At 69.0% G+C, this 57671-nt stretch carries 43 protein-coding genes, 1 tRNA gene and 2 pseudogenes (1 of these 46 only partly in view); 39 read left to right on the top strand and 7 right to left on the bottom strand.

Features of this window, described 5'->3' with window-relative positions; all coding sequences use genetic code 11:
- From ACIP67_RS04460 to ACIP67_RS04395, 14 genes and pseudogenes are all read left to right on the top strand, one after another.
- Window positions 1–3785: the 3' portion of an amino acid adenylation domain-containing protein gene (locus ACIP67_RS04460; RefSeq protein ID WP_401687201.1), read on the top strand. Its footprint begins 223 nt before the window's first position; the window shows 3785 of its 4008 coding nt (coding positions 224–4008); its start codon lies beyond the left edge, outside the window; its stop codon occupies window positions 3783–3785.
- 8 nt (window positions 3786–3793) lie between these two features.
- On the top strand, window positions 3794–4096 hold the full coding sequence (locus tag ACIP67_RS04455) for a phosphopantetheine-binding protein (RefSeq protein WP_401687198.1): 303 nt from the start codon (window positions 3794–3796) through the stop codon (window positions 4094–4096).
- Between the two features lie 89 nt (window positions 4097–4185).
- Complete coding sequence (locus ACIP67_RS04450) at window positions 4186–4512, top strand: hypothetical protein (RefSeq protein ID WP_401687195.1); 327 nt, start codon at window positions 4186–4188, stop codon at window positions 4510–4512.
- 1 nt (window position 4513) lies between these two features.
- Window positions 4514–5743, top strand: a complete 1230-nt coding sequence (locus tag ACIP67_RS04445) for an MFS transporter (protein ID WP_401687192.1) — start codon at window positions 4514–4516, stop codon at window positions 5741–5743.
- Window positions 5744–5754: 11 nt separating this feature from the next.
- Window positions 5755–7335 carry an amino acid adenylation domain-containing protein gene (locus tag ACIP67_RS04440; RefSeq protein WP_401687189.1) on the top strand — a complete coding sequence of 527 codons (1581 nt, stop codon included), beginning with the start codon at window positions 5755–5757 and terminating at the stop codon, window positions 7333–7335.
- A gap of 493 nt (window positions 7336–7828) precedes the next feature.
- Window positions 7829–8653, top strand: coding sequence for an isocitrate lyase/phosphoenolpyruvate mutase family protein (locus ACIP67_RS04435; protein ID WP_401687186.1), 825 nt, complete (start codon window positions 7829–7831; stop codon window positions 8651–8653).
- A gap of 123 nt (window positions 8654–8776) precedes the next feature.
- On the top strand, window positions 8777–9748 hold the full coding sequence (locus tag ACIP67_RS04430) for an NAD(P)-dependent oxidoreductase (protein ID WP_401687183.1): 972 nt from the start codon (window positions 8777–8779) through the stop codon (window positions 9746–9748).
- Between the two features lie 64 nt (window positions 9749–9812).
- Window positions 9813–10898, top strand: coding sequence for an N-acetyl-gamma-glutamyl-phosphate reductase (argC, locus tag ACIP67_RS04425; protein ID WP_401687180.1), 1086 nt, complete (start codon window positions 9813–9815; stop codon window positions 10896–10898).
- Window positions 10895–12121 (top strand): phosphoglycerate kinase, encoded by a 1227-nt coding sequence (pgk, locus tag ACIP67_RS04420; RefSeq protein ID WP_401687177.1) that lies wholly within the window; start codon window positions 10895–10897, stop codon window positions 12119–12121. The genes argC and pgk overlap by 4 nt, the downstream gene beginning before the upstream one ends.
- Before the next feature lie 2 nt (window positions 12122–12123).
- Window positions 12124–13239, top strand: a complete 1116-nt coding sequence (locus ACIP67_RS04415) for an iron-containing alcohol dehydrogenase (RefSeq protein ID WP_401687174.1) — start codon at window positions 12124–12126, stop codon at window positions 13237–13239.
- Window positions 13240–13623: 384 nt separating this feature from the next.
- Window positions 13624–13878, top strand: coding sequence for an acyl carrier protein (locus tag ACIP67_RS04410; RefSeq protein WP_401687172.1), 255 nt, complete (start codon window positions 13624–13626; stop codon window positions 13876–13878).
- A complete protein-coding gene (locus ACIP67_RS04405; RefSeq protein WP_401687170.1) occupies window positions 13875–15449 on the top strand; it encodes an amino acid adenylation domain-containing protein in 1575 nt (524 codons plus the stop codon). Before ACIP67_RS04410 ends, ACIP67_RS04405 begins: the two co-directional genes overlap by 4 nt.
- A 26-nt stretch (window positions 15450–15475) precedes the next feature.
- Entirely contained in the window at window positions 15476–19792 is a 4317-nt protein-coding gene (locus tag ACIP67_RS04400) for an amino acid adenylation domain-containing protein (protein ID WP_401687168.1), read from the top strand.
- A gap of 212 nt (window positions 19793–20004) precedes the next feature.
- Window positions 20005–20127: pseudogene (locus ACIP67_RS04395) on the top strand (integrase core domain-containing protein); the annotation flags it as partial.
- 59 nt (window positions 20128–20186) lie between these two features.
- On the opposite strand, the gene ACIP67_RS04390 reads toward ACIP67_RS04395, so the two are convergent.
- Entirely contained in the window at window positions 20187–20594 is a 408-nt protein-coding gene (locus ACIP67_RS04390; RefSeq protein ID WP_401687165.1) for a signal peptidase I, read from the bottom strand.
- A gap of 150 nt (window positions 20595–20744) precedes the next feature.
- Window positions 20745–21161, bottom strand: coding sequence for a hypothetical protein (locus ACIP67_RS04385; RefSeq protein ID WP_401687162.1), 417 nt, complete (start codon window positions 21159–21161; stop codon window positions 20745–20747).
- A 430-nt stretch (window positions 21162–21591) separates the two neighbouring features.
- Between ACIP67_RS04385 and ACIP67_RS04380 the strand changes: the two genes are divergently transcribed.
- The 3 genes from ACIP67_RS04380 to ACIP67_RS04370 all read left to right on the top strand — a co-directional run bounded on the left by ACIP67_RS04380 (window position 21592) and on the right by ACIP67_RS04370 (window position 23301).
- A complete protein-coding gene (locus tag ACIP67_RS04380) occupies window positions 21592–22173 on the top strand; it encodes a hypothetical protein (protein ID WP_401687160.1) in 582 nt (193 codons plus the stop codon).
- Entirely contained in the window at window positions 22125–22544 is a 420-nt protein-coding gene (locus tag ACIP67_RS04375) for a hypothetical protein (RefSeq protein WP_401687157.1), read from the top strand. The genes ACIP67_RS04380 and ACIP67_RS04375 overlap by 49 nt, the downstream gene beginning before the upstream one ends.
- Before the next feature lie 139 nt (window positions 22545–22683).
- Window positions 22684–23301, top strand: coding sequence for a hypothetical protein (locus ACIP67_RS04370; RefSeq protein WP_401687154.1), 618 nt, complete (start codon window positions 22684–22686; stop codon window positions 23299–23301).
- Between the two features lie 28 nt (window positions 23302–23329).
- Here the strand turns inward: ACIP67_RS04370 and ACIP67_RS04365 are convergent, their stop codons facing one another.
- Genes ACIP67_RS04365 through ACIP67_RS04355 form a run of 3 tightly spaced genes read right to left on the bottom strand, consistent with a single transcriptional unit; the run spans window position 23330 to window position 26094 of the window.
- Window positions 23330–24586, bottom strand: a complete 1257-nt coding sequence (locus tag ACIP67_RS04365; protein WP_401687151.1) for a TniQ family protein — start codon at window positions 24584–24586, stop codon at window positions 23330–23332.
- Window positions 24583–25833 carry a TniQ family protein gene (locus ACIP67_RS04360; protein WP_401687149.1) on the bottom strand — a complete coding sequence of 417 codons (1251 nt, stop codon included), beginning with the start codon at window positions 25831–25833 and terminating at the stop codon, window positions 24583–24585. The genes ACIP67_RS04365 and ACIP67_RS04360 overlap by 4 nt, the downstream gene beginning before the upstream one ends.
- Before the next feature lie 6 nt (window positions 25834–25839).
- Window positions 25840–26094, bottom strand: a complete 255-nt coding sequence (locus tag ACIP67_RS04355) for a helix-turn-helix domain-containing protein (protein WP_401687147.1) — start codon at window positions 26092–26094, stop codon at window positions 25840–25842.
- Between the two features lie 72 nt (window positions 26095–26166).
- On the opposite strand from ACIP67_RS04355, the gene ACIP67_RS04350 reads away from it, so the two are divergent.
- The 10 genes and pseudogenes from ACIP67_RS04350 to ACIP67_RS04305 all read left to right on the top strand — a co-directional run bounded on the left by ACIP67_RS04350 (window position 26167) and on the right by ACIP67_RS04305 (window position 35735).
- Window positions 26167–27948, top strand: coding sequence for a TniQ family protein (locus ACIP67_RS04350; RefSeq protein ID WP_401687144.1), 1782 nt, complete (start codon window positions 26167–26169; stop codon window positions 27946–27948).
- Window positions 27945–28712, top strand: coding sequence for a TnsA-like heteromeric transposase endonuclease subunit (locus ACIP67_RS04345; protein WP_401687142.1), 768 nt, complete (start codon window positions 27945–27947; stop codon window positions 28710–28712). The genes ACIP67_RS04350 and ACIP67_RS04345 overlap by 4 nt, the downstream gene beginning before the upstream one ends.
- Window positions 28712–30856, top strand: coding sequence for a transposase (locus ACIP67_RS04340; protein ID WP_401687139.1), 2145 nt, complete (start codon window positions 28712–28714; stop codon window positions 30854–30856). The genes ACIP67_RS04345 and ACIP67_RS04340 overlap by 1 nt, the downstream gene beginning before the upstream one ends.
- A 5-nt stretch (window positions 30857–30861) precedes the next feature.
- Window positions 30862–32052: a TniB family NTP-binding protein gene (locus ACIP67_RS04335; RefSeq protein WP_401687136.1), complete on the top strand. Its 1191-nt coding sequence runs from the start codon at window positions 30862–30864 to the stop codon at window positions 32050–32052.
- A gap of 308 nt (window positions 32053–32360) precedes the next feature.
- A pseudogene (locus ACIP67_RS04330) lies at window positions 32361–32693 on the top strand (ATPase, T2SS/T4P/T4SS family); the annotation flags it as partial.
- Window positions 32677–33546, top strand: a complete 870-nt coding sequence (locus ACIP67_RS04325; protein ID WP_401687134.1) for a type II secretion system F family protein — start codon at window positions 32677–32679, stop codon at window positions 33544–33546. The pseudogene ACIP67_RS04330 and the gene ACIP67_RS04325, both read left to right, overlap by 17 nt.
- A gap of 221 nt (window positions 33547–33767) precedes the next feature.
- On the top strand, window positions 33768–34565 hold the full coding sequence (locus ACIP67_RS04320; protein ID WP_401687132.1) for a type II secretion system F family protein: 798 nt from the start codon (window positions 33768–33770) through the stop codon (window positions 34563–34565).
- A 126-nt stretch (window positions 34566–34691) separates the two neighbouring features.
- A complete protein-coding gene (locus ACIP67_RS04315) occupies window positions 34692–34901 on the top strand; it encodes a DUF4244 domain-containing protein (RefSeq protein WP_401687130.1) in 210 nt (69 codons plus the stop codon).
- Between the two features lie 34 nt (window positions 34902–34935).
- Window positions 34936–35295, top strand: a complete 360-nt coding sequence (locus tag ACIP67_RS04310) for a TadE family type IV pilus minor pilin (protein WP_401687128.1) — start codon at window positions 34936–34938, stop codon at window positions 35293–35295.
- A complete protein-coding gene (locus ACIP67_RS04305; RefSeq protein ID WP_401687125.1) occupies window positions 35292–35735 on the top strand; it encodes an Rv3654c family TadE-like protein in 444 nt (147 codons plus the stop codon). The genes ACIP67_RS04310 and ACIP67_RS04305 overlap by 4 nt, the downstream gene beginning before the upstream one ends.
- Here ACIP67_RS04305 and ACIP67_RS04300 read toward each other — a convergent pair.
- Window positions 35689–38154, bottom strand: a complete 2466-nt coding sequence (locus tag ACIP67_RS04300; protein ID WP_401687122.1) for a DEAD/DEAH box helicase — start codon at window positions 38152–38154, stop codon at window positions 35689–35691. The genes ACIP67_RS04305 and ACIP67_RS04300 overlap by 47 nt on opposite strands.
- 81 nt (window positions 38155–38235) lie before the next feature.
- Between ACIP67_RS04300 and bldG the strand changes: the two genes are divergently transcribed.
- The 11 genes from bldG (at window position 38236) to ACIP67_RS04245 (ending at window position 55346) form a co-directional block, all read left to right on the top strand.
- Window positions 38236–38577, top strand: coding sequence for an anti-sigma factor antagonist BldG (gene bldG, locus ACIP67_RS04295; protein WP_121787637.1), 342 nt, complete (start codon window positions 38236–38238; stop codon window positions 38575–38577).
- Between the two features lie 118 nt (window positions 38578–38695).
- A complete protein-coding gene (locus ACIP67_RS04290) occupies window positions 38696–39130 on the top strand; it encodes an ATP-binding protein (protein ID WP_401687119.1) in 435 nt (144 codons plus the stop codon).
- A 474-nt stretch (window positions 39131–39604) separates the two neighbouring features.
- Window positions 39605–42031, top strand: a complete 2427-nt coding sequence (locus ACIP67_RS04285; RefSeq protein WP_401687116.1) for a sodium-translocating pyrophosphatase — start codon at window positions 39605–39607, stop codon at window positions 42029–42031.
- 175 nt (window positions 42032–42206) lie between these two features.
- Window positions 42207–42812 carry a small secreted protein gene (locus ACIP67_RS04280; RefSeq protein ID WP_401687113.1) on the top strand — a complete coding sequence of 202 codons (606 nt, stop codon included), beginning with the start codon at window positions 42207–42209 and terminating at the stop codon, window positions 42810–42812.
- Between the two features lie 133 nt (window positions 42813–42945).
- Window positions 42946–44472: a methyltransferase gene (locus ACIP67_RS04275; protein WP_401687111.1), complete on the top strand. Its 1527-nt coding sequence runs from the start codon at window positions 42946–42948 to the stop codon at window positions 44470–44472.
- Between the two features lie 532 nt (window positions 44473–45004).
- A complete protein-coding gene (locus ACIP67_RS04270; protein WP_401687108.1) occupies window positions 45005–45202 on the top strand; it encodes a hypothetical protein in 198 nt (65 codons plus the stop codon).
- A 301-nt stretch (window positions 45203–45503) separates the two neighbouring features.
- Entirely contained in the window at window positions 45504–48419 is a 2916-nt protein-coding gene (gene topA / locus ACIP67_RS04265) for a type I DNA topoisomerase (RefSeq protein WP_401687105.1), read from the top strand.
- 196 nt (window positions 48420–48615) lie between these two features.
- Window positions 48616–51951: a dTMP kinase gene (gene tmk, locus ACIP67_RS04260; protein WP_401687102.1), complete on the top strand. Its 3336-nt coding sequence runs from the start codon at window positions 48616–48618 to the stop codon at window positions 51949–51951.
- 264 nt (window positions 51952–52215) lie between these two features.
- Complete coding sequence (locus ACIP67_RS04255) at window positions 52216–53421, top strand: DNA polymerase III subunit delta' (RefSeq protein ID WP_401687099.1); 1206 nt, start codon at window positions 52216–52218, stop codon at window positions 53419–53421.
- A 168-nt stretch (window positions 53422–53589) separates the two neighbouring features.
- Window positions 53590–55161 (top strand): alpha/beta hydrolase, encoded by a 1572-nt coding sequence (locus tag ACIP67_RS04250; RefSeq protein WP_401687096.1) that lies wholly within the window; start codon window positions 53590–53592, stop codon window positions 55159–55161.
- Window positions 55162–55269: 108 nt separating this feature from the next.
- Window positions 55270–55346 (top strand) — tRNA-Thr (locus ACIP67_RS04245).
- 326 nt (window positions 55347–55672) lie between these two features.
- Here ACIP67_RS04245 and ACIP67_RS04240 read toward each other — a convergent pair.
- Complete coding sequence (locus ACIP67_RS04240; RefSeq protein WP_401687094.1) at window positions 55673–56866, bottom strand: helix-turn-helix domain-containing protein; 1194 nt, start codon at window positions 56864–56866, stop codon at window positions 55673–55675.
- A gap of 124 nt (window positions 56867–56990) precedes the next feature.
- Here ACIP67_RS04240 and ACIP67_RS04235 point away from each other — a divergent pair, with 124 nt between their 5' ends.
- Entirely contained in the window at window positions 56991–57605 is a 615-nt protein-coding gene (locus ACIP67_RS04235) for a toll/interleukin-1 receptor domain-containing protein (RefSeq protein WP_401687091.1), read from the top strand.
- Window positions 57606–57671 lie beyond the last annotated feature (66 nt).

Genomic DNA, 57671 nt, shown 5'->3' with positions numbered 1-57671 from the left:
TCACCGCGCGTCATGCGGCGCTGAGGAGTCGGTTGATCCTCGCTGGTGACGAGCCATTGCAGATCGTGCTGCCGCCGGCAGCAGTCCCCCTTGAGGTTCGGGATATCAACCCCGAAAAACTGCAGGAGGCTCTGAGAGAGACTCTGAACGGTCCTATTGATCTGGCTGAATCACCGCCGTTGCGCGCATCACTGCTGCGTATCTCGGATGCCGAGAGCGTGTTGGCGCTCGCGCTGCACCACGCGGTTGTGGATTCGCATTCCCTGAATGTTCTCACTCGAGAATTCGCCCAGTTCTACCTTGAGGCTGAGACCGGTGAGTCCGAAGAGCTCAGCCATTTGGAGCTACAGATGGGCGACTATGCAGAGGAGACACGGAACGCTGAGGCCAGTGAACTAGACGGCCGCATGCCTCGCTGGCAGGAGTACCTGCACGAAGCCCCGGAGGAAACGACATTTCCCCTCGATCGGGCTCGCCCTGAGGCGAATTCTTACAGAGGCGGCAGCGTTGGTTTCGAACTCGACCGGGAAACCACGATCGGCGTACGTCGATTGGCCCGGCGTCTTAAGGTGACTCCGTTCGTCATCCTTTTCTCCGCCCTTAATGTTCTGCTGCACCGTCATTCGGGCCAAACCGACCTGGTGACGGGAACAACCGTCTCATTGCGTGACCGTGAAGTCCTTGAGCCGCTCATCGGCTGTCTCGCCGATATTGTGCCGCTTCGGGTGAGGATGGACGATGATTCCTCATTCGAGGATGTCGTGCGGTCCGTGGACGGGGCGGTGAAAAACACCCGGAGTGAGAACCGGATTCCCTTCTCCCGGATCGTGCGCAACGTAGCGCGCCTCGGCAGCAGCAGGACACCGGTCTGCCAGGTGGTCATGGGGTTCGATGAGCCCCCCGTGCCTCTCCAGATTCCAGATGTCGAAGCAGAGCGTCTCCCGTTCCATAACGGCACATGCAAGTACGACATGTTCTTCAACATCGTGGCCGCCCCGCGTGCATACGGTGGGTCCGTAGAATTTTCAGCGGATCTCTTCGACACCGAGACCGTTCAGAGGATCGTCGAGAGGTATCGCACACTGCTGGCCGCTGTGCTAGCGGACCCCACCGCACCCGTGAGAGCGCTCGGCCTCCTTCCGGATGACGAGCGGCGCATCCTGCTTTCCGAATGGGCCGCATCGGGCACGTCAGGTCAGCACCGTATGAGTGCGGTTGAGCTCTTCGAGCGGCAACGTCGGCTTTCCCCTCAGGGCGAGGCGGTCATCTTCGGGAACACTACTCTGACCTTCTCCGAGCTGGGTGCAGCTGCCGATGTCCTCTGCCGTGAGATCCGGCAATACGATGCGAGTCCAGGCTCTGCCGTGGGCATCTGTCTCGACAGATCGCCCGAGCTGGCAGTGGCGGTACTCGCCGTGCTGATGAGTGGAAGGCCCTATGTTCCCCTAGATGTCTCCTATCCAAAGGAGCGTCTCGCTTTCATGATGCGAGACAGCGGCATGACCACTCTGATCACGCGCCGCAGGCTGGCCGCTCTCCTCGATATCCCGCCAGGCACCGCGATCATCGACGTCGAAGAATCGACTCAGCAGACACACTGCCATCTACCGAAGGTTCAGGAACCTGCGAGCGACGACCTCGCGTATGTGATCTACACCTCCGGCTCGACGGGGCAACCAAAGGGCGTTGCCATGCCACATGGTCCGTTGGCGAACCTTCTTGACTGGCAGTTGCGGAACTCGTCGTGTGGAAGCAGCTCCAGGACTCTCCAGTTCGCCGCGCTGAGCTTCGACGTCTCCTTCCAGGAGATATTCGCCAGTTGGGCCGCAGGCGGCAGTGTTGTCCTCGTTGACGAGGAAACTAGGAGAGACCCCGGGAAGCTACTTGCGACGATTGAGGAGCTCTCGATCGAGCGCCTATTCCTGCCGTTCGTCGCGCTGCAACAGACCGCGGAATACGCCTGCGCTGCCGGTGTATTCCCAAAGGGGCTTCGAGAGGTGATCACGGCCGGAGAGCAGTTGTACATCACCCCAGCCATCAGGGAGTTCTTCTCACGACTTCCTCATGCCTTCCTGGAGAACCAGTACGGTCCCTCGGAAACCCACGTCGTTACCGCACTGCGCTTGACCGGCGATCCAGCGCTCTGGCCGGAGATGCCCAGTATCGGCCGCCCGATTACTAACGCGGTCGTCTACTTGTTGGACTCGGACCTCCGGCCCGTCCCCATTGGTGTGCCCGGCGAGATATGCGTGGGTGGGAGCGCATTGGCTGCGGGGTATCTGGGGCGCCAAGGGCTGACCGCTGAGCGGTTCGTGGACACGATGGTCGCCGACCAGTCGGAGCGTCTCTACCGCACCGGTGACATCGGCAGGTACCAGCCAGGCGGCCTTATCCAGTACCTTGGGCGCGGCGACGGACAAGTGAAGATCCGTGGCCACCGGGTGGAAATTGGTGAGGTCGAGAGCACAGTCAAAGCCATCCCCGGCGTCGCGGACGCCGTAGTCGTGGCTAGTGATGCTGACGGCCCTGAACGCAAGCTCGTCGCGTTCCTCAAGCCCGTTTCTGGATCAGACACCTGGCAGAACGCACAGGGCATCCTTTCGTCACGACTTCCTGGGTACATGATGCCTAGTGCGATCGTGCCTGTTAGCGAGTTCCCGCTGACACCCAGTGGCAAGATCGACCGGCGCGCACTGGCGCAACGAAAAACCGTGAAACGTGGACAACCGGTCTCTTCCGGCCCTCTGAATTCGTTGGAGAAGGCGCTCTGTGACATCTGGCAAGACGTTCTTGGTGTGCCAGGCATCGGTGTAAACGACGACTTCTTCGAGAACGGTGGCAATTCCTTCTCTGCGGTACGCATGGTGACTCAGGTTAGGAAGATCCTCCACCGCAACGTCGACGTCCAGACGCTGTACAGCGCAAGCACTATTAAATCCCTTGCTGAGCGTCTGTCGCAGCCAGGATCACCCGCCGACCACTCACCAGTGCCATCCAACGCCCAGAGCCTGGTATCCCTGCGAGACGGTGACCGCCATCCACCTCTCTTCTGCTTCCACGCTCTGCCGGGGACTCTCATGCGTTTCACGAGTCTCGCGGCGAACCTCCGCGCCGGCGTCCCTGTCTATGGCCTCCAAGCCAGAGGGCTGGACCCCGACAACGTGCCTCACACTTCCATCCAGGACATGGCCAAGGACTACATCGCAGAGATCAGGGCCGTGCAGCCGCGAGGCCCCTACGCGTTCCTCGGGTACTCCATGGGAGGCATCACCGCCTTCGAGGCCATGACTCAACTGTCACGATCGGGCGAGGAAGTGTCACTCCTTGCCATGGTCGACACCGATACGCGATGTGATCGCACCGACGTGGAAGGCGGAGCCCTCGCACACCTCATGCGCTATGGGCTGCGTGTCTCGGCGGACCTCGGTCGTCTCCTGAACCTGCCGGCTGCCAGGAGAGTCGACGAGTTGCTGAGACTCGGCATTGAGGCCGGAAGCCTTCCACGGGACTTCAACCACCAAAGGCTGCGGCGCATGATCGAGATGTACGACTTCAATGCACAAGCTCTAGAAGCGTACTCGTTTCCAGATGAGGCATACGAGGGCAATCTGCTGCTCTTCCGTGCCACCGCAGATGACGGAAATAGCGACGACCTTGGCTGGCGGAAGTACGCGAAAGAGGTGTCCATTGTGCCGTCGCCCGGCGATCACTACCACATGATGGATCCCGGAAACGTCGAAGTGATCGCCCGGCTCCTTGACGAACAACTCACGACGATTTCGTAGGCGGCAGCATGTCTCAAGACACGGAATTCATCGAGGACCGGGAAACATTCACCGAAGAACCGTATGTGACACCGGTTGGGCAGTGGCAGATTCTGATAGCGAATGTCATGGCGGATGTCCTGCGGATCACTCGGGTGGGAAGCAACGACAATTTTACTGAACTTGGCGGCTCTTCTCTCGACGCAGTCAGCATCTGCTCGCGGCTCAAACGGGACGCAAATATATCGCTCGACGCGGTGGTGATTGTGGAGAGCGATACGGTGGCCGACATTGCGCACCATATCCATGAGGTGCAACGCCTCGAGCGTTGACGGCCTCAGGCCAAGAAACGAATTTCGCTATGCAGCGGCCCACCTATTAATTATTCCGCAGCGCCCTGGAAGTCGAATCATTTGTTCGTGTGGCCGGCGCGCACGACACCCTCGGCAGCCTGCTGAGCAATCCCGAGTACTTGTACGCCTCAGCAAAGACAAACAGATCTCTTCAGGACGAGCACGCCGTCTTACCCGCGCGCGACTTCGTACATAAAATTCGGACGGCAAAGATGGCGCAGACGGACACCGTCTTCTTCGTGCATTCGAGAACCGAGGCCCTCAGCAGTGGCCTGGAGATCGATGAGGTATTGGCCCCCTGCCATGACGACGATACCAGTGCTGATGCCATCCTGATCCACTCGAAGGCATCTATGTTAAAGGAAACCCTCCCGAAAACTCTTGAGGCGGCTTAAGATGAAACTCGGAGAACTTACTCCCGCCTCCAGTGTCGAGCGGACACTCTTGAGAGCCCAGCTAGTTAACTGGTCAGGAAACGGAATCTGGCTGTCCACCTGGGCTATTTTCTCGGTCAAGGTACTGGGCTTCTCTGCAGTCGAGGTAGGTTTGGCTGCCACCATCGGCGGAGTGATCGGCGTTTTCTCCACTACGCTCATCGGATCGCTCGCGGATACCGTCGGTGAGCGCGTAGTTCTTTGCCTGCTCCTGGGCACGCAGGCGGCGGCAGTAGCTCTATATCCGATCATCCCAAACTTTCCGTGCCTCATCACGGTAACTGCGATTGCCTTGGTGGCCGAGAACGGTGCTATTGCCGTCAGATCTGCTCTCATCGCTCGAAGCGTGCCCGCTCCCGACCGGGTAAGAGTCCAAGCCAAGTTGCGCGCAGTCGCCAACATCGGGCTAGCCCTAGGCTCGGGCGCCGGCGGCCTGGTCCTCTACGTCGACGACACAGCCATCTATATAACGGCGATCCTCGTCAATGCAGCGATGTTCCCGATTGCGGCAGGTATAACCTTCAAACTTCGCCCGACGATGAGCACAGGCCCGGTGGCGGAGGGACGTGTCCTCAAAGACAGAAGCTATCTGACGATTACCGCACTGTGTGCCGTATTGGCACTCAACTACCAGTTCCTCGCATTTGGCCTCCCGTTGTGGATCACCGAGCACACCAAGGCTCCCGCCTGGGCCGTCGGACTCCTCTACGCACTGAACACACTGTCTGTCGTAACTCTCCAAGTGCGTGTCAGTCGCGCGGTCAAGAACACGGAAGCGGCGGCCCGCCTAGCACGGATCTCCGGCTGGATCCTGGCGCTGTGCTGCATCCCCTTCGCGCTCGCCGGGACGGCGTCGCCCGGCCTGGCCCTGATGCTCCTGCTGATTGGCGGAGCTGTCCACGTGGCAGGCGAACTCCTGTATGCCGTGGCCTCATGGGGGCTAGCGCTCGGACTGGCGCCGGCTGCCAGACAGGGGCAATACCAGGGGATGTTCACCTCTGGCCAGGCACTGGCCCAGGCCACTGCCCCGGCGGTTATGGCGCTACTGATTATCGATCAGGGTGCTGTTGGATGGGCGGTCTTCGCTGCACTCTTCGCCTTGAGCGGGTCGGTGATCACGCCCGCCGCACGGGCAGCCCTCGCCCGCCGGGAAACGGCCGTACTCTCCCCTGACTTGCCCCGGACTAGCTGAAAGTGACACCTATGAAGCCACGCACACTCTACGAGTGGTTCGACGCCAGCGTGCGTTCTTATCCCGCTAGAACCGCCCTCGAGGTAGGAGAAGACCACTACACGTATGCCGAACTTGACGCCTTGGCGTGCCGTCTCGCTCATGTGCTCCGCCGCTCGGTCGCAGGCCGACCTCGTAGAGTCGGTCTACTAGCCTCCCGCTCACCCGTGGCCTACGGCGGTTATCTCGCGGCGCAGCGAATCGGTGCGAGCGTTGTCCCGCTGAGCCCTGACGCCCCGGCCTCGCGAAATGTGCAAATTGCCCGTGCGGCGGGACTCGACGTGGTCCTGTTGCACGGCTCCGGGAGCAGCCAGGCCGAGTCTCTGCGGTCGTATACCACGGCGGTGCTGTGCGAGCCCTCCGACGTTGACCTGCAAGGCAGCGGCACCGAGAGCGATGTGCCCGAGTGCGCGTCGCCCGACGACGTGGCCTACATCCTCTTTACCTCGGGATCGACTGGGCGTCCCAAGGGAGTACCGATACTTCACCGGAACGTCTCGGACTACATTGCGCTTAACCGGGAGCGATACGGAGTTGAGCCGGGCTCGCGACTCTCTCAGACCTTCGATTTGACATTCGACCTTTCTGTGTTCGATATGTTCGTCGCCTGGAGCGCGGGGGCCGCCTTGGTGGTTCCTCAGAAGAGGGAACTGCTCGCCCCCGTCGACTTCGTCAATGCGAGCGGCATATCGCATTGGTTCTCCGTACCTGCAGTTGGTTCGCTGGCCAGTCGTCTCGGCATGCTGTCGAATAACTGCATGCCCACCCTACGGTGGAGTCTCTTCTGCGGAGAGCCCCTCACGCAGGAAATTGCAGCAGCGTGGCAGGCGGCCGCGCCGAACAGCAGACTGGCCAATCTCTATGGCCCGACGGAGCTAACCATCTCCTGCAGCGCCTACACACTGCCACTGGAACGCCAGCAGTGGCCAGTGACCTCCAATGGCACCGTTCCGATCGGATCGGTCTATCCGGGGCACGAGTACCTCGTTGTCGACTCGACGGGCGCGGCTGCAGACGACGGGGAACTGTGCGTCAGGGGTCCCCAAAGATTCTTTGGATACCTGGACCCTGCCGACAACCGGGGCCGGTTCATACCGGACGCCAACTACGAATCATGCCCGTACGAGCACGGCAGCCAGATTGATCCCTCGCATTGGTACCGGACTGGGGACCGCGTGCGCACGGAGAACGGCCTCCTCGTTCACAAGGGCCGACTCGACGACCAGGTGAAGATCCACGGCCACCGGGTGGAGCTGGGTGAGATCGAAGCGGTGATGCGTAGGTATCCCGGAGTGCACGACGCTGTGATCGTCGTCATGACGAGCGAGGAGGGCGCTGAGGCGCTCGCGGCCGTATACACAGGAGAAGCCGTCGCGACTCGAGAGCTGCGGGCACTGCTGACCGAGAGCCTTCCTTGGTACATGATTCCTCGCTTTTACCGCCACATGACGGAACTGCCACTGAATACAAACAGGAAGATCGATCGCAACGAGATCGCACGCCTGGTCAACAGCAGGTCCAATGTCGTGGCCTCTGGACTGGATCCGCGATGAGCCTTCCACACCTGGACAGCACTGCCCCTGTCGTGGTCCAGAGCCGATTTCCCCCACTGCCCTCGCGGCGCTGCCCGAGTCCAGGCGGCTTCCCGGAGTCCCACAGGGCATGCACGCCACTGTGGCGTGTAGCGGCGTCACTCTGGACGCCACGACGATTTGGGCGCGACCGAAACCCCGGGGCGCATGGCGACGACCTGCACGATTGTGACATATTGCGAGATCTACGGCCTGCTTGCCGATATCGGCCTCATCCCTAGCCGGCGCGGCTATATCTATATCAGCCGGAACATCTCGAGGTTTCTGGAAAACTCAGCGATAAGCTCAGCAACGACCCAACTAACTCGCAACAGGGTTCTGTCAATCACTCGGCACATTGTTTTCCTCTGGCGCTTCCGTCAATTTCCCCGGAACGTCTCGCCGAGATCAGTGTTTCCAACCTGCTTTGGAGAAATAGATGCTCAGGCGTTCGTACCCCTCCTTCCGATCGCTTATGGAAAAGGGAAAGCTGGTCCGCGTGGTCGGTGCCCATGACGCCCTGGGCGCCGTTCTCGCGGAGCAGGCGGGCTTCGACGCCGTGTGGTCCTCCAGCCTTGAGGTGTCCGCGGCCCGGTGCCTTCCCGACGCCAGCGTCCTGACGATGACCGAGTACCTTGAGGCCGCCGCGAACATGCAGAAGGCTCTCGGCATACCGGTCATCGCCGACTGCGACACGGGCTACGGGAACAACCTCAACGTGGTGCACATGGTCCACGAGTACGAGGCCGCCGGCATCACCGCGGTGTGCATGGAGGACAAGCTGTTCCCGAAGCTCAACAGCTTCGCGGGTGGTGACCAGACGCTGCTGAGCACGGAGGCGTTCTGCGGCAAGATCCGTGCCGCGAAGAGCGCCCAGGCCACTGAGGACTTCTTCGTCGTCGCGCGCACCGAGGCGCTGATCAACGGCTTGAGTGTGGACGTAGCCCTGGAGCGGTCCCGCGCGTACTGCGAAGCCGGTGCCGACGCCGTGCTGATTCACTCCAAGTCCAAGACCAAGGACCAGGTCGAGGAGTTTCTCTCGCGCTGGGACGGCCGCCGACCGGTCGTCATCGTTCCCACCACCTACCCGGACTGGCACGTGGACGACATCGCCAAGGCCGGTGTATCCGTTGTCATCTACGCCAACCAGGGGCTGCGCGCCACTGTCGCCTCGCTGCGCGAGACCTTCGAGTCCATCTGCCGGCACGGTGACTCCACCGAGCTGGAGGGCCGCATCGCCGCGGTGAGTGACGTCTTCGAGCTCCAGCAGCTCAAGGAGTGGCAGAAGCTCGACGCCTGATCCCTGTCGCCTCTCCTGCCGAAGTGTCGTGGGGGGCATGCCCGTTCAGGGCTGCCCCCGGCACGCCTTTGGGCCCTACAGGCGGCCCATCGCGATCATTCAGACTGACAGGGAACGCACCCCGTGAACACAACTTCCCCCTCCTCACCCGCGCGCCACAAGGTTCTGGTCGTCGACCCCATCGCTCCTCAGGCGCTGGAGGAACTCCGCGCGGCGTACGACGTCACCGTTCGCATGCGGCCGTCCACGACCGAACTCGTCGACCTCCTGCAGGGCATGGACGGGATCGTGCTGCGCAGCGGCGTGAAGCTACCGGCCAATGTCATCGACGCAGCCACCCAGCTGAAGGTGATCGCCCGAGCGGGCAACGGAACCGACAACATCGACCTCGCGGCGGCCGAGCGCGCCGACGTCCAGGTCTTCAATATTCCGAGCGTGTCCTCCGGCGCGGTGGCCGAACTGGCCCTCGGACTTACCTACGCCGTGACGCGTCACATCGCTCTCGCGGACCGGCAGATCCGCGGGAACCTGTGGAAGAAGTCCGAGCTGGCGGGCATCGAACTGGCTGGCAGGACGATGGGCATCGTCGGGCTGGGCGACATCGGCTCCCGCCTGGCCGCGCTGGCGCTCGGCGTCGGTATGCGGGTGGTGGGTTCGGTGAGCCGTCCCACTCCAGAACGCGAAGCGGAGTTCGCGCGTGCGGATATCACGCTGATGGCCACCGGCACAGTGCTCCGCGAGGCGGATGTCGTCGCCCTGACATGCCCCCTCAACGACCGCACCCGCAACCTCATCGCCGCGGCGGAGCTGGCTACGATGAAGCCCGGCGCCTACCTCGTCAACGTCTCCCGCGGAGGAGTCGTCAACGAGAACGACCTCTACGACGCCTTGGTGCGCCGGCACATCGCCGGCGCCAGCATCGACGTCCTCGCCGTCGAACGCGAGCCCAGCCGGCTGTCAGAGCTGGACAACGTCGTCCTCACGCCTCACATCGGAGCCATGTCCGTCGATTCCCAGAGCCGTATCGGGAGGATGCTCCTCGACGGTCTTGCCCTGAGCCTCGCCGGACAGGACGCCCCCACCCGCATCGTCTGACCGTTCCAGGCAGGCCCCCCTCCACTATCGAGAAAGCAAGTCCATGCCACGGAAGAATGACGGCTTGAGCGTCGGCGTCGTGGGCGCCACCGGCTACACGGGCGGTGAGCTGTGCCGACTTCTGCTCAACCACCCTCAGGTCAACCGAATCCTGCCCACCGCGCGCGGCCACGAGCAATTCCAGCGCCTCCACAGCAACCTCATGGGCAGCGATCTGGAGTTCCTCACCTTCGACGACATCAAGCGCCAGGCCGAAGAGCTCGATGTGGTCTTCTTCTGCACGCCTTCGGGCGAAGCCATGCGCAACGCACCCTGGTTCCTCGAGCGCGGGATCCGCGTCATTGACGTCAGCGCCGACTTCCGCTTCTCCGACCCCAACGTGTACCAGCAGGTCTACGGCTCCCCCCACGCCGCTCCCGAGCTCCTGCCCAAGGCCGTCTACGGTGTGACGGAACTGAACCGCGCGTCCATCGCCAAGGCCCAACTCATTGCCAATCCAGGGTGCTACGTCATCACCGCGATCCTGGCGCTTACACCGCTGCTGCGTGCCGCATGGGCCGATCTCGACGCCCCCCTCCACATCAGTGCCGTCAACGGCACCACCGGGGCCGGCAACAAACCCAAGCGGTCCATCATGCACGCCGAGGTGCTGAACTCGATGCTGCCCTACAGCATGGAGGGCCATCGGCACGGCCCGGAACTGGAAACCCACCTCGCAGCCGAGGCGGGACGTTCGCTGGCCGTGGACTTCAACACCGCCCACGGCAACTTCGCCCGCGGCATCTACCTGCAGGCCAACCTGGCCGTGCACCCCACCATGCGAGAAGGCATGACGCGTGAGCGGGTCCTCGCGCTGCTCACCGACTTCTACGGCCAGGGCGGCGAGAAGGAGTTCTTCATACGGGTGAACACCTTTCCCAAGATGGGAGGGATCAACTCCAAGGAATACGACGTCTATCCGAGCGTGGCCGACGTAACGGGCTCGAACTTTTGCCACATCGGTGCCGACTACGACGCACACCGTGGCATCATCAAACTCCTCTCGGTCACCGATAACCTTGTCAAGGGAGCCGCCGGTTCGGCCATCCAGAACATGAATGTGATGTTCGGGCTGGACGAGACCGCGGCGCTGCAGACATACGGGTTGTGACCGTGAACGCCTCGGCACAGGTTACAGCGGCGCAGGACGCACCTCGCTCGCTCCTTGACCGGCGGATCGCCAGCGGGGAACGCTGGATCTTCTCGGCCGGGTTCAACGTGGCATCGGGCATGCGCGACACCAGCCGCATCGACACCGAGCTGGCCGATATCGCCCGTCTCGCCGGCGCCGGGGCACGGGTCGCGGTGCTCTCCCACCAAGGGCGCCACAAGGACGGTTCGGCGCAGCATCTGGGTGACGTAGCCGCCTACCTGAGCGGGCGGCTAGGCAAGAACGTGGGCTACGTTCCTGAGAACACTACCGACGCAGCCATCGAACACTCCCGCGCGCTGGCCCCCGGCGACGTGGCGCTCTTCGGGAACACGCGGCACCACCCCGGCGAGGAAGCCAATGACCCCACGCTCGCTGCACGTTTCGCCCATCTCGGCGATGCCGTGGCGGTCGGTGGCTTTTCTAAAGCCCACCGCGAACACGCCTCCAACACCGGGCTGTTGAAATACCTTCCCGGATGGGCCGCGCACAGTCTGCTCGTGGAGATCGAACGACTCTCGCCCTGGTCCGGAGCCGATCCGTCCGTGCCCTCCCTCGCGGTGCTGGGTGGCGTCAAACCGGAGAAGACTCTCATCGGGCTACGCAGTTTCTCCCGTACGTACGATGTCGTGGTACCGGGCGGAGTAGCCCTGAATCACGTGCTGCGCGCGCAGGGCCACCAGGTGGGGGACTCAGAGCTCGGCGAACAGCCCGAGCGCTGCGCAAAGGCGACGGACGAGATTCTGCGCTCCGCGGCGGCCCGTATTCATGTGCCCAGCCGGGTGGTCATCGCCCGCAGGTCCGGGGACTCCTTCACGGATCCACGCGAGATCCGCATCGCCGACGGCGTTCCGCTTGGTTTCGCCATCGTGGACTTCCATCTGGAGACCTGGCTGCTGGATCTCATGCGGGAGTTTGGCAGCCACGGGTGCCGGGCCGTGATGGCAGGAACACCAAGCCTGTATCTCCGCGGGTTCCGGCATGCTTCGGCACAACTGCTGAACTGGGCCTCGGCTCCGAGGATTAAGGCGATCCTCCTCGGCGGGGACACCGTCTCCGAACTCCCATTCGACGGACCCACCTCGACCGGTGGCGGCTCCGCGCTGTACTACCTGGGCGAAGCGGACCTTCCCATCCTTCGCGCCCTGCGCGAGAACTCAGCCACGTCCTGGACGGAGATCTGACGATGTTCGACTTCCACGTTCCAACCCGCATCGTCTTCGGCAGAGGCTGTCTCGATGCCCTGGGAACGCACACCCGCGTGTGGGGAGATCGCGCCTTGATCGTCTGCGGTCGCTCCGCCATGCGTTCGTCGGGTGTACTGCCACGCACCCACGCCATCTTGTCCGCTGCGGGTGTCAAGGCCGACGTTTGCGACCGGATCTCCGCTAACCCCCGGTCCGACGAGGTGGATGCGGCAATTCAGCAGGCCCGGCGTTTCGACGCTCAGGCGGTCATCGGGCTAGGCGGGGGCAGCGCGCTCGACGCGGCGAAGGCTGTGGCAGTCGGAATGGGACACGAATCGGTCGCCGGACTCGTCGGGCGCACCCTGGAGCCCTCGCCCGCCTCCCTACCGGTGATCGCGGTCCCGACCACGGCCGGCAGCGGTGCAGAGGTCACCAAGGGCGCGATCGTCACGGACGTGGTGCGGGACTTCAAGTCGGGCATACGCGGCGACGATCTCTTCCCGAAGGTCGCGCTCGTCGACCCGTCCTTGACCGATACGCTCCCCCGCCGCGTCGCCCTTGACTCGGGCTTCGATGCTATGGCCCACGCCATCGAGGGCTTCCTCGCCCGCCGTTCCGGCGAAATGAACAAAGCGCTCTCAGAGCAGGCCGCCCAGCTCCTGGCACCGGCCCTGCGCCGTCTAGCCGCCGGCGACACAGGCACAGAAGTCCGGGACAGGATGGCGTTCGGAGCCCTGCTGGGCGGCATCAATGTGGCCACGGCCAGCACGTGTCTCCCTCACAGGATGCAGCAGGCGATCGGAACCGCCGAACGTGTCGGCCCTTCCCACGGACGCGGCCTGGCCATGCTGTACCCCGCATGGCTGGAATCCGTCGAGCACGTGGCCAGTGACGAGGCAACGGCTCTAGCTCGGTTTCTCGGTGCGACTGACCTCCGCCACGCTCTCCAGTCCCTGCTTCAGGACATCGGCCTGACGCAGAGGCTGAGTGACTACGGCTACGTGGCGCGTGATGTCCACGACTTTGTGGAACGCATTTCGGGCAACCTCGACAACGACCCTTACCCCGACCCGGGCCACTCTGTGATCGAGACGATCTACCTCCGCTCGCTCTGAACGTCGAATCGTCCGCCCGCGCCGGCCTCACACCGCCGTATTAAAGAGCCACCTACCGCGAAAACAGCCCACACGCCTATCTGCATCGGAGCTGTCCATGCCCGCACCCGGGAACCTTATCGTGCTCGGATGACCGGTCCTCCACTGCAGAGACGCTCGAGGAATGAGGCAGAAAGGCACGTACGTCAAGACGCCCAGCGATCGCCAACGCCCGACGGCTGGGATTCGGCGGAGACAACGTCGTGATGCCCGACCCGACCAACGCCGAGCATGTGCAGGCACCCTGCAGCGACATGACGTGAACCTGAAGGGTTTCTCGGTAATCGCCACGGGCTGATCAATCCCAGAATATTCACGCCGACGGACACAGGAAGGTTACCCAGAGTGCCGGACCCGATGATGACAGCTGACAGCACCGGAGAAGTCGTATTGTCCATCGTGGGCGAAGTGATTCGTTCTGGCCCCCAACGACCGACCGACAGTTTCTACGACATGGGCGGCACCTCCCTCGACGCGATGCGGATATGCCTGCGCGTCAGCCGGGAATTTGCCCTCGACATCGGCCCCGAGGCTCTGCTCGACAGTGACGACCTCGCCGGGTTTATCGCGGTGGTCTCCGCAGCTCGGGAGGCCCGTTGAACGTCCGTGCCGACGCCAGCCCGTCGCAATACCCGGCCGCCCCCTTGCCCATTCATACGGCGGTCGGGCGCCGGGCCCAGATCGCCCCGGACGCCATCGCCCTTGTCCACGGCACCACCCGGATCAGCTACGCGGAACTGGACGCAGCGTCCGACGTCTGGGCTGTCGCGCTCCGCGAGCGGGGTGCTGGCCCGGGCGGCTTCATACCGGTGCTGCTGCCCCGATCGGCGGAACTGGTGACGGCGCTGCTCGCCGTGCTGAAGACCGGAGCGGCGTACGCGGCCCTGGATCCAAGATGGCCCGCTGACCGCATCCACCGTGTGCTCAGGATGCTGCGCCCCCGCGTGACTGTCGCCCTTGACGCGCCCGGCGGCTGGACCGGGCCGGTATGGCACCCGCCGCCGCACGGCGTCCGCCGTACGGCGGAGCTGTCCTCCACCCGCCCGGGCTCGCCAGTTGACCCCGAAAGCCCTGCAACAGTCTTCTTCACATCCGGGACCACGGGCAGCCCGAAGGCCGTGGTCTCCAGCCATAAGGCCACCACCAGCCTCTTCAGCGGCGGCTTCGAGCCGTTTCCATCTGCTCCGGTGATGCCCCAGGCCGCGCCCGTGAGCTGGGACGCCTTCACCATGGAGACCTGGGGCCCGCTGATCAACGGCGGGACCAGTGTTGTGGTGGACAGGGACTACCTGATGCCCGGCACCCTGCGCGTACTCGCCGACCGGGACGGCGTTGACACAGTGTGGCTCACCGCCTCGCTGTTTAACCTCTTCATGGACGAGGACCCCGGCGGCTTCCGGGGACTGCGTCATGTCCTCACCGGCGGTGAACGGCTCTCCGTGCGCAGGGTCCGCGCGTTCCTCGACTCACACCCTGGGATCGTGCTGACGAATGGCTACGGACCCGTCGAGAGCTGCGTGTTCGCCACTGCTCGACGGATACGACGGCCGGACTGCGACCTGCCGTCCGGCATCCCGGTGGGTCACCCGGTACCGGGGCGGCACATCTACGTACTGTCGGACGGGCGTCCCGCCGAACCCGGCTCTGTCGGGGAGATCTGCGTCACTGGGGACGGTGTCGCCGTCGGCTACCTCGGCGATCCGGCGCTCACCGCACGCAGTTTCCCGACCGTGGTCCTCGACGGCCTCCGTACCCGCGTCTACCGCACGGGGGACCTCGGCTTCCAGGACCCCGACGGCGTACTGCACTTCGCAGGGCGCTCTGATCGGCAGGTCAAGGTCAGGGGACACCGGGTGGAACCGGAAGAGGTGGAGGCTTTCACCCAGACCTTGCCGGGAGTCGGCGAGTGCGCGGTCGTCCCGATCCGCAGGCAGAGCGGCGGATACGAGCGGATGGCGCTCTTCTACACCTGCGACGGCGCCGCCGGCGCGCCGGACCTCCCGCTTCCCCAGACCGTGCGCCAGGCCCTGGCCGCCAGACTCCCGCGATACCTCGTGCCGGATCTTGTGCACCGCAGGGATGGCCTCCCCCTCACCGTAAACGGAAAGTTGGACCGAGCCGCGCTGGCCGGCTCGCTGCGACAACATGACACCACAGAAGGTGACGCGTGACCCCACGCCCCATGTCCAGGTACCCCATGTCCTGGGAGCAGGAGTCCATCTGGCTCAACGATCAGTTCCAGACGGGGAGCGGCCGCTATGTGGAGTCCTGGATTCACCGGTTGCGCGGCACCATCGACACTGCGGCCATCGAGGCTGCGCTGACCGCGATCGTCACGCGCCACGAGCCGCTGCGCACCGCTCTGGTACTCGAGGACGGCCGGACGGTGCAGGTGGTGTGTCCTCCTACCCAGGTGCCGCTCGACATCCGTTTGGTTACGGCGGACGACCTACCGGAAGCTGTCCGCGTGGCCATCTCCGGCCCGCTGCCCGCGGAGCGACCCCCGCTGCTCAGGGCGACCCTGCTGCGTATCGGCGAGCGTGACGCCGTCCTGGCGATCGCCCTGCACCACGCCGTCATCGACGGATGGAGCCTACGTCTGCTGGACGAGGAGTTCAGCGAGCTGTACCAGGCCTTCGTCGAGAACCGTGCCCCAGATCTTGCAGAACTGCCACTGTCGTTCGGCGAGTATGCGACGGCCCGTCGCCAGGAGACGGCCGCGGCCGACGAGGCCATGGAGTACTGGCGACGGACGCTAGACGGCGCGCCTGACGAGTCCGCCTTCCCCCTGGATCGCCCCCGCCCACAGGTTCTGGGCGATGAAGGCGGTCTGATCGAGTTCACCGTCGGAGCAGACCTCGGCGCCGCCGTCCACCGGACCTGCCGGGAACTGCGCACCACACCTTTCGTCCTACTCACCGCAGCACTGACCGTCCTCGTCAGCAGGCTCGGAGGCCAGGACGACATCGTGCTGGGCACCCCGGTCAGTCGGCGGGACCGGTGGGAGCTCGAACCGCTGATTGCCTGCCTCACCGATGTCATGCCGCTGCGTCAGCACATGCGCCCCGGCCAGTCGTTCCGCGATCTCGTCGCCGCTACGAGTGCCGTCGTACGCGGGGCTATGGCGCACCGCTGTGTGCCGTTTAGCCGCCTGGTGGGGGAGCGGGCTGGTGAGCGGACCCAGTCCAGATTCCCGCTGTTCCAGATCGTGTTCACCGTGGACGACGCCGGTGCCCCCGGGCTCCGCCTGCCCGGTGTCACCACCAAGCGGTTGTACAGTCACAACGGTACGGCCAAGTTCGACGTCTTCCTCAATCTCATCCCCCAAGACGGGGGCTACCGGGGCAGGCTGGAGTACGCGGCCGAAATCTTCGACCCCGACACCGCAGGCCGACTTACCGAGCGCTTCCTCGCACTGCTCGCCGACGCCGCGCATAACCCCGACCGGGCGGTGGACGACTTGGCGGTCATGTCCCAGGTGGAACGGCACCTGATCACCGACCGGCTCAGTCACGGCCCCGAGCCGACTGGCGACCGGCCGCTCGCCCACGAGGCCACCGAACGAACCGCCCGGCTAATGCCGGACGTCCTGGCCCTCGTCGACGGCGAGCGGCGGCTGACATACGCGGCGCTCTGGGCGGCTACGGAATCCCGAGCGCGGTGGCTGGTGGCTTGCGGTCTCGCCCGGAAGCGAATCGGCATCCGCTTGGAACGCTCGGCCGACGCCATGATCGCCATACTGGCGGTGCTGCGCGCCGGCGGCGCCTGCGTACCGATCGACCCCGCCCTGCCGCTGGAGCGCACCGCCTTCATGATCCGCGACAGTGGGGCGGCCGCCCTGCTCACCGGACGTGAGGTGGCCACTGCCCCGGGCCTAGTCCCGCCCCGCGTCACCACACTCTTTCTAGAGGACGCCCCCGACGCCTCGTCGGCGACACTGCCGTCCGTTACGCCCGACGATCTTGCCTACGTCGTGTATACCTCCGGTTCCACCGGACAGCCGAAGGGGGTGGCGATGCCCCACCGCTCTCTCGCCGCGCTCTTGGCCTGGCAGTGCCAGGCCTCCGACGCGGCGGACGGTACACGCACCCTGCAATTCGCGCCGCTTGGCTTCGACGTGGCGTTCCAAGAGATATTCAGCAGCTGGGGCTCTGGTGGCACCCTCGTCCTCGTGCCGGACGCCATCCGAGGCGACCCGCACCGCGTGCTCGACCTCATCGAGCAACACTCGGCCGAGCGTCTCTTCCTGCCCTACGTTGCTCTCCAACAGCTCGCTGCTTACGCCGTCGCAGTCGGCCGCCGCGCTTACAGTCTCCGTGAGGTGATCACGGCGGGAGAAGAGCTGTACGTGACCCCAGCGATCAGGGAGTTCTTCGCCGGCTGCCCCCAGGCGCGGCTGGAGAACCAATACGGGCCGTCCGAGACCCATGTCGTTACCGCCCATCCACTCACCGGTGCTCCCACGACCTGGCCGGACCGGCCGCCGATCGGACGACCGGTCCCTGGCAGTAAGGTCTACATCCTCGACGAGCGACTCCGGCCGCGCCCGATCGGAGCCGTCGGCGAGATTTGCGTCGCAGGCGATGGGGTGGCTCTGGGCTATCTTTCGGACGAGGCCACACACACTCGACGCTTCACCCCCGACATCTTCGCACCCTCCCGCTCAGGGCTTCTTTACCGCACCGGCGACCTGGGAAGATTCTTGGCCGACGGCACCATTCAGTTCCTAGGCCGGATCGACGGCCAGGTCAAGATCCGCGGCTACCGCGTTGAGCCAGGAGAGGCGGAGGCCGCGCTCAAAGCCATTCCCGGTGTAACAGAAGCCGTCGTCCTGGTGGAGGGCACCAGTGCCGAGGAAAGGCATCTGGCTGCCTACTTCACCGGAACGGCGGAACCGGACCAAGTGCACAAGGCGTTGCGAGATCGATTGCCTCACTACCTTCTCCCCCCCAACCCTGTCCGGGTCACCTCCCTGCCCCGCACCGCCAGCGGCAAGACCGACCGAGCGGCCGTCCACCGGTTGCACTCATCCGTCACCCGGGCCTCGCGCCCCGTGACGTCATGGGAACGTGTCCCTTCCGACGGCCTCGAACACGAACTGGCCGCTGTCTGGACCGACATTCTGCGTACCGACCGCATCAGCCCGGACGACGACTTCTTCTCCCGCGGAGGCAACTCGCTCCTCGCTGTACGTCTCGCCGTGAGACTCCGCACCGAACTGGACCTGAACCTTCGCCCCGCTGACATTTTCGCCGCCCCTACCATTTCCGCCCTTGCCAGCCTGATCCGCAGCACCGGCGCCACCCCACAGGCAACGGGTCTGGCATCGCGCGCCGTCCTCGCCGCCGAGCTCACCGCCGCGTCCGAGATAGTGCCCGCGACGGCCCACCCTCGCCACATCCTCCTGACGGGAGCCACCGGATTCCTCGGCGCGTTCCTCCTCCGTGACCTGCTCGAACGCACCCATGCAACGGTGCACTGCCTTGTCCGCGCGGACGACACCGCAGCCGCCCACAAGCGCCTGCGCCGCACCTTGGAACGCTACCAACTGTGGTGCGGGCGCTACGCGGCCCGCATCCAACCGCTGGTTGGCGATCTGGGACTACCCCGCCTCGGTCTCGACCAGCTAACCTTCGACCACTTGGCGCGCTCCATCGACGCGATCTTTCACAGCGGTGCCGCTGTGAACCTCACCTACACCTACGATCAGCTCAAAGCTGTCAACGTCGACGGCACCGCCGAACTACTGCGACTAGCCGCTTCCCACCGCACCGTGCCGATGCACCACGTCTCCACCGTCGGTGTCTACCCCCCTGACGGGCCACTAGGCGGCCACATCTCACCCGCGCATTCGCTGGGCAACGGAGCACTGCTGCGCCATGGATACGCCCAGACCAAGTGGGTGGCCGAGGCGCTGGTAGCCAAGGCCAGGGAACGCAGCCTGCCCGTTACCGTGTTCCGCCCCACCAGGATTAGCGGGGAAACCACCAGCGGCCTCTGCCAGACCTCGGATTTCCTCTGGCTGCTGGTCAAGGGCTGCCTTCAGGCTGGGATCGCCCCATGCGACTACCCATCCGACTTCGATCTGGTCCCTGTCGACTTCGTGAGCGCCGCGATCAGCGTCCTGTCCACCGATCCTTCGACCGCGGGCCGCACTTATCACCTCTCCAGCGAACGTCACCTGTCCTTCGCCGACATTGTGGCCCGGCTCCGCGCGCTCGGCTACCGCCTGGATGACACTCCTCTAGAGTCATGGCACCAGCAGGTGGAACAGGACCCAGGCAATGCGGCTTTCCCTCTGCTTGGCCTCCTGCCACCGACGGGCTCCACACCGTCCGGGAAGATCCGCACGAGCTCCCCGGTCTTCGACTCCAAGACCACCCGCCGCGCATTGCGGGCGAGCGGGGTGACCTGTGCTGTGATCGACGATGCACTCTTCGCCCGCTATGTGGGCTCATTCGTGCGTGACGGCTTTCTCCCGCCGCCGCAGTCAGCGGATGGCCAATCTCAATAGCGTCGGGGACTGGCGGGTGGCTGACGCTCCGCTTCCAGTCCCCGCCCCAGCGACGGTGGCCGAGATCCGCGAGATCCAGGGCAAGCACCGCCCGGCGCCTATAGTGCCCCGCGCACCCATGGCCGGCAGATCAACCGCAAGCGCGTCACACGGCTCGTGCGGATCAACTCCATCGTCGGCCGTTATCTGCGGCGCAAGAAGTGCACGACGGTCAGAGCCTGAAGCGGGAGTTGCCGCATGGAAGGCGCCGGCCCTCGAAGGCACAGACGAGGCTGGCACTGTTCCACTGGATGCCGTACTACAACCGGCGCCGTCGGCACTCCGCCCTCGGCTATCACGTAAGCTGTCACCCGCCGCATGAAACCCGGTGCCCACTCCCGGGAACAACCTCAGTTCACTCGAGCACCACGCCCGGGGACATGACCGCGCTGTCACTATCGCCAATCACCCTGTACCCAGGGACGGACGGCCAGCGAACTGTCAACACAACGGATTCTTCCTCGGCATACCAAGAGTGATCGATACCCCGACCCCACACAATGTAGTCCCCCTGCTCAGCCAGTAGAACGCTGCGCCCAGGAAGTTCCACACGGAAGCGACCACTGATGAGCACCAAGAGGGCTGTACGTTGCTCACCGGTTACCCACTGCGCCCGCTCGTCGCCCCGCGGGTGTACGCCCCACTTGATCTCAACCGCCTCGCTATGTCGGGGGTCAGACGCCTCCTTGAAGTGCCCCAGCAACCACCCATGATCGAGTGCCGCATCCAAACCTGCATTGCCCACATAAACGGCTTCTTTCATGACTCTGGAAGGTAGCAGCTGGGCAAGGGGGTGTAGACCGTGACCTGGGGCGGTGCGGAGCAGGCATGCCGGCTTCCTGCACCTGGGAGGTTGAGGACTCGCTCGGCTGTGCGTGTTCAGTCGGCCAGATGCCCGAGGCGCCGTCGCCGGTCAGGGACTCCTCGTCGTCCTCGCTGTCGTCGAAGACGCCGCGTCGGCAGGCTCGGGCGCCTCGGTTGGTCTCCGGCTGCTGCTCAGGACCCCCGACACCTCACCACCGTTGCTACGGCGCGGGCGCGGGCGGAAATGAGCCAGATCTGGCCTCGGCGGCGCCATCGCGCCTCCTCGCGTGCGGACCGCCTGTGCCGAGGACTTGGCCTGCAGGATGGGGACCGGAGTGGAGGGATCGCCGTCGAGGAGCGCGTCATCGATCTGCCAGCCCAGGCCGCGAAGAGCATCGACGGCACCACGTGCCTCGCCCTGGAACTGCGGCGAGGCGGCCGGCAGCCGCACGTCGCAGACTTCGACCACGACTTCCCCGCCTTGATCGCCCGTACCCTCAGTGACCTGAGCGGCGAAGAACGTCACGTACTGCGCTCCGTGAGCCTGCTCAGCGCCTTCTCCGTCCCCCTGGCGACCGAGGTCGCCGGCATGGACCACGACGCCCCCGCCCTGCGGCTGACCGAGCGCCCCTTCATCCGGGAGTCGGCCTCCAGCCCCTGGCCCTTCCACCTCCACGACCTCATCCGTTCCGCCATCCGCAACGCGGACGACGCGAGCGACGACCGCTGGTCGGACGAGGACTGGCGGCGCGCGGCCGAGCGCGCCTTCCTCGCTCTGGAAGCGCAGTGGCCGCCACGACCCGCGACGCGACCGCGCCGTCCTGGTCGGCTGCCTCCAGCAGGGCCTCGCCCTCGCACGGGACTTCGACCTGGATCTCGGCTGGCTCGCCGATGCCGCCTTCCAGTACGTGGGAGATTCCATAGGGGAGCCGCTGGTGCTCCCCTCAGCCCGCGACATGCAGCAGGGCAGCCTGACCACTGCCGCGCATGCCCTGGTGGAGACGCTCAGCGCCATAGCCCGCCGTCAGCATGAGCACCGTGAACGAACCGTCAGCCGGCTCTCGGCCGTCCTGGCGTCCAGGCTGCTCCCCGAGGATCTCGTCGAGCTCGCCACGTACTACCTGGCCAAGGCCCAGCGCGACCTCGGACTGACCGATGACTCGCGCCGGGGCATGCAGCGCGTCGCCGCGGCCGGAGGCCGCCTGGCCTTCGCCGCAGGACGCGGCCTGGCACATCTGAGCAGGCTGTCGGGAGACTTTCCCGCGGCCGTGGAAGCCGCCGGGCGACTGGGCTGGCCGGGGCGCCACCAGCGGGTGCTGGGCGACGTGTGGTGGGTGCAAGGAGACATGGACCGTGCGGAGGCCGCCTATCTGGCCGACCGCAGCGAGGCGGAACAGCACGCGGTCGAGGGTGAGAGGGCGATGGTCCAGGCGCATCTTGCCTTTGCCGTCGCCTTCACCGACCCCTGCGGGCCGATGACGAGCTCGACGTGGCAGACAGGCTGCTGTCGCGCCTCAGCCTGCGCTCCACCGAGCTGACCGCGCGCATCGCCGCCCTCGTACGCGATGCCGGGCTCGCCCAAGACCTGCCGGAGCGGGCTGCTGTCCTCCTCGCCGAGATCGGCGTCTCCGGCGTCTCCTACGCCGCAGCCAAGCTCCAACTGGCCCTGTGCTTTCACCATGCGGTCCTCGACGCGCACAACGATCTCACGGCGGGCATCGGCCGCCTGTGCGAGCTCACGCAGAGCGGTGACTACGCCTACTACGTCGACATCGCGCACTTCATGGTCGGCCTCCCGCTGCCCGAACAGGCCCCGCGGGCACGGTGGATCGACGGGGAAGAGCGCACCCGCGAGCGGTGGCGGAACATCGTGATCAGGCGCCGCCTGCTCCTGGACGCTGCCCGCTGACAGACGACGATCGCGCGCCGGGCAGAGGCATACCGGCCGTACGCGACGCCGGGGGATCGTCGCCTGCCAGCGCCTCGGACCAGGGTGACAATGGCGCCTCGAATGGAGCCGTGCGGAAACATAGCCGGAAGGGAGTGGCGTGGAGAATCGCTTCGCGGGCGGCTGCGCGACGTGCTCAGTGTGGGTGTCGGCAGGCGGCGGAGTTCTCGGCAAGAGCCTCGACGGAGGCTGGGAAGTGCGGTGCGCGACCTGCCAGTACGTCGATGAGCGTGCTGCGGCCGACGATTTCGACCCAGAGGCCATCGAATTGCCGACGGTGCCGCCGCCTGGCATCGCAACCACCGTGGCCCTGCGCGTCCTCACGCTGAGCCGGGCGTGCTGGGCCTGCGGGAAGGACACGGTGTGTCTGATCGGTCTGTACCCGCAGCGGCCCGGCCGCGGCTACGTCGGGCTGTTCACCACGGACAACGCCAAGACGATGGCTCTGGTGCGGCGGCTGCTCCAGCAGCACGGCCACGGCCCTCTGGCCGCGACCGTCAAGAGCCGCTACAGCAGGACCATGCGCGAGCGGCAGCTGTCCAACGGCTGCGTTCACTGCGACGCGCTGCAGGGCAACTTCCCCGTCCACGACGAGGCACTGGGCCGCGTCGCCGCGGGCGGCGTGGACGGGCTGGACACGCTGATGGTCGCTGCCTGCCCGGTACTGGAGTGGCAGGTCATCGTCCACGACAACAGCGGCGGCGTGATGGCCATCTGAGGCTGCCGCACCACACCCGGACGTCACCTCAACGGGCGGGGCCGAGGACCTGGTCGACGGCTTCCGTCTCCAGAGCCTGACGCAGAAGCCCGTGGAGCTGGGGACTGGCCCCGGACAGGTAGGACGGCAGCTCGTCACCGAACGATCTAAGAGCGGCACGGCGGGGGACACCGAAGGTCTCCCAAGCGGCGGCAGCCATGTCGCCGCTGCCAAGGATGCGCCCGATGACGCTGAACTCGGCGGCCGCGGTGACCGGGTCACGTTCCTTGCGGCGCGATCCGAACGCGCCTTGCCGCCACGGGTGGAGGAAACCGGACTCGGACGGCTGCCACTGGATGACGTCGCCGTCAATCCCCCAGCCGTCATCAGCCGGCTGGTCGGTGTAGCGCTCCCTCAGCGCCGGATCGGGGCTGGTGAAGGACTGGACGCGGAGCGGTTCGGGATCCTTGAGAAGGATGCGGAGCGTCCGGAAGTCGTCGAACCACTGCTGCGTGGCGGTCGGCCGACTGGAGCGGACCGCGGCGAGGTATGCGATCAGGGTCTGGTGCACGTCGCGTACCACCGGATCGGCGACGGGCGGGGTGACGATCTCCCACAGCGGGCGGCCGCACCGCTTGCGCTTGGAACGGCGCTTGCCGGGAGATTCGGGAAGCCGTTCATCGGAGCGGGAGAGGAAGCCGGGGCATCGCCCGGCCGCGTCTCCGCGCAGGATGGACGGGGAGAAGGGGGCGCCGCAGTCCGGGCAGAACGAGGCGGTGTAGCAGTCGTGCACGGGGCACAGCACCGCCCACGACTGGTACCACCACAGCGGCCAGCGCACCGGTGGTTCAAGGCACTTTGGGCAGAACGCCCATGTTTCCCCCGGCGCCCAGGGCATCTCCCGGTACGGTTTGCGGCGCTCGGGGCCCGTGCTGATGCCCGAGATGGTCATGTCGCGCAGCCGGGCGGGTTCCAGCCCGGTCGCCGCCTGCAGCATCTGGACGGCGGGCAGCGGGAGCTGAGCGGTGTACTGCGCCAGGTGTGCCGCATGGTTGGACCGTGGCTCCAGGCCGAGGGCGTGCATGATCTGAGTGCGGTCCACTTCGTAGCTGGCGGCGACGTGGTCGACCCAGCTGAACAGGGACTCTCCAGGCTGCGGCAGCGGTACGGCGGGCAGGCGACGCGGCAGAGGCCGGTGCTCGTCCAGGACGGGCCGGGCCTGTTGAAGTCCGCGCCGCGGGCGCTTCACCGCTTCGCCGGGCGGCGGGATGTTGTCCCCTCGGTTTCCGGGGGCGCTCGGTGTCACCGGGACTCCTGGTCGGTATTCGCCCCGGTCATGCTCCGGGGCGTGGGAGGGACGCGGTACGTGGAGAGGGTGCTGATGTAGGCGGGGCCGTCTCGGGGCAGGGACACCAGGCCGACCCGCAGGGCCTCGTGCATGTGCTCGGTGGGGTGGTGGAACGGCCCATACACCAGGGACGTCCCGGACAACTGGCGTCCGCGGTCGGCGAGACGGGCGAACCGGGCGCCGGAGCGTGGCTGCTTGAGCACCAGCCACTGAGCCGCCCTCGCCGGGTGGTAATCCTTCGTCGTCAGGCGCTGGGCCACGCGGGCGGCCCCGGCCATCCGCAGGGGGGCGGCCCACATCTGTGACAGTTCCGGCTCGGCCTGGGGCCAGCCGGTGTCGGTGTCCGTGTCGTCGAAGAGGCGGACGTCCCGGAGTTCCGCCTGGGCTCCCTCCAGCATGCCGGGAGTGAGCCGCTGGGCCGCGAGAGCGGTCAGCGAGGCGAACTCCCTCTCCCGAGAGGATTTTTCCGGCGTTCCGTACAGCCACCGCAACAGCCGCCTCTGACCCTTGAGAGCACGGATGTCGGTGATGCGGATCACCTCGGCCCGGTCCAGGCGGCCACGGCACACCACGGCCTGGCCGGGGCCGGAATGCGGGATGCGGGCGGGGAACGGGGCCTCCAGCTGGGTCGCGGGACGCCTCAGCTGGCATACGCGGCTGTCCCACCCCCAGCACAGACCGCTCTGCACGCGCTCGCACTGCGGGCACGTTTCACGCAGGTAGACCATGTGATCCAGACAGGCGAAGCTCCAGGGCAGCTTCCACTCCAGCCGCCACCGGCCGTCTCGGGCGAGGCACTTGGGGCAGAAATTGGAGTGGCGGCGAAGAACCCATGCGCCCATGGACCAGCCGGTGAGCGCGCTTGGTCGCTTGTAGGGCGGGAGGGGGAGATTGGGCAGGGCAGTGGCCGCGAAGCGGGACAGCAGGATGTCGCCGATCTCTTCCGGGGACACCCCTGTCGCTGCGCTGATCGCCTCGACGGCCGAGGGCGCAAGGGCCAGGCCCGCCGCCCCCTTGCGTATCTCCGCGGCGGAAACGCCCAGGGACTCCAGGGTGTCCTGCTGGCGTATCTGGTAGGCGAGGGCGATCCGGTTGATCCAGCTGGGCAGCGACTCCCGTGTGCCCGGCAGGGGGACCGCAGGCAGCCGGCGCGGAGTTCCGGCTGTTGACGTGGGTGAAGGAAGAGGACGGGGAGGCGCGGGCACGGGTTCCTACTCGCTGTCCGGGTCCGTGTCCTGGAACAGCTCGGCAGGCGTGACCCCCAGAGCCCGGGCCAGGGCGGGGATGCGGTCGACGGAGACGCTGTGGACCGCGGCCTCCACCTCGGCGTAGAAGGACCGGTCCATCCCCGCCTCGGCGGCCACCGCGGTCTGGGTCATTCCCGCACGCATGCGCAGGGCCCGAAGCCGCCGCCCGAAGGCCAGTCGCTGGGCCGGGACACCGGCATCGGAATCGCTGTTCGCCACAGCCGGTAACCGTAGTACAGTCACACGGTTGTAGGAGATTTCCTACAAGACCGTGGTGGGGAGGGTGGTTCCATGGGGGCAAGCGGTCTGCCTCGGCGTCTGCCTGCCGTTCTGGTTCCTGCCGACGGTGAGTCCTTCGCCTCCTGGCTGAGCCGGGCCGCGGCCGACTGGCAGCTCGCTCCCGGTGAAGCCGCGCAGGCCGTGGGACTGGAGTGCCACCCGGGTTACTCCGTGGTGCGGCCCTTGTTCTTCGGGATCGCGCTGACCGAACGGAGCCTGGCGCGGGCTGAGGCGGCGACCGGGCTCGACGCGCAGGCGCTGCGGGCGATGCAGCTGTCCCGGTACGCGGCGAGTGCGCTGGACTTCGCCGGGCTTGATCTCGGCTCCGAGGCGTCGCTCACGGCGCTTGGACACCGCGAGTGGGCCCTGTTCACCTCAAGCCGGGCCTGCCCCAAGTGTCTGGCAGCTTGCCCGGTGTGGCCGCTGTGGTGGCGGCTGGGCATCGCCGCGGTGTGCCCGGTGCACCAGGTGCTGTTGGTGGACGTGTGCCGCCGCTGTGGCATCCGGCTGGGCCGCGGCTACAACGGTCACCCCCGGGGCCTGATCACCCGCCGCCAGGAGGTGGACCTGGGCCGCTGCAACAACCGCCGCCCCGCGACCAGGCGCCGCAAGGCCGGGCTGTGCGATCAGAACCTGGCCGCGCTGCCCGCGGTCCCGGTGCCTGCCGAGCTCGCCGCACTGCAGCAGCGCGTCCTGGACATCGCCGACGGCCGCGCGGCGGCACGGGTCGCCGGCCAGAGAGCGGCTCCGGCGGAGTTCTTCGCCGCGCTGCGGTTCACCGCCGCCCTGGTACGGCTGGTGGCCACCGCCGACGACCTCGCTGCCTGCACCGCGCTGCCGGACGATGCGGCCGAACAGTTCGCTGCCGACCTGCACGAGCGGCAGCAGGCCAGCCGGGGCGGCGCGGGCACACAGCTGCGGGCCAGCCCGCCCAGCGCGGTCCACGCCGCGGTCGTGCTCGCCCTGACCGAGCCCACGCTGTTCGCCCCGGACCAGCGCACCTGCCAGGAGGTGCTGAGCACCTGGATGCAGCGCGCGGTCGCCCGGCGCCGGACACCGGGCAAGAGCGATCCCCTGCGGGTCGTGCCCCGCCCCGCCTGCCTGGAGCCGCTGGTGCGGGCCGCCGCCCCGCCTTCCTCCCGCATCGCCGGAGCACTCGCCGTCCGCCCCGCCGTCCGGCCTGCCTACACGACGGCCCACCTGCCCCACCTCGTCGACGTCGACGACTACACGGAGTTACTCGCCACCCAACTGCCCGGCACCGCCCCGGCCAGCGGGCGCCGCCTCGCCGCCCTGGCGCTGGCCCGCATCGCCGGTGCCACGAGCTGGCAGCAGGCCGCCTCCGACCTGGCCATGGACCCGCTCAAGGCCGCCCGCGCCACCAACACCCTGGTCCAGCGCATCACCGACCCCGACGCCTTCTGGAGGGCCACCGAGCAGATCGGTGTCCGGCTCTGTGAACGCGGCCTGGTCGACTACGCGGCCCGCCGCCGGGAACTGGCCGGCCTGACCGCCGTGCCGCACGCGGTCCTGTATCCCGTGTGCCGCCCGCTCGACCACGACGTCACCCTCCAGCGCCGCCGTCACTCCGCCGCCTGGGTCTGGCAGCACTTCACCGCCGGAGACGTCCGCGAAGCCCCCGCCTACGACCCCGCGCTGTGGAAGGCGGCCACCACCGAATCCGTCCGGGAGGGCTGGCGCCGCTTCGCCGCCTGGATCCCCGACACGGTCGCGGCGCAGCTGACCGCCTTCGGCCGGGACCTTCTCGAACCCGATACGACGGGAGGGGCATGACCCCGAAAAGACCCAACACGCTGCGGCCCCTGCGGCACGCATCCCACCAGCTGTACATCCACTTCTACGACGCCGGCGGCACCGAGCGGCTCCTGCCCGCCGAACAGGCGCGCGAGGTGCGCTTCGAAACCTGCCGGCCCACCCGCGACTTCCCCACCTACGTCGGACAGGAACACACCCCCGGCTCCTACTGGGCAGCGAGCAGCGACACCGTCCTGGAATACGAGAGTTTCCTGGAAGCCCGCTGGATGAAGCTCCTCGACTTCGATGCGAAGGTCGCCTGCTTCGCGGCCCAGCCGTTCGTCTTCGAGGGCGTCGACGCAGACGGCACCTGGACCCACTATCCGGACTTGTTCGTCCGCCGTACTGACGGCTCCGTGCTGCTGCTGGACGTGAAGAACCCCGAACAGCTCAACAAACCCAAAGTGCTCCTCCAGGCCCGCCGTACGGCCGCGGCATGCCAGGTGCTCGGCTGGGACTACCAGATGGTCGGCGAACCCGATCCGCAGCTGTGGGCCACCGTCGAATGGCTGGCCGGCTACCGCAGACCGCTGCACGCCGCCGCCCCCCTCGCCCGCGTGCTTCTCTTCCGAGCCCAGGACCCGGTCAGCATCGCCGAGCTGCTCTCCCTGTGGCCCACCCCGGGGATCGAACGGGCCGTCACCTACCACCTCATGTGGCACCACCGCCTGCACTTCGACCTCACCCGCCCGCTACGCGACCACACCCAGGTGTGGGCCGCACCCGTCCCGGAGCACAGCTGATGGACCAGCGCTACCGCATCGCAACCGAAGACTGGATCGAATTCGAGGAAGAACAGCACCAGGTCACCGGCCTCACCGGCGCTCTGGTCCGGCTGCGCTCCATCTCCGGACACCACCAGACGATCATGCTCAGCGTTCTGCTGACCGACCCCTCCTTCCGCGCCCTGGCCGCGCCACCGGCCAACGCCGACAACGGTGCCGCCGGCCTCGACCCCGGCGGAGTCCTGGCGTCACTGAAGAACAAGCAGGCCCGCGACGACGCCCTCGAACTCGAAGCCCACCTGCACGAGGCGACCACCGGCTACCGCTCGGGCGACTCGCTCGACAAACAGCCGGGAGAGCCCCGCCCGCAGTACCACCCCGACCTCCTGCTCTCCGACCGCGTCAAGGCCAAAGCGGACGAACTCGGGCTGACCGAGCGCCGCATCTGGCAGCTGCTCGAAGAGTGGAAAGAGAAGGGCCTGTGGGCACTCGTCGACCGCCGCAAGGCCCGGCTGAGGAACCCGCTGCGCAACATTGACGAGCGGGTGATCACCGCGATCCGCGAACAGGGCGCCGCCGAACGCCTCGACAGCTCCTCCAGCGTCTCCACCCGCTTCAGGCGCCGCTGCCAGAACCGGCTGGACGAAGACTACGGCCCCGGCACCGTCGAGCTCCCCAAGCCCGACACCTTCCGCCGCGTGGTCAAACTCCTCCTGCACCACAGCCCCTCCGACCCCGCCTACCAGCGGATCTCGGACGCCAACCAGCCCGACCGCACCTTCGGCAACGTCATCGCCCACCGGCCCGGCCAGGTCGTCATGCTCGACACCACCCCGCTCGACGTCCTGGCCTGGGACCCCGCGATGAACGACACCTACAACGTCGAACTCACCGTCGCTCTCGACGTCGCCACCCGCTCCATCCTCGCCTGGCGCCTCACCCCGCTGGGCACCAAGGCCATCGACATCGGCCTGCTGCTGGCGGACGTCATGACGCCCGAACCGATGCGGCCCAAGTGGGCCGACGCGCTGCGCTTTCAGATGCTGCGCGTGCCCTACGAACGGCTTCTCAGCGTCGACGAACGCCTCGCAGCAGCCGCAGCACGGCCCGTCGTCTATCCCGAGACCTTGCTCTACGACCATGGCAAGCCCTACAAGTCCGACGTCGTCAAACGCGCCTGCCGCTCATGGAGGATCGACCTTCAGGACGCCCGCAAACTCAAGCCCACCGACAAACCCCACGTGGAACGCCTGTTCTTGACGATCCGGGAACAGTTCTCCATGCACGTCGCGGGCTACAAGGGCTTCAACGTGGCCCACCGCGGCAAGCACGTTGAACAGCAGGCTCGCTGGACCCTGGACGAGATCGCCGAGTTCTTCGCCGAATACGTCGTCGCGGTCTACCAGAACCAGCACCACAGGGGCCTGACCCTGCAAGGCTTTCCCGACCTGAACGTCTCACCCAACGAGGCGTACGCCATGGCCCTCGGCTCGGCCGGCTACGTCGACTGCCCCCGCGACCCAAACCTGTACTACGAGCTGCTGCCGATCGCCGACGACGGCCGCGCCATCAATGCCTACGGCGTCGAACTCAACCACCTCGTGTACAACGCGGACGTCCTCTACCAGTTCCGCCGGGCCAAGTCCCCGTACGAGAACACACGCTGGCCCATACGCTACGACCCCCGGAACCTGCTGCACGCCTACTTCCACAACCCCCGCGACGGCCGCTGGTACACGCTGCGCTGGACCAAGGCACTCAACGACCTGCAGCCCTTCACCGACATCACCCTGCGCGAAGCCAGGCGCCTGGTCGAACTCCGCGGCGGCGACCCGAAGGACAAGGACTTCCAGGAGCAGATCGCCAAGGCCCTGTGGGACCTGCAGAACCGCACCGACGCCCCCGAGATGTGGACCAAGACCGACCGCAAGCGCCACACCCGCGACCAGCACCGCGCCGAGGCCCAGGCCCAGGACGAAGCACGCTCCACCCCCGCCGTCCCCGCAGCCGTACCGGTCCCGCGCCTGGTGCCGGAAGTCGCCGAACCCACGATCCCCACGCTGCATGTCGTCCCCACCGTGACCGACGAGGACGACGACTTCGACCCCCTCGCCGTCCAGCCCGCCGAGGTCTGGAACCCCCGCACCAGCCAGGAGGGCTGATCACCTTGCCGACCCCTTCCCCCTTCAAAGACGAACCCGACGACACGCCCGGCCCCGGGGATTTCAGGCACCCCGGCCTGTCCGAGCCACGCACCAAGGAGGAATGGCGCGACTACCTCGACTATGAACTCCCGCCCCGGCCGGTGCTGCTGCGCATCAAGGACTACGAAAAGCTCACCTCCAAGGAGCGCCACCTGCACAACCAGGCCCGCAACGCCCACCACAGCGCCCTGGTCATCGTCCGCACCCGTCAGATGCAGACGATCCACCACCAGATCCGCCGCCGGATGATGACCAACGCTCACCAGCCCGCCGGTGCCCGCCGCAGCATCGTCCTCGACGGACCGGCGACCCTCGGAAAGTCGACCCTGGTCAAGACGTTCGCCTCCGACTTCGAACACGAACTGCGCGACACTTACCCCGAGCGCTTCGCCAAGCAGTACATAGTCGACGATCACGTGATCGACTACACCCCCGTCGTCTACGTCAACATCCCCTCGCAAGCCACACCGAAGGACCTGTCCATAGCGCTCGCCCAGTACCTCGGCCAGAAGTACCGCTCCGCCGCGACCAAGAGCGACATCACCCGCCTCGTCCTGGAGAAGATGCGCCTGGTCGGCGTCGAACTCGTGATCATCGACGACGCACACTTCATGGACCTCTCCCTCAAGGAGGGAAAGGTCGTCAACGATCATCTCAAGTACATCGCCAACCACACCGCGGCAACCTTCATCTACACCGGAGTCGACCTCAAGCACTCCGGACTCTTCCTCGAAGGCACCGGCGACGCCAGGAGCACCCAGACCGCCGGCCGCAACACCCTCCTCCACATGACGCCCTACTCCATCCGGACACGAGACGAGAAGGCCGACTGGACCTCCGTCATCACCGCGATGGAAGACGCCCTCGTCCTCTACCACCACCGGCCCGGAACCCTCGCCACGCTGTGGAAGTACCTGTACCAGCGCACCGGAGGAAACATCAGCTCCCTCGCGGAACTCATCCGCGAAGCAGCCGCCGAGGCCGTACTCACCGGAGCCGAGAAGATCGATCGGACCCTCCTCGAAGACATCGTCATCAACGAGCACGCACAGAGCACCTACGAGAACGGACGGCCGTACGAAGACCCCAACCCACCTACGCCCGGCGACATCCAGAACGCCGAGGACGAAGGCGGCGAAGCCGCCGCCAGCTAGGAACACCGCACGCCCACGGTCACAGCAGAGACGAACCGCTGCCGTACGCCTACTACCTGGCGTACGGCAGCGCGCTTCAATCAGCTCTAGCCACCCCCAAAGGCGTTCCTGCACACCACGGCGGACTTCATCGCGGAGAAGCGTTGACGCCTTCCGCCCGAGTTATGAATACGCTGCGTAATCAGAAGGTTGGCGGCTGATCGGACACTGAAATCTTTCGTGCGACAAATGTGACCCAGGCCACCTCATCAAAGATTTCAGTCCCCAGGTCAGCGAGCTGCCGACTGAAATCTTTCGCGCATCCCGACAAGGGCGGCTGCGGGACGGTCCACGCCAATGCCGCCGCGGACGTGCCCGCCCGGCTGGAGGCGCTCGGCACGGCGGCCGGGCTCGACCGGGCCGCGCTGCACAGCCAGGTGGCGGCCGCCCTGTCGGTGGTGCTGCACCTCGTGCGCGATCCGGCCGGGCGGCGGCGGATCGCCGAGGTGCACGTACTGGAACGGGATCCGTCCGGACTGGTGCGGACAGTGCCCGCGCTGCGGTGGCAGGCGCGGGCGTTCAGCCGGGAGCGCGGATGGCAGCGGCTGCGGGAACTGCTGCGGGGCCAGGGGAGCGGAGAGGGAGATGAACGGGATGGCTGAGGTGCCGATGACCGCGGCCGCGGTCTGCGCCGGCGCGGCGATCTGGCTGCTCGGCGGGCCGTACTCCGGAGCCCGGCGGGCGCAGCTGCTGCTGGCGGGAGGCGGGGTGGTCGACAGTGGCCCGCCGTCCTGGCCGGACCTGACCGACGAGCTGCGCAGGATCCGCGGGCGGTGGCGTCCCGAGTGGTGGGCGCCCGTCGTCGGGCTGGTCTTGGCTGTGCTGGGTGCCTCGGTGCTGCCGGTCGTCGCCGGGGCGGCCGGAGCGCCCCTGCTGCGCAGGGCACGGCGCGCTCGTGAGGCTCGGAGGGACAGGGAGCGCCGGGGTGACGCCGTGATCGCGCTGTGTGGCGCTCTCGCCGGGGAGGTGCGCGCGGGACGGCAGCCCGGTGAGGCCTTGCAGCGGGCCGCCAGGGATTCCGGAGGGCTGGGTGCGGCGCAGCCCGCCGTGCTGGCGGCGGCACGGTTCGGCGGGGACGTGCCCGGTGCGCTCGCGGTGGCGGCACGGCAACCGGGGGCGGACGGGCTCCTCGGGCTCGCCGCGTGCTGGCGGGTGGCGGTGGACCAGGGAGCGGGCCTCGCCGCCGGCCTCGACCGCCTCGAAGGTGCCCTGCGAGCGGAGCGGGACCAGCGGGCCGACCTCAGAGCGCAGTTGGCGGGCACGCGCTCAACGGCGGTGATGCTCGCCGGCTTGCCGGTCCTGGGACTCGCCTTGGGGACCGCACTCGGCGCCGATCCCCTGCACGTCCTGCTCCACACCGGCGCGGGGTGGGGGTGCCTGCTGGTCGGCGGGGTGCTCGAGGCCGTCGGGATGTGGTGGGCGGTGCGCATCGTGCGGGGCGCGGAGGAGGTGTGAGGCGGGGAACAGGCAGGAGACGAGGCGATTGCCGCGGTCCTCTGGGACGGGTCGCTGGGACAGGTCGCTGGGACAGGTCGCCGGGACAGGTCGCTGGGACGGGTCGGGGGTGCGGGATGACGGGCGGCGTGCGGATGGCGGGCCGGTGGGTGCCGAATGGCGGGTCGGGTGGTGGCGGATGGCGGGTCGGACCGTGCCGGATGAGGGAAACGGAGGGCGGAATGAGTGCGGAAGTTGTCCACAGGCTGGGGGCGGTCGTGGGGATCGCCCTGGTCCTGGTGTGGCTCGCGCGATGGTTGACGGGCGTGCGGCGTGAGCGCCGGACGCGGCAGCGGCTCGCCGAGTTGCTGCCCCTGGCAGCGGAGCCGGGCACCTCGCGTCCTGCCGTGCCGGAGGCTGTGCGGCGGTGGCTGCCTGAGGTGGCCGTTCTGGGCGCCGGGTGGGTGATGGGCGGTGGCGCGGTCGGTCTCGCCCTGGGGGTGACCGGTGCTGTGGGGCTGGGGTGGTGGCGTCACCGACAGCGGGCGGCCGCTCCCGTGGACGCGGTCGGCGCACGGGTCGGCGCACGGGTCGCCGCACGGCAGCTTCCTCTCGCCGCCGACCTGCTGGCCGCGTGCATCGCCGCCGGCGCCGGTCCGGTGATCGCGGCCCAGGCGGTGGGTGAGGCTTTGGGCGGCCCCGTGGGGGACGGCCTCGCGCGCGGTGCCGCCGAGGTGAGGCTGGGCGGCGAGCCGGCCACCGCCTGGCGGAGGCTGGCCGCAGCGCCGGGCGCCGCGGCGCTGGCCCGACTGCTGGAACGGGCCGATGTCACGGGCCTTCCGGCGGCCGCGCCGGTCGCCCGGCTCGCCGCCGACGCCCGCGCCGAGTGGGCACGCACGGGAACGGCTCGTGCCCGGCGCGCGGCGGTCATGGTCACCGCGCCGGTGGGGCTCTGCTTCCTGCCCGCCTTCATCGCGGTGGGCATCGCGCCCGTCGTGATCGGGCTGGCGGGTGGGGCTCTGGGAGGGGGTGGGCCGTGACGGCGAGGTGAGCGCGCGAGCACCGGCAGGACCTGGAGGCACTGACGCGAGCGGCGCACGGGTTCAGCGCACCGGCAGGACCGGTGCGCCTGGGAATCAACGGAAACGGACCTCACGGGGGTTGAGATGAGCAAGGCGGTACGGGCGCGGATGCGTGCTCTGGTGTGCAGGGCGCGCGCGGCGCACAGGGATGCGGGGATGGTGACGTCCGAGTACGCGATGGGCATCGTCGCGGCGGTCGGCTTCGCCGTGATCCTCTACCAGGTGGTGACGAGCGGGGCGGTCACCGAGGCGTTGCAGGACATCGTGAAGCGGGCGCTCAGTGCGAGTCCGTGAGCGGGCACCGGTGCGGTGCGGGGACCGGGGCTTCGTGACGGCGGAGTCGGCCGTCGTGCTGCCGGTGCTGGTGGCGTTCGCGATGGCGCTGGTGTGGGGCCTGCTCGTCATGGCGGCTCAGATCCAGTGCGTGGACGCCGCCAGGACCGGCGCCCGGGCCGCCGCCCGGCAGGACCCGGCCGACGCGGTGGTCGAGGTGACCCGGGCGACGGCACCCCGTGGGGCGCACGTGACGGTCCACCGGGGCGGTGGCCTGGTCCGGGTGGTGGTCGTGGCGCGGCCGCCGGTGCTGCGGGGGCTGCCGTTCGAGGTGCGGGAGGAGGCCGTGGCGGCTGTGGAGGAGGACGTGGCGGCAGGGGCCGTGGCGGCGGAGGAAGGGGAGGTGGGCCCGTGAGGGGGCATCACCGCCGCGGGGGCCTGTACCGCGGCTCGGGAGCCGATCGGGGCTCGGCCACCGTCTGGACGCTCGGGGCGATCGCCGTGCTGTGTGTGGTGTTCGGCGTGGTGCTCGCCCTGGGCCAGGCCGTTCTGGCCCGGCATCGCGCGGCCGGCGGTGCGGACCTCGCCGCGCTCGCGGCCGCCGACCACTGGACGCACGGTGCCGCGGCGGCCTGTGCTCACGCGGAGCGTGTGGCTCGGGCACAGGGGGCGCGGCTGGTGCGGTGCGCGGTCGTGGGGGAGGTCTCGGACGTGACGGCGGCGGCCGGACGGGGGCCGTTCGCCGCGGAGGTCAGGGCGAGGGCGGGGCCTCCCGGGCCGGCGGACACCGGTCCCACCGCGGGCCCGGTCAGCTCACCGGCTTCTCCTCCGGCGCCCCCCGCAGCAGTTCCGTGAGCAGCCGTACGGCCCCTCTCTTGTGCAGCGGGTCGTTGCCGTTGCCGCATTTGGGGGACTGGATGCAGGACGGGCAACCGGCCTCGCACTCGCAGGAGGCGATGGCCTCGCGGGTGGCGGTCAGCCAGGAGCGGGCCGTGTGGAAGGCCCGTTCCGCGAAGCCCGCGCCGCCGGGGTGGCCGTCGTAGACGAAGACCGTGGGGAGGAGCGTGTCGGGGTGCAGGGGGACCGACACGCCGCCGATGTCCCAGCGGTCGCAGGTCGCGAAGAGGGGCAGCATGCCGATGGAGGCGTGTTCGGCGGCGTGCAGGGCGCCGCCGAGGATCTCCGGGTGGATCCGGGCGGCGTCCAGCTGGTCCTCGGTGACCGTCCACCACACGGCGCGTGTGCGCAGGGTGCGGGGAGGCAGGTCGAGCTTCGACTCGCCGAGCACCTCACCGGTGATGAGCCGTCGGCGCAGGAAGGAGACCACCTGGTTGGTGACCTCGACGGAGCCGTAGCACAACCGCCCCTCGTCCCACGGGACCTCGACGTCCGTCTCCAGCACCGAGATCGCCGTGGTGTCGCGGGCGACCGTCGAGTACGGCGGTTCGGCCTGCTCGACCAGGGCGACCGAGTCCTCCAGGTCCAGGGACCGCACCAGATAGGTGCGGCCCTGGTGGAGGTGGACGGCGCCCTCGTGGACGGTCGTGTGGGCGGCGCCCTCGTCGACCGTGCCGAGAAGGCGGCCCGTCCCCTCCTCGACGATCTGGACCGGCCGGCCGCCCCCGCCGCGGATGTCGGTCAGGTCGGCGGCCCGTTCCCGGCGTGTCCAGTGCCAGGCCCTCGTCCGGCGGCGCAGCAGCTTCGCGGCCTCCAGCTGCGGCAGCAGCCCCTCCGTCCCCGGGCCGAACAGTGCCAGGTCCTCCTCCGTCAGGGGCAGCTCGGCGGCGGCCGCGCACAGGTGCGGGGCGAGGACGTAGGGGTTGTCGGGGTCGAGGACCGTCGACTCCACGGGCCGGTCGAACAGGGCTTCGGGATGATGGACGAGGAAGGTGTCCAGGGGGTCGTCGCGGGCGATCAGGACGGCGAGGGCGCCCTGCCCGGCCCGGCCCGCGCGGCCGGCCTGCTGCCACAGGGACGCACGGGTGCCCGGGTAACCGGCGATCAGGACGGCGTCCAGTCCCGAGACGTCGATGCCGAGTTCCAGGGCGGTCGTGGCGGCCAGGCCGAGGAGGTCGCCGGAGTGCAGTGCCTGCTCCAGGGCGCGGCGCTCCTCGGGCAGGTAGCCGCCGCGGTACGCCGCGACACGCCGGGCCAGGGAGCGGTCCACCTCGGCGAGACGCTCCTGGGCGATCACCGAGATCAGCTCGGCGCCACGCCGGGAGCGGACGAAGGCGACCGTGCGCACCCCCTGGACGGCGAGATCGGTGAGCAGGTCGGCGGTCTCCGCCGTGGCGGTACGGCGGACGGGGGCGCCCTTCTCGCCCTGCATCTCGGTGAGCGGGGGCTCCCAGAGGGCGAACACCAGTTCACCCCGTGGGGAGGCGTCGTCGGCCACCTCGACCACCCGCAGGCCGGTCAGACGGCCTGCGGCCACCGAGGGCTCGGCCGCCGTCGCGGAGGCCAGCAGGAAGACGGGGGAGGCGCCGTAGCGGGCGCACAGCCGGCGCAGCCGGCGCAGCACCTGGGCGACATGGGAGCCGAACACGCCGCGGTAGGTGTGGCACTCGTCGATGACGACGTACCTGAGCGACTTGAGGAAGGAGGACCAGCGGGGGTGGGACGGAAGAATGCCGCGGTGCAGCATGTCCGGATTGGTGAGGACGTAGTTCGCGTACTGGCGGATCCACTCGCGTTCCTCGAACGGGGTGTCGCCGTCGTACACGGCCGGGCGAACCGCCGTGCCCAGCGGTTGTGAAAGTTTCTTCACGGATCGGCACTGGTCCGCCGCGAGTGCCTTCGTGGGGGACAGGTAGAGGGCGGTGGTGCCGCGGCCGTTCGGGGCCTCGGAGCCCTCCAGCAGCGCGGACAGGACCGGGACGAGGTACGCAAGGGACTTCCCGGACGCCGTGCCCGTCGCGACGACCACCGAATCGCCGTCCAGGGCGTGTTCGGCGGCTCGGGCCTGGTGGGCCCAGGGGTGCTCGATGCCGCAGGCCTGCACCGCCGCGATCACCTCCGGGCGAATCCGGTCAGGCCAGACGGCATGGCGGCCCTCACGTGGGGGCAAGTGCTCCGTATGGGTGATGCGCGACGCCCGGCTCGGACCGGGGGCGAGCCGGTCCAGGACCGCGCCCGGCGACAGGCGGGACGCGTGCTGTGCCGGGGATCGATCGGATCGGTGATTCTTGGCCATCGGCACCGAGTGTGTCACTGGCGTGACGGACAATGGAGCCAAGGCGTCGTGCACGCCTGCCGGTAAGTGATTGAATGCCATCGCGGCTGGCGAACCGTCCCGGGGGCTCCTGCCGAGGTGTCCCGAGGGGCGACCGCTCGATAGCAAGGTGCTGGAGGATCCGTGGACCTGTCCCTGTCGACCCGTACCGTCGGCGATCGTACGGTCGTCGAGGTCGGTGGCGAAATCGACGTATATACCGCGCCCAAGCTGCGCGAGCAGCTGGTCGAGCTGGTGAACGACGGGAATTTCCACCTCGTCGTCGACATGGAGGGCGTGGACTTCCTCGACTCCACCGGTCTCGGCGTGCTGGTCGGCGGTCTGAAGCGAGTGCGTGCCCACGAGGGCTCGTTGCGCCTGGTCTGCAACCAGGAGCGCATTCTGAAGATCTTCCGCATCACCGGTCTCACCAAGGTGTTCCCCATTCACACCTCGGTCGACGAAGCGGTGTCGGCCACCGACTGACCACCGATCCCGGGCGAGAACAGCCGCGCCCGGGACGGCAGCACAGTTGAACACCGGGGGGATCGGGCTTCGGCGGCCCGGCCCCCCGACAGCACGCCCGTAGTTCCGAGGGGGATGCATGGCCACCGTTGAACTCCGCTTCAGCGCGCTGCCCGAGCACGTCAGGACCGCCCGACTGGTGGCGGCAGCGGTGGCGCGCAGGGCCGGAGTGGACGAGGCCGTCCTCGACGAGGTCCGGCTCGCCGTCGGTGAGGCCTGCACCCGCGCCGTCGGGCTGCACCAGACCAGCGGCATCACCGCGCCGGTGAAGGTGCTGCTCATCGAAGAGGAGAAACAGTTCTCCATCGAGGTGGGCGACGAGGCGCCACGCTCCTCACCCGGTGACCGGGCGCCCGGCACCGGCGGGGACGCCGACGCCGAGGCCGAGGAGGACGAGATGGGCCTCGCCGTCATCAGCGGCCTCGTGGACGACGTGGAGGTCACCGCTGGCGAGCACGGCGGGGCCATTCGCATGACCTGGCCGAGCGTCCTGGCGTCCACGCCACCGGCCTGACACCGCCCGCCCGACACCACCGGCGTGGCTTCGCCGGTCCGACCACCGCCGGTCCGACGCCCTCGCGCCGAGGCCGACGACCGTCCAGGTGAACCGGCGGCACACACATCGAAGGGCCCCACTCGTGGGGCCCTTCGTCATGTGCGGAGATCGCCGACCGCGCTTACAGTGGTCCCAGGCAGTGAATCTTGAAGAAATGAATCTTGCCGGGAAATTCGTGAATCAATTCACGAAGCGTAGTGCTTCAAAGGCATTACCGGCGGCACTCGATCAGCCGCCGGTCGGCCATTGAGCAGCCATTGATCGGCCGTTGGTCAGCCGTTGATCGGTCATTGATAGGCGACTTGATCACATGCTTGATCACTCTTCTCGCGTGCGAAGGCGAATTACATTCACCGCGCACTGTTTTGATCAGGTTCCGGTACCTACAATCCGTCCACATCTTGAGCTCAGCCCAAGCGTCAAGGAGGACGAATGGCGGGGCTTTCTACCCCTCATCGGTTGGACCACCCCACAACCTTCGCAGCCGCAGTGCTGACGGACGGCAACCGCCTGCTCGTGGTGGTCATCGGAGTCGTCGCACTGGCTGCGCTCGTGGTCGCGGGCGTGCTGCTGCGCCAAGTGCTCGCGGCCGGCGAGGGCACCGACAGCATGAAGAAGATCGCGGCAGCGGTTCAGGAAGGCGCCAACGCCTATCTGGCCCGGCAACTGCGCACGCTCGGCGTATTCGCCGTCGTGGTGTTCTTCCTGCTCATGCTGCTACCCGCGGACGACTGGAATCAGCGCGCCGGACGATCCGTCTTCTTCTTGATCGGTGCGGCGTTCTCGGCGGCCACCGGCTATATCGGCATGTGGCTCGCCGTGCGCAGTAATGTGCGCGTCGCCGCGGCGGCCCGGGAAGCGACTCCCGCGCCGGGCGAACCAGAAAAGGACCTCACCGCCGTCTCGCACAGAGCCATGAAGATCGCTTTTCGTACGGGCGGTGTCGTCGGCATGTTCACGGTGGGGCTCGGTCTGTTCGGCGCCTCCTGCGTGGTGCTGGTGTACGCGGCCGACGCGCCGAAGGTGCTGGAGGGATTCGGTCTCGGCGCGGCGCTCATCGCGATGTTCATGAGGGTCGGTGGCGGCATCTTCACCAAGGCCGCCGACGTCGGCGCCGACCTCGTCGGCAAGGTCGAGCAGGGCATCCCGGAGGACGATCCGCGCAACGCCGCGACCATCGCCGACAACGTGGGCGACAACGTCGGCGACTGCGCGGGCATGGCGGCCGACCTCTTCGAGTCGTACGCCGTGACGCTGGTCGCCGCGCTGATCCTCGGCAAGGTGGCCTTCGGCGACGCCGGACTCGCCTTCCCGCTGCTCGTGCCCGCGATCGGTGTGGTCACCGCGATGATCGGCATCTTCGCGGTCGCCCCGCGCCGCACCGACCGCAGCGGCATGTCCGCGATCAACCGGGGCTTCTTCATCTCCGCGGTGATCTCCCTCGTGCTGGTCGCCGTGGCCGTGTTCGTCTACCTCCCTGGAACGTACGCGGACCTGGACGGCGTCACCGACGCGGCGATCCAGGGCAAGAGCGGCGATCCGCGGATCCTCGCCCTCGTCGCGGTGGCGATCGGCATCCTCCTGGCGGCCGTCATCCAGCAACTGACCGGCTACTTCACCGAGACCACCCGCCGCCCGGTCCGCGACATCGGCAAGACGTCGCTCACGGGCCCCGCCACCGTCATCCTCGCCGGAATCTCCGTCGGACTCGAATCGGCCGTCTACACCGCCCTGCTGATCGGCCTGGGCGTCTACGGGGCGTTCCTGCTCGGCGGTACGTCGATCATGCTGGCGCTGTTCGCCGTGGCCCTGGCCGGCACCGGGCTGCTCACCACCGTCGGTGTGATCGTCGCGATGGACACCTTCGGCCCGGTCTCCGACAACGCCCAGGGCATCGCAGAGATGTCCGGCGACGTCGAGGGCGCGGGCGCGCAGGTGCTCACCAACCTCGACGCCGTCGGCAACACCACCAAGGCCATCACCAAGGGCATCGCCATCGCCACCGCCGTCCTCGCGGCCTCGGCGCTCTTCGGGTCGTACCGTGACGCGATCACGACCGGCGCGCGGGACGTCGGAGAGAAGCTCAGCGGGGACGGCGCGCCGATGAGCCTGATGATGGACATCTCGCAGCCCAACAACCTCGTCGGCCTGATCGCGGGTGCGGCGGTCGTCTTCCTCTTCTCCGGGCTGGCGATCAACGCGGTGTCGCGGTCGGCGGGATCCGTGGTGTTCGAGGTGCGGCGGCAGTTCCGCGAGAAGCCCGGGATCATGGACTACAGCGAGACACCGGAGTACGGCAAGGTCGTCGACATCTGTACGAAGGACGCGCTCAGGGAACTGGCGACCCCGGGGCTGCTCGCCGTCATGGCGCCGATCTTCATCGGGTTCACGCTCGGTGTCGGCGCGCTCGGCGCCTACCTCGCGGGCGCGATCGGCGCGGGCACGCTGATGGCGGTCTTCCTCGCCAACTCCGGTGGGGCCTGGGACAACGCCAAGAAACTCGTCGAGGACGGTCACCACGGCGGCAAGGGCAGCGAGTCCCACGCGGCCACGGTGATCGGCGACACGGTCGGCGACCCCTTCAAGGACACGGCCGGCCCCGCGATCAACCCGCTGCTGAAGGTCATGAACCTCGTGGCACTGCTCATCGCGCCCGCCGTGATCAAGTTCAGCTACGGCGACGCCGCGAACATCGGCGTACGGATCGTGATCGCGGTCCTCGCGCTCCTGGTGATCGTCGGCGCGGTGTACGTCTCCAAGCGGCGGGGGATCGCCGTGGGTGACGAAGACAACGCCGACTCGTCCTCCAAGTCGGCCGATCCGGCGGTGGTTTCGTACGACACGTACAGGATTCGCTGATCAAGGGGCGGGCGGACGGCGCGGGTTGACGTGCCGTCCGCCCGTCTTCGTCGTGCGCGGCCCCGGCCCGTGAGCCTTCTCTCTCTTGGTTCAAATGGATCCATTCATGGAGACAGCGGACATTCGTCCTGGGGCTGTCGCCCGGTTGGCGTGTATGTTTCCGGGGCCGAGAGCCATGGAAGGGACCGATCCGGTGAACAAGAAGCTCGCGGCCGCACTGTCCGGCGGTGCGGTACTGGTGCTGGCGCTGTCGGGATGCAGCAGCAGCGACGACGACGGCAACAAGGAGCTCGACGCCTGGGCCAAGAAGGTCTGCGACGCCCTGCCCGCCCAGGACGCCAAGGTCGACGCGGCCAACGACGCCATCAAGCAGGCCGCCACGGACAACAACGCCCCGGCGAACGTCCAGAAGACCGACTCCCAGGCCTTCCAGGACATGTCCGACGCCTACAAGGCGCTCGCGCAGGCCGTCCAGAAGGCCGGCACACCCCCCGGCGTCGAGGACGGCAAGAAGAAGCAGCAGGGGGCCGTCACGGCCCTCAACGACCTCTCCGCCTCGTACGCCGACCTCAAGACGCAGGTCGACGCGCTCGACACGAAGGACCAGGCGAAGTTCGCCGACGGCCTCCAGGACATCGCCACCGATCTGGGCGAACTCAGCCAGAGCGGCAACACCGCGCTGAAGAACCTGGAGCAGGGCGACGTCAAGAGCGCCATGGCCCAGCAGGCCAGCTGCAAGAAGGTGGCGGCCTCCGCCTCGGCCCGCGCCACGACCGGCTGACGCCGGTCGTCTCCGCCTGACGCCGGTCGTCTCCGCCTGACCCCGCTCCTCCCGCTCCCCCGGCTCGTCCCCGGTCGTCACCGGGGCCCGTCGGCCGATCCGGGCGGGGCGGGCGGCAGGCATGCGGGACACAATGGGGGGCGTGAGTAACGCCACCCTCTCCCCCCTTCCCTCCGCCGACCGCCCCGACGTCGCCGCCCGGCTGCGCGAGGCCCTGCTCGCGGTCTCCTTCACCGCCGACGGGCTGCTCGACCTCCTCGGCGCCCCCGCGTACGCGGCCCTGGCCCGCAGCGAGGTCGTGCCCGCGCTGCGCGCGACCCGCGGGGACACGCCGCTGGAGACGCTCGTCCGGCTCTTCCTGCTCCAGCAGCCCGTTCCGCACGCGCGCGTGGAGGACGTTCTGCCCGTCCACGCGTGCGTGGAGACCGGCTGGCTGAGGCGGGCCGGCGAGGACGACGTCGCCGCGACCGTGGACGTACGGCCCTACGGCGGGCCGGACGGCGAGGACTGGTTCATCGTGTCCGACCTGGGGTGCGCGGTCGGCGGGGCCGGAGGCATCGGCAGCCGGGACGAGAACGTCGTCCTCGGCGTCGGCGGGGCGTCGACGACCCTCGCCGGGATCACCGTGCGGACGCCCGTCGACTCCGCTCTCGACCTCGGCACCGGCTCCGGGATCCAGGCGCTGCACGCCGCCCGGCACGCCACCCGCGTGACGGCGACCGACCTCAACCCGCGCGCGCTGCACATCACCGCGCTCACGCTGGCACTGTCCGGCGCTCCGGCGGCCGACCTGCGCGCGGGGTCGCTCTTCGAGCCCGTGCGGGACGACGAGACGTTCGACCTGATCGTGTCGAACCCGCCGTTCGTGATCTCGCCGGGGGCGCGGCTGACGTACCGGGACGGCGGGATGAGCGGGGACGATCTGTGCCGGTCGCTCGTTCAGCAGGCGGGGGAGCGCCTGAACGAGGGCGGGTTCGCGCACTTCCTCGCCAACTGGCAGCACGTGGAGGGGGAGGACTGGCAGGACAGGATCAGGTCGTGGGTGCCGCGCGGGTGCGACGCGTGGGCCGTGCAGCGCGAGGTGCAGGACATCACGCAGTACGCGGAGCTGTGGCTCAGGGACGCCGGTGACCACCGGACCGACCCGCAGGAGTACCAGGCGCGGTACGACGCGTGGCTGGACGAGTTCGAGGCGCGCAAGGTGAAGGCCGTCGGCTTCGGCTGGATCACCCTGCGCAGGACGGCGTCCGCCGAGCCCACGCTCACCCTCGAGGAGTGGCCGCACCCGGTCGAGCAGCCGCTCGGCGACACGGTCCGGGCGCACTTCGAGCGCCTCGACCATCTGCGGGCGCACGACGACGCGGCCCTGCTCGCCGGGCACTTCAGGCTCGCCGCGGAGGTCGTGCAGGAGCAGGTCGGGCTCCCGGGCGCCGAGGACCCGGAGCACGTCGTGCTGCGCCAGCACCGCGGCATGCGCCGGGCTACCAAGGTGGACACGGTCGGCGCCGGTTTCGCGGGCGTGTGCGACGGCTCGCTGAGCGCGGGCCGCATCCTGGACGCGATCGCGCAGCTCGTCGGCGAGGACCCCGTGCTGCTGCGCGACCGCACGCCGGCGCAGATCCGGCTGCTGGTGGAGCAGGGCTTCCTGGAGCCTGCCTGAGGGACGCCTCACCCGGCGCCGGAGACGGCCTGATGCCGGAGACGGCCCGGCGTCGGAGACGGCCCGGCGTCGGAGACGGCCCGGGCGCGCTCGGTGTCCGAGCCGCCCTCACGGACCGCGACGCAGCGCACACCCACCAAGGTGATCGGAACCGTGCAGACGCCCGACAAGAAAGAGCTACAAGAAGAGCATCGACGACACGGTCCGGTCCGTTCCGACGAATTCGAGTCGGTCTGGACGCCCGGTTCCCAGCGCGTCGCGGCCCGAAGAGCGACCGATGAAGATCAGGGGACACCGGATTCGCCAAGATCGTGTGCGCGATGAGCGGAACCGGCGACGCGAACCCCACGGAAGCGACACCCGCGCGCCGAACGGTGTGAGACCGGTCGCACTCCGGCGCGCGGCTCCCGGCGGCGCTCCGCCCCCGACCGTCGACCGGGCGTTCACCCCGGGTTCGCCCAGGCGCCGCCCGCGCGTGTCAGCCTCGCGGGACGGGGCACGCGCGGGCAGCGGAAGAGGGGCTCGGACGATCATGGAGAGTGGACCGGCGATCTTCGCTGGAGCGGTGTTCGCTCTGTTCGGAGGCGGTCTGCTGTTGTGGACAGCGGTCCGCGTACGACAGCGTCGGCCCGTCGCCCACGGTGTGAGCCCCATCGCATCGGCGACGCTCGCGGGGTTCGCCGCCGTGGTCGCCCTGGCCCTCGGAACGTGGTGCTTCACCCGCCTCTGAAAACCTCGCGAAGCGGCGGGGAAGCGACGCCGAAGATCTTGCGCAAGGCCGCGTGAGAACCACGTCGGCGCGGCGGCGCGGACAATTGAGAGGTCACGCTCCGGTCCGGCGGAAAAGTGCGGGTCGGCACTCCGGGCGGCAGGAATGGCGGTAGTCGGGTTACCGTTCGAGTGGCCGTTGCGGGCTTTTCCCGTTTGACACGGGGGCGGGCTGTACCGTCACACTCCGCAGCGTCACCATGACCCAACCCCGGGAGCAAGGCCTGGGGAGGCCCCAGCGTCGACCGGAGAGAAGAGCGAAGTTGTCCCCGACCAGCGAGACCGCGAAGGGCGGCCGCCGACTCGTCATCGTCGAGTCGCCTGCCAAGGCGAAGACGATCAAGGGCTATCTCGGCCCCGGATACGTTGTCGAGGCGAGCGTCGGGCACATCCGCGACCTCCCCAACGGCGCCGCGGAGGTGCCGGAGAAGTACACCGGCGAGGTCCGCCGCCTCGGTGTGGACGTCGAACACGACTTCCAGCCCATCTATGTGATCAACGCCGACAAGAAGGCGCAGGTCAAGAAGCTCAAGGACCTGCTCAAGGAGTCCGACGAACTCTTCCTCGCCACCGATGAGGACCGGGAGGGCGAGGCGATCGCCTGGCACCTCCAGGAAGTCCTCAAGCCGAAGATCCCCGTCAAGCGGATGGTCTTCCACGAGATCACCAAGGACGCGATCCGAGCGGCCGTCGCCAACCCGCGCCAGCTCAACCAGAAGCTGGTCGACGCCCAGGAGACCCGCCGCATCCTGGACCGCCTCTACGGCTACGAGGTCTCGCCGGTCCTGTGGAAGAAGGTCATGCCGCGCCTGTCGGCGGGCCGGGTCCAGTCGGTGGCCACGCGGCTCGTCGTCGAGCGGGAACGCGAGCGCATCGCCTTTCGTTCGGCTGAGTACTGGGACCTGACGGGCACCTTCTCCCCCACCTCCGGCTTCGCTCCGGCGGGGGGACCCCCATCCGGCCGCGCGGGAGACCTGTCGGACCCGTCGTCGCTGGTCGCCCGCCTCCAGGCCGTCGACGGCAGGCGGGTCGCGCAGGGCCGCGACTTCGACTCCCTGGGACAACTGAAGAGCGCGAACACCCTCCACCTGGACGAGGCGAACGCCCGCGCGCTCGCCGCCGCCCTGGCGGACACGCGGTTCTCCGTGCGGTCCGTGGAGTCGAAGCCGTACCGCCGCTCGCCGTACGCCCCGTTCCGGACGACGACGCTCCAGCAGGAGGCCAGCCGCAAGCTCGGCTTCGGCGCGAAGGCCACGATGCAGATCGCGCAGAAGCTGTACGAGAACGGCTTCATCACGTACATGCGTACGGACTCCACGACGCTGAGCGACACCGCCGTCACGGCGGCCCGCGCCCAGGTCACGCAGCTGTACGGCGCCGACTACCTGCCGGACCGGCCGCGCACGTACGCCGGCAAGGTCAAGAACGCGCAGGAGGCGCACGAGGCGATCCGCCCCTCGGGTGATCGTTTCCGCACGCCCGCCGAGACGGGCCTGACCGGCGACCAGTTCCGGCTCTACGAGCTGATCTGGAAGCGGACCGTCGCCTCCCAGATGAAGGACGCGACCGGCAACAGCGTGACCGTGAAGATCGGTGGCACCGCCGCCGACGGCCGGGACGTCGAGTTCAGCGCCTCCGGCAAGACGATCACCTTCCACGGCTTCCTCAAGGCGTACGTCGAGGGCGCCGACGACCCGAACGCCGAGCTGGACGACCGCGAGCGCCGCCTGCCGCAGGTCACCGAGGGCGACGCCCTCACCGCCGAGGAGATCACGGTCGACGGCCACGCCACCAAGCCCCCGGCCCGCTACACCGAGGCCAGCCTCGTCAAGGAGCTCGAAGAGCGCGAGATCGGCCGCCCGTCGACGTACGCGTCGATCATCGGCACGATCCTCGACCGCGGCTATGTCTTCAAGAAGGGCACGGCCCTCGTGCCGTCCTTCCTGTCCTTCGCCGTGGTCAACCTCCTGGAAAAGCACTTCGGGCGGCTCGTCGACTACGACTTCACCGCCAAGATGGAAGACGACCTCGACCGCATCGCCCGCGGTGAGGCGCAGTCCGTGCCGTGGCTGAAGCGGTTCTACTTCGGCGAGGGTGAGGGCGCGGGCATCGGCGGCGCGGCCGAGGCCGGCAACGGCGACGGGGACCACCTCGGCGGCCTCAAGGAGCTGGTGACCGACCTGGGCGCGATCGACGCGCGTGAGGTGTCGTCGTTCCCCGTGGGCAACGGCATCGTGCTGCGCGTCGGGCGCTTCGGGCCGTACATCGAGCGGGGCGAGAAGGACGCGGAGGGTCACCAGCGGGCCGACATCCCCGACGACCTGGCGCCCGACGAGCTGACCCTCGAACTGGCCGAGGAACTGCTCGCCGCGCCGAGCGGCGACTTCGAGCTGGGCACCGACCCGGCCACGGGCCACCAGATCGTCGCCAGGAAGGGCCGCTACGGGCCGTACGTCACCGAGGTGCTCCCCGAGGGCACCCCGAAGACCGGCAAGAACGCGGTCAAGCCGCGCACGGCCTCGCTGTTCAAGTCGATGTCGCTGGACACGGTGACCCTCGACGACGCCCTCCGGCTGATGTCGCTGCCGCGGACCGTCGGCACCGACGCCGAGGGCGTGGAGATCACCGCACAGAACGGCCGCTACGGCCCGTACCTGAAGAAGGGCACGGACTCGCGGTCGCTGCAGTCCGAGGACCAGCTCTTCACGATCACGCTCGAAGAGGCGCTGGAGATCTACTCCCAGCCCAAGCAGCGCGGCCGCGCCGCCGCCAAGCCGCCGCTGAAGGAACTGGGGGCGGACCCGGTCAGCGGCAAGCCGGTCGTCGTCAAGGACGGCCGCTTCGGGCCGTACGTCACCGACGGTGAGACCAACGCGACCCTGCGCTCCGGCGACAGCGTCGAGGCGATCACCCCGGAACGCGGGTTCGAGCTGCTCGCCGAGAAGCGGGCCAAGGCGCCCGCCAAGAAGACGGCGAAGAAGGCGCCCGCCAAGAAGACGGCCGCGAAGAAGGCGGCACCGGCGAAGAAGACGGCCGCCAAGAAGACCGCGGCGAAGAAGACGACGACCGCGGCGAAGAAGACGACCACGACGGCGAAGAAGGCGACGACGGCGAGGGCGGCGGCCTCGAAGGCGGCGGTCTCTAAGACGGCGGCCTCGAAGACGGCCGGCGAGGAATGAGCCGTCGGGGCCTCCCGGCGTCCGGGCTGGGTTGCTGCCGGGGCCGGTGAGGCGTGTGGGGATTCCCCGCGCCCGTTCCTCGAAACGCACGCTCCGGCATCGCTTTGGTGTCGGGGCGTGCGCGGGTTGGTGTCGGCGTGTGCGAGTGCGTGGACGGGTGCCTCGGTGTGTCAGTCGCTGCCGATAGGCTGAACGCATGACGCGAGCCGAGCAGCCAACGGCCCATCACCCGGCCCCAGACGACGCCCTGGTAGCGGACTCCCGCGAGCGCGCCGTCCGCGCCCTGCTGCGCCAGCCGCAGCTCAGGCGGTTGTGGAGCGCGCAGTTGGTGAGCGGCGTCGGTGACGCCCTCGCCCTCCTGGTGCTCGTCCTCCTCGCCCTCCAGGCGGCCATCGCCGAGGGTTCCTTCGGAGGCGGCTACCGGGGTGTGGCGTTCGCTGTGGCGATCGTCTTCGGAGTGCGGATCCTCGCCACCCTGCTTTTCGGCGCGGTCCTTCTCGGGCCGCTGACCTCGCTGACGTCGCCGGACGGTCCGCTCGACCGCCGCTGGACCATGGTCGGCGCGGACGGCCTGCGCGCCGTTCTGCTGATCATCGCGCCGCTGTGGATCGACTGGATCCCCGACGACGCCCTGGCCCTGCTGCTGGTCACCGTGTTCGTGACCGGCGTCGCCGAGCGGTTCTGGACGGTCGCCCGTGAGGGCGCGGCGCCCGCGCTGCTGCCCGCCCCGCCCCTGGAGGGCGCCACGGTACGGCCGCTGCCGGACCACCTCGAAGCACTGCGCCGCCTGTCGCTGCGCACGGGTTTCGTGGCGATCCCGCTGGGCGCGGCCGCGCTGCTCGTGGCGGCGCTGCTCAACAATCTGCTGGGGGCCGGCATCGCCTGGTTCGACCAGCACCAGGCGGCGCTCGCCTCCTACGTAGCGGCGGGCCTGTTCGCCGCTTCGCTGTCCGTCGTGGTGTTCCTGGAGCTGCCGGGCACGCGCACCCCGCGCGCGCGGTCCCCGCTCGAAGGGCTGCGCCGGCCCCGCACCGCCACCGGCGTCGACACGGGCCGTACGGGCGCGATCCCGCTGCTGGTGCTCGCCTGCGCGGCCGTCGCCGGTGCGATCGCGGCCGCGGTCGCCGTGGCGGTGCTGCACGCCAAGGACCTGGGCGGCGGCCCGGTGACGTACGGCCTGCTCGTGCTCGGGCTGACCGGCGGGGTCGTCGTCGGCGTCCGGACGGCGCCGAAGGTGCTGGTCACGCTGTCGCGGCGGCGGCTGCTCGCGCTCGCGATCGCCTTCACCGGCGTGGCGCTGCTCGCGGCGGGTCTGGTTCCGGACGTCACCAGCGTGCTGCTGATCGTCACCCTGGCCGGCGTCGGCGCCGGCGTGGCCGCCAACACCGGGCACGCGCTGCTCGACCAGGAGACCGAGGACCACCGCCGCGCGCGCGTGACGGAGCACCTGCACGCGGCGGTCCGGGTCGTCGTCGCGCTGGCCGCGCTGATCGCCCCCCTGGTGGCCGCGCTGATCGGGCCGCACCGGCTGGAGAACGGCAAGTTCGTCTTCGCGCACGGAGGGGCCGCGTTCACGCTGATGCTGGTGGGGGCCCTGCTGCTGCCGGTGGCCGCGCTGGTGCTGGCCAAGGTCGACGACCGCTCCGGGGTGCCGCTGCGCCACGACCTGCGGGACGCGCTGCTCGGCGGCGACGACCCCGTGCAGGCCTCCGCGTCGAACGGCTTCTTCATCGCCCTGGAGGGCGGCGACGGCGCCGGCAAGTCCACCCAGGCCGAGGCGCTCGCCGAGTGGATCCGCGCCAAGGGCCACGAGGTCGTCCTCACCCGCGAGCCGGGGGCCACGCCCGTCGGCAAGCGGCTGCGGTCGATCCTGCTCGACGTGTCGAGCGCGGGCCTCTCGCACCGCGCGGAGGCGCTGCTGTACGCGGCGGACCGCGCGGAGCACGTCGACACCGTCGTCCGTCCCGCCCTGGAGCGCGGCGCGGTGGTGATCACCGACCGGTACATCGACTCGTCGGTGGCCTACCAGGGCGCCGGTCGCGACCTGTCGCCGACGGAGATCGCCCGCATCTCCCGGTGGGCCACGAACGGGCTGGTGCCGCAGCTGACGGTCCTGCTGGACGTCTCCCCGGAGACCGCCCGCGAACGCTTCACGGAGGCGCCGGACCGGCTGGAGTCGGAGCCGGCCGAGTTCCACGCGCGCGTGCGCTCCGGCTTCCTCACCCTGGCCGCCGCCGACCCCGGCCGCTACCTCGTCGTGGACGCCGGTCAGGAACCGGAGGCCGTCACCTCGGTCGTCCGGGCCCGGCTCGACCGGATGCTGCCGCTGTCCGAGGCCGAGATCAGGGCCCAGGAGGAGGCGCGCCGCAAGGCCGAGGAAGAGGCGCGGAAGAAGGCCGAGGAGGAGGCCCGCCGCAAGGCCGAGGAGGAACGCCTGGAGCGTGAGCGCCAGGAGCAGCTCGCCAAGCTGCGCGCCGAGGAGGAGGAGCGCAAGCGGCGCGAACTGGAGGAGGCGCAGCGGCGCGAGGCCGAACGGCAGGCCGAGGAGGCCCGCAGGCGGGCCGAGGAAGCGGCCCGGCGCGCCGAGGAGGAGCGGGCCCGCCTCCTCGCCGAGGAGAAGGCCCGGGCCGAGGAGGAGGCCCGCCGGAAGGCGGATGAGGAGCGGCGCCGCAAGCAGGCCGAGGAGGAGTCCCGGCTGCGTGCCGAGGCCGAGGCGCGGCGTCTGGAGAAGCAGCGCAAGGCCGAGGAGGCGCTGCTGCGTGCCGAGGAGGCGCGGCGCGCCGCCGAGCAGGCCGCTGCCGCGGCGCAGGCCGGCCCCCGGCCGACGCGCCCCGCGGCGGCCGCTGCCCCGGCGCCGGCCCCGGCTGTCGCGCCGGACGCGGCGACCGTACCGACGCCCGTGGTGACGCCGACGAACGCGTCGGGCGGACCGGTCGAGGACACGGCCGTGCTGCCCCGGGTGCGGATGGACAAGGATCCCGAAAACCGGCGGGACGCGCGGGAGCCGCTGGAGCGGTCCGGGGCGGACGCCTCGGGCACGTCGGACGCGTCGGGTGCGTCCGAAGGGCACGGGTCCGACTCCGAGGTGACGGCCGAGCTGCCGCAGCCGCCGGCACCGGCCGGCGCGGCCGACGAGACGGCCGTCCTGCCGCCCGTGGCCCCGCAGGGGGTCGCCGACGAGACGGCCGTGCTGCCCCCGGTGCGCGAGGCGCGTCCCACGGAGGAGACGGCCGTACGGCCCCCCGTCCCCGGGGAGAGCCCTGTCGACCGGGTGCCGCAGGCGTACTTCCGCGACCAGCGGGACGGAGCGGGGCCGGACGGCTCCGAGGGGCGTACGCGTGAGCTGCCGCAGGTCGACGAGTCGGGCACGCCCCGGCAGCGGCCGCGGTCGGACTGGGCCGAGGAGACCCCGCTGGACGACCTGCCGACGCTGGCGGACGAACTGCTGGGACCGCATCGCGGTGAGGACGGACCCGACGACGGCTTCGACGACGGACGCGGCGGCGGCCGTGGGCGGGGACGACGCCGGTGAGGCGCGGTCGTCGGCGGTAGGACGCGGTCGGGTGTCGGGGTCGTGCCCGACGCCTGAGGGCCGATGGCTGCCGGTGCTTCGGGTCTTGTGCTTCGTGCCTGGGGCCCGGCGCCCGTTGCCCGGCGCTCAGCCGTCGTCCGCGCGGTCCTCGCCTCCCTCCCGCCGACCGCCCTCGCCTCCCGCCCGCCGGGGGCACTGTCAGTGGCAGCGCGCACAATGGAATCCGCACTGGGCGGCATCGTGACGAAAGGGGCGGCGTAACCCATGACCGTGTGGGACGACCTCGTCGGGCAGGAGAAGGTGAGCGAACAGCTCGCCGCCGCCGCCCGGGACGCCGACGCGCTCATCACCGCGTCCGCCTCCGACGCGCCGCCACCCGAGGCGTCCAAGATGACGCACGCCTGGCTGTTCACCGGCCCGCCCGGCGCGGGCCGGACACAGGCCGCCCGCGCCTTCGCCGCCGCCCTCCAGTGCGTGAGCCCCGACCGGGCCCTCGGCGGCGCCCCCGGGTGCGGGTTCTGCGACGGCTGTCACACCGCGCTCATCGGCACGCACGCCGACGTCAGCACCGTCGCCGCCGTGGGCACGCAGATCCTCGCCGAGGACATGCGCGACACGGTGCGGAAGTCGTTCACCTCGCCGGCCACCGGCCGTTGGCAGGTGATCCTCGTCGAGGACGCCGAGCGGCTCAACGAGAAGTCCGCCAACGCCGTCCTCAAGGCGGTGGAGGAGCCGGCGCCGCGTACCGTCTGGCTCCTGTGCGCCCCCTCCATCGAGGACGTCCTGCCCACCATCCGCTCCCGTTGCCGCCACCTGAACCTGCGGACGCCGTCCGTCGACGCCGTGGCCGACATGCTCGTACGGCGTGAGGGCGTCGAGCCCGCCGTCGCGGCGGCCGCCTCCCGCGCCACCCAGGGGCACGTCGACCGGGCCCGGCGCCTGGCCACCGACCCCGCCGCGCGGGAGCGCCGTGCCGCCGTGCTCAAGCTGCCACTGCGCGTCGAGGACGTCGGCGGATGCCTCCGGGCCGCCCAGGAACTCGTCGACGCCGCCACCGACGACGCGAAACAGCTCGCGGAAGAGCGGGACGCCAAGGAGACCGAGGAGCTGAAGGCGGCGCTGGGCGCCGTCCAGGGCGGCCGAATGCCGCGCGGCACGGCCGGCGTGATGAAGGACCTGGAGGACAAGCAGAAACGGCGCAGGACGCGGACCCAGCGCGACAGCCTCGACCTCGCGCTGACCGACCTCACCGCCTTCTACCGGGACGTCCTCGCCCTCCAGCTCGGCTCCCGCGTCGCGCTGGCCAACACGGACGCCGAGGACGCCCTGGAGCGACTGGCCCGCGGCAGCACCCCCGAGTCCACCCTGCGCCGCATCGAGGCCATCGGCGCGTGCAGAGAGGCCCTCGACCGGAACGTGGCGCCGTTGCTGGCGGTGGAGGCGATGACGATGGCACTGAGAGCGGGCTGAGCCCGGCGGCCCGGCGGCCCGGCGGCCCGGCGGCGCGGGCCGGGACGGCAGTGCCCGGGTGCCCGGGGCGCCCCGCACGAGCCGATGCGACGATCGACCGTGTCACTCGTCCGTGGTGCTTCGCGTACACACCGCATCGGCGTCATCGCGCACAGTTACGCTCGCGGGATGCACATCAGGCGCATCCCGCACAGGTCCCGAACCGGCGTCTCCCTCGTCTCCCTCGCCGCCCTGCTCCTCTCCGCCTGTTCCGCCGGAGGCGTGACGAGCACCGCCACGCGCACGGGGGCGGAGGTGACACTGGCCACGCTGCCCCGGGCCACACCGTCCGCGCTCGCGCCGTACTACGGGCAGAAGCTGACCTGGCGCGGGTGCGGCGTCCCCGGTTTCGAGTGCGCCACCCTGAAGGCGCCGCTCGACTACGACCGGCCCGGCGACGGCGACATCCGGCTCGCCGTCTCCCGCAAGAAGGCGACCGGCCCGGGGAAGCGGATCGGCTCGCTGCTGGTGAACCCCGGCGGGCCCGGCGGCTCCGCGGTCGGCTACCTCCAGCAGTACGCCGGCGTCGGCTACCCGGCCGCGGTCCGCGCCCGCTACGACATGGTCGCCGTCGACCCCCGGGGCGTGGCCCGCAGCGAACCCGTGGAGTGCCTCGACGGGCGCGCCATGGACGCGTACACACAGGCCGACGTCACACCCGACGACCAGCGGGAGACGGACCGGCTCGTCGAGGCGTACAAGGACTTCGCCGAAGGGTGCGGGGCCCGGTCGCCCCGGCTGCTGCGGCACGTCTCCACCGTCGAGGCCGCCCGGGACATGGACGTCCTGCGGGCGGCTCTGGGGGACCGCAGGCTGACGTACGTGGGGGCGTCGTACGGGACGTTCCTCGGGGCGACGTACGCGGGACTGTATCCGCACCGCGTCGGCCGGCTGGTGCTGGACGGGGCGATGGACCCGGCGCTGCCCGCCCGGCGCCTGAACCTGGACCAGACGGCGGGCTTCGAGACGGCGTTCCGGTCGTTCGCGAAGGACTGCGTACGGCAGCCGGACTGCCCGCTGGGCACCAAGGCGGACAAGGTCGGCGGCAACCTCAGGGCGTTCTTCGAGAAGACCGACGCGCGGCCCCTGCCGACCGGCGACACGGGCGGCCGCAGGCTCACCGAGTCCCTCGCCACCACCGGCGTGATCGCGGCGATGTACGACGAGAGCGGCTGGGGGCGACTGCGCGACGCGCTCACCGCCGCGATCAAGGACCAGGACGGTGCGGGCCTGCTCCTCCTCGCCGACAGCTACTACGAACGGGACGCCGAGGGCCGCTACGCGAACCTCATGTACGCCAACGCGGCCGTGAACTGCCTGGACTCGCCGGCCGCCTTCGACGGCCCCGACCAGGTGCGCCGCACCCTGCCGACGTTCGAGAAGGCGTCCCCCGTCTTCGGCGAGGGCCTCGCCTGGTCCTCCCTGAACTGCGCTTACTGGCCCGTCGCGCCCACCGGCCAACCGCGTCGCATCGAGGCGAAGGGCGCGGCCCCGATCGTCGTCGTCGGCACCACCCGCGACCCGGCGACCCCCTACGGCTGGGCGCGCTCCCTCTCCCGCCAGCTCTCCTCGGCCCGCCTCCTCACCTACGACGGCGACGGCCACACCGCCTACGGCCGCGGCAGCGGGTGCATCGACTCCGCGATCAACGCCTACCTGCTCCGCGGGACGCCCCCGACGGACGGAAAACGCTGCACGTGACCCGGGCCGCCACCCCCGGAACCGCCACCTCCGGGGGTGGTGCGGAGCACCCCCGGAAACTGTGTAGACTTACCGACGTTGCTGATCGCACCATGGTGTGGGCAGCGCGCCGCCTTAGCTCAGATGGCCAGAGCAACGCACTCGTAATGCGTAGGTCTCGGGTTCGAATCCCGAAGGCGGCTCCATGGTGAACCCCAGGTCGGGCCTCTGACCTGGGGCTTCTTGTTTTAGTTGACCTTGAAATTCGGGCTGATCGGGCACGTGCGGTCTGTGCATCGCAATGCGTAGGTCTAGAGTTGGCGGCCAGTGGTGGTTGCGGATCGCGGGGCTGTGACCTCGGCATTTGTTTATGGCTGTCGATCCCCCAGGCCCCGTCCGGTTCGAGCCGGTGGCCATTGGGTGGCCAGGCGTGCAGAGGTCGTGCAGACGGCTCCTCGGTCAGGCTCGCGGTTTCCGCATGAGAGTTGTGCCATCCAGACAATCGCGCGACCGTGCCAGCCGATCGCGACTGTCAGCCGATCGTGAGGGCGGCCGATGCTTCGATGAGGGCGAGTTGGCCCGGGCCGGCTCTTCGGGTCCGGGCCTGTTCCACGAACCGGCCCAGCTCCGCGCGGACGGTGGCCGAGTCCATGCGCTTGATCACGGGCAGTGTGGCCTCGACGATCTGACAGGCGTCGTCGAGGCGGCCGACACCGGCCAGGGCTGTCGCCTGCCGAACCGCGAAGCGGGCCTGGGAGTTGCTGTCCACCGGGACGGCCGGCCGGTGCCGGAGCTCGGCGGCGAAAAGAGCGGCGGCCGGCTCGAAGCGACGGAGGCTGAGCATGCAGGACGCCTTGATGAGCCGAGGGTTGCCGTTCTCGATGCGCGGGCCCCAGTGAGGGGTCTGTTCGCCGATGACCTCGGCGGCGTGGCTTCTGAACCGCTCCAGTGCCTCCCGGCAGGCCCCCGCATCGCCACGGCGCGCATGCCCCTGGGCCGCGCGCCGCGCGGCGTGCGCGCGGATCACCGGGTTGGCCGCAGGGTGCCCAGCCGCCTTGTCAGCGAATGCGATCGTCGCATCGGTGTCACCGCGGTGCTGGGCGATGGACGCCTTGCGGACCAGGGCATACGCGGCCACCGTTTCGTCCCCGCCGCGGGCGCCCCAGCGGACCGCGAGATTCGTCCAGCGCAACGCCTCTGCAGGATTTCCCGCCTCTTGTGCCATCCACCCCGTGTATTCGGCGAACCTCGAGGCCAGCAGCCAGATGTCGGCACGCTGCTCGCCAACGGCGTGCGGACCGGCGTCTGTCAGGATCCGCGTGATCGACTTCATCGAAGCGGTGACGAACCTCGGTCCGGTGGATCTGCCGATGTCCTTCAGCTCCCACAGGACCCGCTCGTATCCGGCGACCACGGAGCCGGCCTCGACGACGCCCTCGGCCCGGGCGCCGCGGCGACCGGCCCCGGCCAGCTCGACAAGTTCCCCGCCGGTGCCGAAGGCCGCGTCGCATGCCGCCGCCACAGCGGGCGTCGGGTTGCGCAACCCGCTCTCCAGATTGCAGATCTGCCCTTCGGACACGTTCGCACGCCGGGCGAACTCGCGCACGCTCCACCCCCGACGTGCCCGGAGTGTGGCCAGGACGACGCCGAAGTCGCCCGGCGGCAGACGCGCGCTGGTCGATCTCCCTGCCGAGACCGTCCCTGCCGCGCTGTCCGCCGAGTCCATACCGGCCAGCGTACGGAGCCTTGCGGCCGCTATTCAATCCCCGGTGAATAGCCACCGAGCGCGTACTCCGCCCCTAGGGTGAGCACGGTCCCTGACGTCAAGCCCTGCCAGAGAGGGGGCAATTGTGCCGCGCATCTTCCTCAGCTTTCGCAAACCGGACTCCCGGTGGATGCGAGACCGCGTCTACCGCGCGCTGTCCGACCGCTTAGGTGCCAACGAGATCTTCAAGTCGGGCCAGTCGATACCGCCCGGGGCCGACTTCGCCGAGATCCTGCAGCGGCAGGCCGCCGAGTGCGAGCTCATGTGCGTACTGATCGGGCCCGGGTGGCTCGACGCGCGGGGCGAGGACGGTGTGCGGCTCCTGGACCGGGCTCACGACTGGGTCCGCCTGGAGATCGCGACAGCTCTGCGGGCGGGAAACCGCGTCGTCCCGGTCCTTCTGGGTGACGCGACGATGCTGCCCGACGCCTCGGCACTGCCGGCCGAGATCGCGGAGCTGGCGCGCCTGCAGTTCCTCCGCCTTCCGGAGACCCATCTGCCGGACGGACTGGAGCACTTGAGCGACGCGGTGACCGCTCTCCTGTCCGATACCGATACCGATGCCGGCCCCGCTGTCGAACCCGGGCACGGCACGGCGCCGGCCGCCGATCCGGAGCCGTCAGTGACCATGACGGCCCATGTGTCCGGCGGTGGCAGCGCCTACCAGGCGGCCCGTGATCAGACGATCAGGCTGGCGTGAGGGGCGGACGATGGATCATCCCGGAGCAGTCGGTGCTCATCGAATCGGGCCGTATGCGCTGCTCGG

The organism is Streptomyces sp. NPDC088812 (assembly GCF_044750285.1).
GTDB lineage: Bacteria > Actinomycetota > Actinomycetes > Streptomycetales > Streptomycetaceae > Streptomyces.
This window is presented reverse-complemented; position numbering and strand designations above follow the sequence as displayed.

What these genes read in the sequence shown, in the direction of transcription:
- ACIP67_RS04340 (WP_401687139.1), top strand. Translation starts at nt 28,712, where the DNA reads ATGGACCAGCGCTACCGCATCGCAACCGAAGACTGGATCGAATTCGAG.
- ACIP67_RS04250 (WP_401687096.1), top strand. Translation starts at nt 53,590, where the DNA reads ATGCACATCAGGCGCATCCCGCACAGGTCCCGAACCGGCGTCTCCCTC.
- tmk (WP_401687102.1), top strand. Translation starts at nt 48,616, where the DNA reads ATGACGCGAGCCGAGCAGCCAACGGCCCATCACCCGGCCCCAGACGAC.
- ACIP67_RS04290 (WP_401687119.1), top strand. Translation starts at nt 38,696, where the DNA reads ATGGCCACCGTTGAACTCCGCTTCAGCGCGCTGCCCGAGCACGTCAGG.
- ACIP67_RS04270 (WP_401687108.1), top strand. Translation starts at nt 45,005, where the DNA reads ATGGAGAGTGGACCGGCGATCTTCGCTGGAGCGGTGTTCGCTCTGTTC.
- ACIP67_RS04345 (WP_401687142.1), top strand. Translation starts at nt 27,945, where the DNA reads ATGACCCCGAAAAGACCCAACACGCTGCGGCCCCTGCGGCACGCATCC.
- ACIP67_RS04285 (WP_401687116.1), top strand. Translation starts at nt 39,605, where the DNA reads ATGGCGGGGCTTTCTACCCCTCATCGGTTGGACCACCCCACAACCTTC.
- ACIP67_RS04280 (WP_401687113.1), top strand. Translation starts at nt 42,207, where the DNA reads ATGGAAGGGACCGATCCGGTGAACAAGAAGCTCGCGGCCGCACTGTCC.
- ACIP67_RS04390 (WP_401687165.1), bottom strand. Translation starts at nt 20,594, where the DNA reads ATGAAAGAAGCCGTTTATGTGGGCAATGCAGGTTTGGATGCGGCACTC.
- ACIP67_RS04380 (WP_401687160.1), top strand. Translation starts at nt 21,592, where the DNA reads ATGCAGCAGGGCAGCCTGACCACTGCCGCGCATGCCCTGGTGGAGACG.
- ACIP67_RS04415 (WP_401687174.1), top strand. Translation starts at nt 12,124, where the DNA reads ATGTTCGACTTCCACGTTCCAACCCGCATCGTCTTCGGCAGAGGCTGT.
- ACIP67_RS04445 (WP_401687192.1), top strand. Translation starts at nt 4,514, where the DNA reads ATGAAACTCGGAGAACTTACTCCCGCCTCCAGTGTCGAGCGGACACTC.
- ACIP67_RS04350 (WP_401687144.1), top strand. Translation starts at nt 26,167, where the DNA reads ATGGGGGCAAGCGGTCTGCCTCGGCGTCTGCCTGCCGTTCTGGTTCCT.
- ACIP67_RS04455 (WP_401687198.1), top strand. Translation starts at nt 3,794, where the DNA reads ATGTCTCAAGACACGGAATTCATCGAGGACCGGGAAACATTCACCGAA.
- ACIP67_RS04435 (WP_401687186.1), top strand. Translation starts at nt 7,829, where the DNA reads ATGGAAAAGGGAAAGCTGGTCCGCGTGGTCGGTGCCCATGACGCCCTG.
- ACIP67_RS04300 (WP_401687122.1), bottom strand. Translation starts at nt 38,154, where the DNA reads ATGGCATTCAATCACTTACCGGCAGGCGTGCACGACGCCTTGGCTCCA.
- ACIP67_RS04255 (WP_401687099.1), top strand. Translation starts at nt 52,216, where the DNA reads ATGACCGTGTGGGACGACCTCGTCGGGCAGGAGAAGGTGAGCGAACAG.
- ACIP67_RS04320 (WP_401687132.1), top strand. Translation starts at nt 33,768, where the DNA reads ATGAGTGCGGAAGTTGTCCACAGGCTGGGGGCGGTCGTGGGGATCGCC.
- ACIP67_RS04400 (WP_401687168.1), top strand. Translation starts at nt 15,476, where the DNA reads ATGTCCTGGGAGCAGGAGTCCATCTGGCTCAACGATCAGTTCCAGACG.
- ACIP67_RS04240 (WP_401687094.1), bottom strand. Translation starts at nt 56,866, where the DNA reads ATGGACTCGGCGGACAGCGCGGCAGGGACGGTCTCGGCAGGGAGATCG.
- ACIP67_RS04440 (WP_401687189.1), top strand. Translation starts at nt 5,755, where the DNA reads ATGAAGCCACGCACACTCTACGAGTGGTTCGACGCCAGCGTGCGTTCT.
- ACIP67_RS04325 (WP_401687134.1), top strand. Translation starts at nt 32,677, where the DNA reads ATGAACGGGATGGCTGAGGTGCCGATGACCGCGGCCGCGGTCTGCGCC.
- ACIP67_RS04315 (WP_401687130.1), top strand. Translation starts at nt 34,692, where the DNA reads ATGAGCAAGGCGGTACGGGCGCGGATGCGTGCTCTGGTGTGCAGGGCG.
- ACIP67_RS04275 (WP_401687111.1), top strand. Translation starts at nt 42,946, where the DNA reads ATGGGGGGCGTGAGTAACGCCACCCTCTCCCCCCTTCCCTCCGCCGAC.